Consider the following 57,671-nt stretch of genomic DNA (forward strand, 5'->3'; position numbering starts at 1 on the left):
CATACTTTAAATCCATGCCGAACTGGTCGTTCAGGTCGGTACTGGTCAGGGGGTCGTTGGTCAGGCTTCCATTATTGATATTGGTAAGCCAACCTCTGGCATTGTATCTATAGTTTACGTTTTGCAAAAAGCTGGTGCCGTTAATCGAGTGTAGTCCTTTTTGCTTCAGCTGCCCTATTTCATTATAAACGCTCTGCGAAACCACTACCTGCTGCTGGGCTGTGTTTGTGCCATCAGTCAGCTGATTCGAGCTTTTTAACCGTCGGCCCATATGGTCATAGGTGTAACTGTCGGCCGTGGTCGGGATAGGTCGTGGGTGTTCAGCACGGGGCTTGGCTTTTGACTTAATATCATGGCGTACGCCCCGATAAAATCGGGGCGCCAGGCTATCCACTCATACTACAAGAGGCATTAGCCACAGGCCGGTATCCGTTTCTATCCTTTACGCGAGCTGCGGGTATACAAAAACACCCGGATGAAATTAAAACATCCGGGTGTTGCACATGCATTACTTTGCATGGCGTTTACCTATCAGCGGGCCACAAGGCTGGACGTTGCGGCAGCAACAACGCTTGCGGTAGCTGGAGGCCAGCTTGCGATTTGAAGTTGGCTTTGCATAGCGTATACCTATCAGCGAGGGAGCTTCACGTACGGTTCTGCGAGAGGCTTGGGCTGAAACGCCCTTGCCTACTTGACCGCGAGCTGCGACTATACAAAAAAAGACCGGAAAGCTTACGCCCATTAAATAACAAAGCCCGGCATCTCCGCCAGGCTCTGTTTATTTTACAACAGCACATTATCCAACAAGCACCCTCCTTGCATGTGTACCACAGGCCGGGAGGCCTGCGGTAGCGTTCAAAAAGCCCTCGCGGTAGCGAGGGGCAGCAAGGACTTTTAATGTAAAAATATATATATTTGGTTAAATGATAATGATGACCCGATATACTGTCTTATTTTTTATAATAGTTGTTGCCCAATGTTCATGCAACTCGTTTAACAATGAAGTCAAAGGGGTTGACGAAGTAATCTCTTATTACGGTGGAAATTGCAAATATTCAATTGGTATCGCCAAATCAATCAATGGTGATAAAGACCAATACTTGGAAATTGAGCTAAGCAATAGCGAAACAGTAGAGCCATTTATTGACATTCCTGACTTCCCTGCTTCCAATATTGCATATCTATGTTTTAATCAGCTAGGAACGAGCAAAGAAAGGTACGATCACATAAAGAGTGTGCTCATTTTTAAAAACGGTATAAAAAGCACTTTTACATACTCAACAGCGCAGCTAAAAATAGTTGCGGAGAAAATGATTTTGGTTGAGAAAGTGGTGGATTTAATTAAGTCTGGCAACTTTCAAGACCTCAAACCAATGCTAAATGACGGCGCTATAATTAAGTATAATAAAAATATACTTGTATCAAGTATAAGAAAGGCAGAGTCTCGTCTAGGAAATATTAAAGGGTTTAGGTCAATCGGCTTTCAATTTAGTACAATTGGAGGAACTGAAATACTACATATATCCGGCATCATAAGTAGAACAAAAACAAATCACCAATTTAGCATTGACGTATATCCTTATCTTAACGACGATCAAGTCCTTAATATTCAATATAAATTATAGCCTGGATAAACATACAATGTCTTATCCAGGCTAATTGCAATCATTCTTTATTTAAATTCGCCTTGAGCGTGTTTGTTATATCTACGGGGCTTTCGACAAGTGATTTAAAATCTCCAGCATAATAAAACTTACCAGTTGTAAAACGTATAACAAATACATTAAAAAATATCCTGTCTACTTTTACAAAGCTGCTAGATGCTATTTCACTCTTCCTTAAAAATTTTTCTATCACAAAAAATTCACTATTCCATTTTATATCACTGAATAAATACCAAATCAGATTAATTATCAATAACATTCCTATCAAAAAAGTCCAAAAGAACAACGAAGAACCCAGCATGAAATTAATAGCTATGATTAATAACGAGCAGATAAATGCCAACGCTTGATTGTATTTAAAGATTCCTATACCAAGTGAATTATATTTAGTCGTCATCATTTTTACGAGATATTTTAATCCCCACATTAATTGAACCATTAACGTTTACTATGAAACTTAATGTTGGTGAAAAGCCAAGCGACATTGATGCCCCAGGTGTTACCCCTCCCTTTGATCGACTAATTTGTCCTTTTGTTTGCCCCCCGTTGACGCAAGCCTCCTGGCTTGTGCGCCCGCATGCTAAGTATACACCATGCCTTTAGGACAATCAACAATGTCTGTTGTTACCCTTAATGCTATTGTATTGCTCTTTACTCCGTTTAAAAATACAAAACCCCGGGTGAAACGTGCACCCGGGATTTTGTATTTTTATTACTTAGCATAGCATTTACCTATCAGCGGGCCACAAGGCTGGACCTTGCGGCAGCGAAAAACGCTGGCGGTAGCTGGGGGCTGGAGAAAGCGCTTGCGGTAGCCGGAGAATATCCCTTTCTCGGCTGGACAGTACTAATGTACCGAAAAATAACATCTCTTTTGTAGATAGAATGTTTCTGTTATAGAAATTTTCTTATTCGGCAAAATAATTAAAATAGAAATAATTAGACTCTTGGATTTTATATTTTTCTTTGATTTGAAGTCAAATGTATAGTCAACGATTTCATTGTTAACCACTGTAAATCGATATTTATCAGGTAAATCTTCAAAACGATCTTTTTTAAACTCCTCCCTAAAACGAGCATCGTTACCTTGGCTCAAGGGTAACATCCTTACATAATCAAGTTTAATATCCGCGGAATCTGATGATATTATCTTTATAGTCATATCGTTGATCTTTTCGCTGTGGTTGTCTTTGTCAAACCATACATTAATCGTGAGATCTTTGTCATTATCTAAGTTTAAATAACAGCTCATATTTAAGCTGTCTTTTCTAAAAAGAGGTTTATTGCTTTTTATTTCAGCTTCAGTATTATAAGATTTTTCGCAAACCCAACAGCCTTGTAGAAAAAGACTCAAAATTAAAACAATACGACTACTTTTCATCATTCTTCAGTTTTAAAATACTTCAAAGCAGCTGCTTTGGCATCATCTTTGGCCTTAGTCTTATCGCCAAATAAATCATTCATGCTACTGTGCGTTTGTTTACCAGGTTCTTTTGTCCAGGTCGCACCATTATGCGCGTCAGCATCTTCTATACCATGAAATGCTAATCCAACGGCCTTCTTATCAGCAACTGACAAAGTACTTAAATCCTGGCCCGCAAATTTTTCAAAAATTGCCGTTGCCGATTTAACTGTTCTTTCTACAGCTTGTGCAGCTGTTACATTTGATTCTTCACCCAGCGTCCCCCTTGTAGCGTGAATTGTTTGATTCTCTTTTTCATAATTTTGACTATTTTTATTATCTGAATAATCCACACCTTTTTTATAGCTCAGCTCCTTAGGATTTGTCCCACCAAATACCCCCATAATCTGATTCGCCAATAAAATAAGCTTTGTAGGATGATCGGCAGCGGTGGATGCGTAATGCGCGATTTCCTTAGCCGTTTTTCTATCGACACCTGCCGCAATTAGTGCTCTCTTTGTCATCCGGTAATGTGAAACAATAGACCACATCCCGTCAGGATCAATAAAGAGCGTCGGTTCATCAAACCCATATATATAAGGTGACCACCTTCTTCCTTTCTCAGCCAATGGATCAACTACTCCCCACCTCCCAATCACCGGATCATAGAACCTTGCGCCGTAATCGTAAAGCCCTGTCTCCTCCTGTAATTCCTTATGATTATAAAGGTACTGATTTTTCGGACTTGGCGTAGTGCCTTGTAAACTTTGTATAGCATACCCAAATGCATAATAATCGCTCCGTTGCGAATTCAGCGGTGTCATCTGTGTTGCATCCGACGCGTTCCATGTTGTTGTGATCCTTGTATTGCCCAAATGATCCTTTAAATCATACTCGTACTTGTACACAGAGCCGCTTTTGCGTGCCCGGCCTTCCTCTGTCGATATAAAGTCAAGCACCGGGGTTGCGGTAGAATATTGATACTGGATGCCAGCGATGTATTCTGTAACAGTGGTTATGCCGCTATTCGTTGATAGTTTCCTGAGTTTCCGGCCTGTGGCATCATAAATATACGCTATCGAAATGCCAGACTTTGTCACCGTTTGCGGCAGGTTAAGCATATTATAAGCCTGCGTAAGCCCACGGTTCAGGTCGGTAAGCTGGCTGCCGTTACCGTCATAAGTGTACTCGCCCGCCTGGCTTACCGCATTGTTAAACCCTGCTGCGGTACCGGCGTCATCAATCCGGTCAATCTTGTTGCCAGTTACGTAAATATAATTCAGGTTGTCTATCAATTGCGCTGCTGCTCCGTTCTTGTCATACCGTTTCAGCGTCTGGATATTGCCCATAGGATCGTAAGTCAGGTTTTCACTGTAAAAACCGTCGTTGGCTGCCGATGTGGTAGATATCGCATCTGTTAGCCTGTTCAGCTTATCGTAAGTATAGTTATAGGTGAGCGCAGGTAGGGTGGCCCCCGATAATGCCCCGGTCAGGGTCTTCACACTGCCGATGTTGCCATTATACTGAGGCGCTGCCGCATCGTCATACTTTAAATCCATGCCGAACTGGTCGTTCAGGTCGGTACTGGTCAGGGGGTCGTTGGTCAGGCTTCCATTATTGATATTGGTAAGCCAACCTCTGGCATTGTATCTATAGTTTACGTTTTGCAAAAAGCTGGTGCCGTTAATCGAGTGTAGTCCTTTTTGCTTCAGCTGCCCTATTTCATTATAAACGCTCTGCGAAACCACTACCTGCTGTTGGGCTGTGTTTGTGCCATCAGTCAGCTGATTCGAGCTTTTTAACCGTCGGCCCATATGGTCATAGGTGTAACTGTCGGCCGAGGTCAGCATCAGTACCGCGGCAGTGCCGCCGCTATTTTTATTATAGTGAAGGCGGGTAACTGTTAAAGGTTGTTTTACAAAATTGTAAACCGTTTGTACATCGTCATAATTATACGGGCTTAACCAGGTGCTGCCACCCAGGTAATGCTCACTGAACGTACGGATTGGCTTGCCCTCTTTATCGTAATAAGGCACACTCCACAGGTAGTCGGCCGTGGTGTTCAGCACTAGTGTCTTGCTTGCCGTGGCAAGCCCTGTGGTTTGTGGGCTGTACAGCACATTGGCTTGCTGGTTATAAAGGCTGGGTAGCCCGGGGATATTGTTATAAATGTCATAATAGCTTACACTCAGCGTAGTTGTCCATGCAGTGGGCCAGGCTGCGGCAGTATAGCCCGTGCCGGTGCTTACGGGGGTTTCCCATAGCGTAGTTACCGCATCGGCCGCAGTTTGTACGGCAACATGGTTATCGGCACCTGCCGTGGTACCGTACTGGTAAACACCGGTAATCACCGCCCTCCCCAAAGGGTCGTATTTGGTTACAGTCCACTCCTGGATAGCCTTCATCCGCTGTACCGAATCCTGGGTGGCTACGGGCTGGTCTAAACCGTTATAGATCACAAACTCCCAGCCTTTGCCCGGTATCTTTTTTTGATAAAGCCTTCCGGGGGCGTCATAACGGTATTGATAACATTTGGTATCTATCGTGGTTTGGCTTATGGCTGCTGTGGCATCGGGGTTTGCCCCCGGCGGCAGTACAAAAGCCAGGTTACCCATATCATCATACACATAATAGGTGCTTAGCATTTCGGCCGTGGGTGTGGTTCCCGCCTTAATGTTGTAGGTGCGCTTTAGCAGCACATGGCCTTCTTTATCCTTATACTCTTCGGTAGTACCAAAACAGCCATCGGTATTTTTCCAGTTCTCGTTACGGCTGATAACAACTAACAGTTGCCCGTTATCGTAGGTTGCTGTATTGCCGGTACGCGTAAGCGAGCGGCTGCCATTGGCATTAATGGGTGCCTGGTACAAGGCAACCATATGGCTGCCTATATTGCCCGTTGTTGCTGTGCTGAAACTGGTTTGATCGTTAAGGGTTTGTACTGAGCGTGCCGTGTGGTTATTACTGGCGGCATCCGGCGCGCCCGGAATTTGCCAGGCGGCGCCAGGCGCTCCCTGTTCTACAACAGTATTTAGTGGCGAGTTCTCGAAACCTACGGGTGTATAAGGGTATTGCGTCAGTACTATACCGTTGGCCTGCTTGCCTTCTGCCGTTCCGTTTGCCGGGTTATAAAAAGCTTTTACACCCGTAGTGGCGCCAAACGCATCGGTGCGGTAACTGCCATAATTGGTAGATGTGCTTACATAAGGCAAATATTTTTGCGCCTCGCGGCTGTAGGCATCATAGGTAAAGGGCTGGATAATATCATTACCCAATGGCGATCCCTGCCTTTGTACTGTTTGCAGCGGGCGGCCAAGGCCGTCAATATAGTCCATGGTCGTCATCACCTGTGTCTTGTCTGTAGTGGCGGCGTCCAGCTGGGCTACAGTTGTAATCGGCGTACGGGGTACCCGCGTACGGATGTAGTTTGGGCTGGCTGTCTGGGCCTGCCCGGCTTGTATAATGCAAAGCAAACCTGCCATCAGCAGGCTGCTTTTATATATCTTTTGTATTAATTCCATTTGCTCGGTTTGGTAAGGTTAAATAGGTATTTCTGTTACAGTTATACAAACATCAAATATCCGGTACCCATGGTGTATAACCCGTGCCCGGCAATACCGTTATCACCGTATTGGGCGTATAACAAATTTGCTTGGTGCCAATACCAAAACAACCCGAAATAATAATGGAGCCGCTGGTTGCCTGGTTGGTGCCTGCTGCAATGGTGATGGTTGTATTGGTGGTTGTGGCTACCGGGTTGGGTGTTCGCCCGTCGGCGTAGCTTGCCGTTGTCACATACTTGTAATTAACAGTGAGCGCTACCGGCGCGTTTATTAAATTAGTGCAGTTGACATCGCTATAGGTATTAAACTTCAGGGTATTGTAGGTAAGCCCGTTGCTTACACTGGTGCTGCCTACCGTTTGTTTTACATACACAGCCGCCGGTAAAGGGCAGGCCGTAGTGTTGGTGCCGTTGCTCACCCATCGCGACTGGTTATATGTGGTACTCAAAGGGTTGGTGTCGGTTTCCTGCCTTAACTGCTCGCCGGTGTTGCCTCCGTTAGCTCCCAGTACACACATCCTGTTTGTATTATCTGTCCAGGTGGGGGCAAAGGATACATAGCTATAAGTATAGTTTTTAAGGATATTACCGTCCTGGTCGCGGATGTTTAACAAACGCGGCAGTCCGTCATATTCGTAATAAGTAGTGTTGTTTTTGGCATCGGTGCTGCTGGTAAGGCCCACCAACGGCTCATACGTGTAGGTAGTCATCTGCGCATTTACCGGGTAAAGCCGCAGTTCATCGATATTACCTGTGCCCGATATGGTAACCGTGGTAAGCCCGGTAACGCGGTGCTCATGGTAAGTCCACCCCTGTGCGGTAGTGCCATTTACCGGGTAACCGCTAATGGTGCCGGTTATGGTAAGCGGGGTGGTGCTTTTGCTCCAATAGGATACCACGTAACTGCTGGCCGCGGTAAGGCCGCTTTTGGTGATGTTGCCGTTGGCCAGGTTATAGGATGCCTTCCCTGTTTTGGCTGCTGTTGTAATATCCCGTGCGGTTGAAGCGATAGTCCAATTACCAGTTCCGTCATATTCAAAGCTGGTATAGGCTATATTGGCCGGTGTGGCGTTTATGGCCTCGGCTATAGGCATGGTTGATTTATAATCCCATATATAGGAGCTGCTAACACCGTTTAATTTATGCTGCTGCAGTAAATTGCCATAACTGTCATAAGCGTCAAAAATTACATATTGTTTATAACGGGAATCGATAGTAGACGAAGATGCCGTAATAGTTGCCGGAACAAAATTGGCCATTGGCGATATGCTGTTGGTAGCCTGCAGTACATCAGGTAATGGCTGCGTGGCTTTGTAGGAGGTAAACACGCCGTTGGTTATCCTGGTATTGGTACCATCGGCATTTATTTTTTTAACGTATTTTTCAATTACCGGCTTAACCAGGTTTTTGGTTACCAGGTTTTGCACGCCCAAAGCTTTAGCATCGGTAGCCGTACCGGTAATGGTATAATCAAGCGGGTATTTGTTATAGGTGGTAACGGTTTCGCCCTTACTGTTGCTGGTTACTATACTGGTGGGCTGCAAATGTGCTACGTTGTCATAGTTGTAAACCGTATTGGATTCATAGTACTTTGTATTGGTGTTATCCAGCGGATCGTAAACCCGTTCATTGGTTTGCCCCTGGTAAATAAATTTCGACCGCATATTAAAATAAGTAACAATATTACGCATGGCCGGGTCGGTAGGGAGCGAATTTGACAGGGTTTCGTCTTCAAAATGGTAACACGCGGGCACCCTGTTTTCCAGGCCGAAAACATCGTTTTGTATGGCCGGAATTTCATAATAGGTATTGGTTACCTGTTTAACTTTTATAAACTGGCCTGATACGTTTTTGTAAGTGGTTTCCGTGAGTAAATTGCCATTGTTAATTTCCGGAACGTTAGAGGCGAAGGGCGCCTGGATGGGCAGCCCGTACATGCTGTAGTCAGAGACATTGTCGGGCTGGTTAACATAAGTATAAATCGTTTTCCCGTTCTCCCCGTTTTCACCATCCAGCACTTCCACCTGGTCATAACCCACAACCGCGCCGCCGGCAGAGCCATCAAGCGGTATATTACTATCAGCAGATCGCATCATGTGGGTGCCTATAACCGGATATACCTCAGTATACCCTCCGTAATGCCTCACGTGAACATCATTTGAAAATGAAAAATTGGTATAAACCGGGTGCGACATACGCCTGCCATAACTATACTCCTGCGTACCGGTATTATTCTTATTGGCAAAATAATGATAGTTGAACTTTTTTACGTTGATGTTTGCCGGGTTGGCCGCATCATGATCAATGATCCTTTTGATGCGCTGCCCCCCGCCGGTAGAGTAGTTGGCGTTTCCGGCAACGGCGTTGAGGTTTTGAGACCCTGTTTGGGTATAATACGTAAACGTAAAATGAATATCCTGGATAGACGCAGAGTAAGAAGGATCGACATGCACCTTGAGCATGTATTTAGCTGGTGGCAGGGTAAGGTTAGTCATGGTATAGGTAAACACAGGTCCGCTGCAACTCATACAGTTTTCGGTATTTCCTCCCGTGCAGGTAGGGAAATATGATGCATCCTTATGAAATATAAGATTAGTACCTGTAACATCATAAAAATCAAAGGTTACCTTATCGGTAGTAGGGAAAGGATACGGCAAATTTGTACAGGCGTTAAAATCAGAAAAGCGGATGTCAAATCTTACTTTAACCGTACTGTTGGCGCTTGGCTGGAATTGATTGGGCACATACATATATTCGTCGGATATATCCAGGATATTCGACGGGTATATCTGTTGTCCAACCTGGTTGTCATAGTTTAGTACGACAGATTTTGACTGAACGGTAAAGGTTTTATTAAAGTAGCTGAAATCGTTTACCCGCGATTGCTGTTCGTCAAAATCATTCGCCTCGTATTGAAATTCCGTCAGCCCGCCCGTAGGATATTGTATCGCGGTGAGGGAATAAGTGCCTACCAGGTTAGCGTTGGGTTCTCTTTCGGGCCCCGGCACACCCATATAAGCTGTGATAGGGTCAGGTGAGCTTAATTCTATTACAGATGGTACCAGGGAAGAAGTAATGGTTATACCGTTGTAGTATCCCCAGTGGTCCCTGGCGAAGGAGCCTTTGGCCGGCATAAAATTAGTTTCGTTATATTTGAAAACATAAGGATTCTCAGAAACGGTGTTTCCTCCATAATATCCGGTTTGCTGTACCTGCAGCAGTTTCAGCCTTTTGGAGTTATTGGCGGTGCCGGTGCCGGCATCATCATCTGTTAAACCATGGTCAAAATACCCATAAGTAAGTGAAACTGTTTTAAATGGTGTTGTGCTCACTACCCCATTTACGTCCTTGGTAAAAATGCTGATGCCATCTAATTTCTTATCATCAACAACGTCATCGCGGTCCGAGTAGTTAAATTTAACCACCCCGGTGTTAAAATCAATATTATCCAACACTACCAGCGCGTATTCTTTGCCGGGTACTGTACCCACCTGGTGCCCGGTATTGTGAGTCATAAACATAGGTTGTTCTATACCAGAATATACCGGCGGATCGTAATAATCCCAGCTTTCTGACCAACTTCCGATAGTTTTCACCGTGCGGTTAACAGATGTGTAATTAAGTGTAATAAAATTACCGGTTGGTGAAGTTATTTTGGTTAAATACCAGGCCGATTTATGGTCGCCCGTTTCATCATGGTATGTTTCATAAGCAGTAAAATCATATATAAAGCCATCATCACCCACTATTTTCCAACTTGTTGCATCTGTGGTGCAGCTAATTTTAAGTTTTTCCTGTTTTTGGATAATAGCCTGGTAATCGCGGTTTAACACAAACTTGCCCGAGTGGCCGTTGAAATTATAATTATATTGATCCTGCTGGAAATCATAGGGTGGGATGGACGTAAATTCCGGGGTCATATCCCTGGTAAACATGGTTGGCGATTGGTTTTTATTAAACAGGTTCATTATAACGCCATAACTCATCAAATCGCGGGGGCCCTGACCGCCCGAGAAATCGGGTACACTGTTAAAAGCACTGTGGAAATATCCAGAGCCGTAAAAGTCATCGTCGCCTATGACGTTACGCGAAATAGATCCCGTTGCATTTAAAACCCAACCAAGACCAACCTGGCTGGCCTCCTCCGATACCTTAATGCCGCCGGCATGATAGCTTAATGACAAAGGATAGCTGATATCCCTGAATTTGATATTGTATAACGGTATGCTGATGTTGGGCAACCCAGTATAATTACTTATCGGAATGTTACCATATTTTTGAAACGCCTGCATGTTAGGCGATGGTGGTACCACTTTTGCCAAAGTTGGCGCCTGTGCAAGCATGGTTTTGCATGCTGTTATCAGCAAAACAAAAAGCAATAATCGTTTAAGGTTAAAGGTCATTTTTAAAATGTATATAATCTATTAAATAAAGAAGCAACAGCCTGATTCCGGGCTACAAAAGGGGATTCGATAAAATCTTTAAATACTGTCGCGACGAAGCGTACAATGAACAACAGAGCCATTCAGGCTGATATTCATCCCGATAGAATCGGCGTACACCGTTCCGTTGTGGTACAAATCAAGCCCGTTTACGGTAACTTTAAAGTGCAGCCCGGCGGTATCCAGTTTGCCCTGGTCAATCGGAAACTCGCCCAGCGGGCTTTTGGCAGTACCGGCAACAGAATCGCCGATAAGCGTAAAATTATAGGTTAAAGGGTAGGCGGTGCTGTCCGTTTGGCGAAGACTGCCCGTCCACTTACCCTGAAGGTTGAACGGTGCGGCGGCAAGACAGAGAGCGGCTGATGCCGATAGCACGGCCGCGACGAATGGTCTTATTTTCATTGTGATAAGGTTATTTAGTAGGTTGGTAACAATAGTAGTTAGGTAACAAAGATATTACTTACGGGCAAACCTGCAAGTTTTTTTAATTTTTTTTTAAACTTAAAGGAGCGGGAAATGCCCCGGCTTTTTAGACGATGGATTTTGAAATGAAGGAGCAAAGATAAATGAATTTTAAGCAACGCATTCGGTTCAAACATACTCCAAACTTACGGCAACTGTTAAAAATTACTGGTGACACTACCTTGTCAGTAGCTTTTTTAGTAGCAAGTAGTTAGTATCAGGTAGCAAGAAGAAAAGGTGAGGAGTGAATGGTTTAGTAAATAAAAAATCCTGAGAATCTGTTAATCTGATAAATCCCGGTTCAGATAAGCGCGTTAAGGACTGCAATGGATACCGGCCCGTGGCTAAGGCCTTGTGTAGTATGAATGGAAGGCCTGGCCCCGTTTCTACCAACGGGGAAACGCCCTTGTTTTAAGTCAAAAGTAAAAATTTAAAAGTCAAAAGTCTGCTTGGCGGGTGAGTGGTTGACTAAGAGAGTAGTTGATTAAGTGAGCGGTTAATTAGATTATAATATTGTGTGTGGCGAGTGTTTTACGAGGACTGCCAAACAACCACTCACTTAATCAACCATTCACCAAATCCAACCAATCAACCACACCCCAAAAACGTCGTTTAAATAATTAACAATAAGCTATTGCCAGAAATTTTGAAAACCGTAACTTTGCAAACTTAATTTTGTTATAACAATGTCAAAAACCCAGGCGAATACCAAAGTTGCTGCACCGGATACTACTTTCGGCCAGAGTGGCAACTTCGTACGCGAGAATCAAAAAAGCTTACTTTTTATAGGTGGTGCTGTAGTGGCCCTTATTGTAATTTACTTTTTATACCTTAAAGTGTACTTAGGTCCGCTGGAAACCAAGGCGGCCAACCAAATGTATGTTGCGCAGGATTTTTGGGCTAAAAAAGACTGGGACAAAGCCATTAACGGCGATGCCAGCTACCCGGGTTTTAAAAAGATAATAAGCGATTACAGCAATACCAAAGCTGCAAACCTGGCTTATTTTTACCTGGGCACTGCTTACCTGAACAAAGGCGAATACCATAAAGCGATAGAAAACCTGACCAATTACCGTGGCGACGACAGCATGGTTGCTGCCGAGGCTTACGGAAGCGCAGGTGATGCTTATGTTGAACTGAAGGATTACAGCAATGCCGTAACTTATTTTAACAAAGCTGTTGATAAGGCAAAAAACAAATTCCTGTCGCCGCTTTACCTTAAAAAATTAGGTTTGGTTTACGAAGAAACTAAAGACAATAAATCGGCCAGCGAGGCGTACAACAGGATTAAAACAGAATATCCTGAAAGCGCCGAAGCACAAAATATTGACGAGTATATTGCTCGTGTAGACGCGAAACTTTAATTTCGGATTTCGGAATTGCGATTTCGGATTTACAGAATGTTCGATTTTGGATTTGCAGATAGGTAATATTACCTTTGCGCGAATCGGGAATCGAACATTTTTTTTATAAAGAACCGTCATTGCGAGTATCTATCAGGTAAAACCTGAAAAAAAATGTTATGACGCGCGACGGATATAGTTAAACGAATGCACTAAACTACCGTCATTGCGAGGTACGAAGCAATCCCGAACTATGTGGGGACTTAGCACGTAGGGGATTGCTTCGTACCTCGCAATGACGGAATGATCATAATTATTTAAACAACAATGGCATCGCAATTAAAAAACCTTTCAGATTTTTCGCATACCACCATCCCGTCTGCCGCGCCGTACCGGTTTGGCATTGTGGTGGCCGAGTGGAACGCCGAAATTACCAATGCGCTATACCAGGGCGCTTACAACAGCTTGGTTGCTAACGGGGCATTGGAGGCTAATATCATGAGCTACACGGTGCCTGGCAGCTTCGAGCTTACATCGGGCGCCGACCTATTGCTAAAAACCGGCAGGCTTGATGCCGTAATTTGTTTAGGCTGCGTAATACAGGGCGAAACCCGCCATTTTGATTTTATTTGTAATGCGGTTGCAAATGGTGTAAGTAATGTTGCCATAAAATATGCAAAACCTGTTATATTTGGGGTGTTAACTACTGATAATCAGCAACAGGCCATTGACCGCGCAGGCGGCAAACATGGCAATAAAGGTGACGAGGCCGCAATTACCGCTATAAAAATGGCAGCGCTGGCCGAAACATTGAAGGGCTGATTTACGTTATACTGTTAAGCATAAAATACAATGAAAAAACTTATTTACATAGCTATTATAGCTCTTGCGGTTGGCAGCATATCATCATGCTCCAATAAATTGTGCCCTGCTTACGGTTCATATCCTAAGAGCGGCCGCTAACAGGCAAATGTCATTTTTGTAATCTGCCGGTCGCTATCGGCAGATTTTGTGTTATAATTACGTTTGTGAAGAAGATTTAAGAATCAAGACAAAAAAGCAACCGTGTAATGATGGTGTTGCCTCAAACTTAAAGGAGTTATTTTGTCTTGTTAATTGACCGCTTTATGCAGTTCTCTTGATTCTTGACTCTTAATTCTTGACTCTAATATAAAAATATGAACTGGATATTGCTTACGTCGGCCGATCAGTTGCACGAGATAAAGAACCGTGAGGGTTACAGCCTGATTTTTAAACATAGCACCCGTTGCTCTATCAGCATGATGGCCAAGCGCCGTTTTGAGCTGGATTGGGAAGACCTTCCCGAAGATATGCCCCTTTACTTTTTAGACCTGATTAGCTATCGCGAGTTATCGGCCCAGGTGGCCCAGCTTTTCCAGGTTCACCACGAATCGCCGCAATTGCTGCTGATAAAAGACGGCGAGTGTGTGCTCGATCAATCGCACGGAGCCATCTCGGTAGAAGAAGCACTGAGCGTTTTAAGCTAATGCAATGTCATCGATAAATTGACGGGTTGTTTTTAGCCTAAAGTCTTAAGCTCTAAGTCAAAAAAAGGGGAAAATTTAACTTTAAACTTACCGCCAATTGCCCGGCTGATAGTTGGTAACAGCTAAGCAAGGTATCATGTGGGGTAAAAGTGAAGACCCTGTCATCAAAAACCTGCATGTCTGCTCATTTGAAATTTGCACATCTGCATATTTGCGCATCAGTATTCTGTAATAATTCTTACAACCTGCGTGTAACCTTATAATTGGTTATACGGTTTTTAACTACATTTGTACCATGATTGAATTGCCGGTAGTTCCTGCTGCGAGCCAGATCCAACGTAAGCCCGATTGGCTTAGGGTGAAGCTCCCCATCGGAAAAGAATACGCTCATGTGCGCGGCCTGGTTGACGAGCACAAACTACACACCATTTGCGAAAGTGGTAACTGCCCTAACATGGGCGAGTGCTGGGGTGCCGGCACGGCCACCTTTATGATATTGGGTAATATTTGCACCCGCTCATGCTCGTTTTGCGCTGTAGCAACCGGCAGGCCGCTGGCTGTTGATGTTGATGAGCCCAACCGCGTAGCTACTTCGGTTAAATTAATGCAGGTAAAGCATTGTGTGATAACCTCTGTAGATAGGGACGACCTTAAAGATGGCGGTTCCATCATCTGGGCCGAAACCATCAATGCCATCCGTCGCGAAAGCCCCGAAACGACTTTAGAAACCTTGTTGCCCGATTTTCGTGGTAACTGGGATAACCTTGCCCGCGTTTTGGAAACCCGCCCCGAGGTGGTATCGCACAACCTGGAAACCGTAAGGCGCCTTACCAAGGAAGTACGCATTCAGGCTAAATATGACCGTAGTTTAGAGGCATTAAAACATGTATCGGCTGCTGGTTTGCGTACCAAATCGGGCATTATGCTTGGCCTGGGCGAAACTGAAGATGATCTGCTGGAAGCTATGGACGATTTATTGGCAGCTGGTGTGCATATATTAACCCTGGGCCAGTACCTGCAGCCAACCCGTAACCATCACCCTGTTTTGGATTGGATTCATCCGGATCAGTTTGCGCGGTTAAAACAAATTGGCCTGGATAAGGGTTTTAAATATGTAGAAAGCGGTCCGCTTGTAAGGTCATCATATCATGCTGAAAAACACTTATTTGAATTATAACATTTCCTTTATATATTCACCCCGTTGAGTAAGAAACACAAAATATCGCTTTCGGAAGATGAGTTGGTGCTTGCATTAAGGAACCATGAAAAAATTGCCGTCGAGGCACTTTATGACATGTATTCGGCATCATTATATGGTGTAATATCCCGCATTGTTATTGATACCGCCGTAGCAGAAGATATTTTGCAGGAAACTTTCGTAAAAATCTGGCATTCCTTTTCGAGTTACAGTGCCGAGAAAGGCCGTTTATTTACCTGGATGGTTAACATTGCCCGCAACCTGGCAATTGACAAAATCAGATCAAAAGATTTTAAAAACCAAAACAAAAACCAGGAGATTGAAAATAACGTAACTTTTATTGACGAACAAAGGAGCACAGTTTACAAGCCTGAGTTAATGGGTGTTAAAGATTTAGTTCAGACGTTGAAGCCTGATCAGAAATCAATTATCGACCTGGTTTATTTTAAAGGGTATACACACGTGGAAGCAGCGGAAGAGCTGGGCATCCCGCTGGGTACTATTAAAACAAGGTTGAGAATGGGCATACAGGAACTCAGAAAACATTTTAATTGAAAGTGGAAGATTTAAAAGCATATATAGAGACAGGGATACTGGAACTTTACGTTTTGGGGGATGTAACCCCCGACGAAAAGCGCCAGGTGGAAGAGATGGCTTCAAAATATCCGGAGATAAAAGCCGAACTGGATGAAATTGAACGCTCGATGGAATTATATGCACAGGAAAACGCGATTGAACCATCAGAAAATTTACGCGACCGCGTATTGGGCAGCCTGCTTATCAACCTGGGCGATGACAGGAATTTTAGTAAAGCGCATCCCCAAAAGGATAATGAGACGGACGAGGAGGATGACGATAATATTGTAACCCTGCCTGTTCAAAAAAAGGAAAGTGGTTTTTATAAATATGCTTTTGCGGCCAGCCTTGCACTTTTGGTAGCAAGCACCATCGCTTTGGTGAATGTTTACAGTAAGCTGCAGGCCTCAAACGAGCAATTGGTTGCCCTGCAATCAGATAAGCAGCATTTTGCCAACCAGGTGAAGCTGATGGACGGCGAGTTGACGGTTTACCGCGATACTACCTTCAAGCTGCTAAGATTAAAAGGCACCGCGAAAACGCCTGGGTCTGCATTAACTGTGGCATTTAGCCCGGTACATAAAAAAGTGGTTATTGACATGGCCAACATGAAAATGCCGGTAAATGATAAAGCGCATCAATACCAGCTTTGGGCCTTGGTAGGCGGCAAGCCTGTTGATCTGGGTGTATTTGATTCGTCGGCTGATACGCTTACGAATATCAAAGAGATGAAATCGCTCGCTTCGGCAGATGCATTTGCGGTAACACTTGAGCCGCGTGGCGGCAGTGTTAATCCAACTATGGACCAAATGATGGTTATTGGTAAGTTTTAATCCCCAAACTTTCTTGATTATTATAGTTTAAGCATATAATATGCTGTATTATGAGCTTTTTAATATTCGCTGATTGTCATTTTGAGGTAATTTGGAGTCTGTTTGTTAAGTAGTTACCTAATTTGTGAATTATTTAATGGTTATTTAACAATAAGCCAAACCATTTATTCGTTTTTTTGTAACTATTAGGATGTCACCGACGTCTTATAACCAGTTAGATTAAACAGAGCCTGTGAAGTAACGAAAATGAAAGTGATAGATCTAACTCATAAACATGAGTATTTAGTTCTTTATAAGATCAGTTAATAGTTAATAAAAAAGGATGTATGATACTTGCATCCTTTTTTTATGCCATCAACTTTGCCATGGTAACGGGCAATTGAGTTGTGAGTTTGCCCGGCAACACTACATTAAGGCGGCTTGGCAAGGCAAGTTCATCCCCGGCTTTTCCGTGTATATAAACTCCTGCCAAACAAGCTTCTAAAGGAGTATATTTTTGGGCCAGCAAAGCAGTAATTATGCCGGTAAGCACATCGCCCATTCCTCCTGTAGCCATTGCTGCATTCCCTGTGGGGTTAAAATAACATTTGCCCTCGGGTGTTATAGTTATGGTATAGTCGTTCTTCAATACAATATAAATATCCAGTTTTTTGGCTTGTTCCAGGCCGGTTTCCAGTCGTTTCCACCAACTGGTGTGTTCGCCAAACAGGCGGTCAAACTCTTTCATGTGGGGCGTTAAAATGCTTCCTGCGGGCAGTTTTCTTAACAAGTCTTTATCTCCCGCCAATAAATTAAGAGCATCAGCATCAATAACCAATGGTTTTTTATAATTTTTGATGAGGACTGTTAACAGTTTTGCTGCATCATCGCCCTGGCCCAAACCGGGCCCAATGGCTACGACATTAAATTTCTCCCATTCAACTTCCGGCCATTCACGCTCATTACGTACAATTACCATAATTTCGGGCAGGTAGCTATTTAAAGCGGTTAGCCCGCTCGCGGGTACGCAGGCCGTTGTTAAACCAGCCCCGGCATGTGCCGCGGCCGATGCGCTAAGTAAGGCTGCCCCCATGGTTTTCTCCTGCCCGGCTATGATAAGCGCGTGGCCATAAGTGCCTTTATTGCTAAAAGGGCGGCGGGGTTTCAGTATTTTACGAATGTCTTTCTCTTCAATAAAATGGTATTCGGCGTTTAACGATTGTACAAAACTTTCATTAATGCCAATATTTACCGCTTCCCAACAATTAATATAGGGTGCCGATTCGGGCAGCAGGAAATTGATTTTAGGCTGTTGAAAGGTGATTACAAGGTCGGCCGTTATTGCCGCGGCATTAGGTAATATCTCGCGTTCCGAGAAAAACCCGGTTGGCACGTCTACGGCGACTATCGTTCTGTCAAGGTTGTTGATGCAGCTCACCAGGCGCTCATAGTCGCCGCTTAGCGGCTTATTTAAGCCGGTGCCAAGTAGCGCGTCAATTAAAATAGCGCCTTCGTCTGGTGGCAGCGCAGCGCCTTTGTTTATTTCAATAATATCAATGCCTGTTTGTTTTAGCCTTTGCAGGTTGATCTTAAATTCGTCGGTCTGCCGTTCGCTGAAGTAAGCTATTTTAACGCTTAGTTTTTTATATTGATGATCGTTTAGCAGCCGGGCGATGGCCAATCCGTCGCCGCCGTTATTACCGGTGCCGCAATAAAAGGAGATGCTTGTGTTTTTATCCGGAAAATGATTGATAAACCAGCCTACAAATGCTTTCGAAGCGCGTTCCATCAAATCGATAGAAGCTATAGGCTCGTTGGCGATGGTAAAGGCATCAGCCTGGCGTATTTGTTCGGAGAGGAGTAAAGGCAGCATATAACTTTAAAGTTAAGAATTATATGTTTTGTTTGGGCTGAAATGATATTGAAAACTAATTACACATAGTCCGCGTGTAAATGGTGTAATAACCAGAAAGCGCGAGCCAGGTTATTGGACGGACTAAAAAATAACAGATGGCGCTAAATGAAATCAAATAGTACTCCTTGCTTCAAAAACCTTATAAATCCGGATATATTTTTGGTTACCTTTACGCTTAGTCTTCCTCCCCTGCTTAAGGTACTATTACATTTTAACACATTGTATAGCTATGAAAATCAAAAAAAAGCTCTTACTGGGATTTGGCCTCTTGTTTATTGTGGTGGTTATTTTTGGCATTGTTTCCATCTATTACATTAAAGTAATATCCGAAACCGCCAGCATCACCTTAAAAAACAACTATGCAACATTAACTTATACCCGCCAGATGCGTGCTGTTCTGGATGAAAACGACCTGCCGCTAAAGCCTGCAGTAGCCGACATATTTGACAAGTCGTTAAAAAAGCAAGAGAACAACATTACCGAATCCGGCGAAAGCGCAGCGACAGCCCAACTGCGCAAAGCCTTTGTTTTGTTAAGTACGCCCTCCCTGCCTTTAAATCAGCAGCAAACTTCCGAGCGGGATGCGAGGCTACAGTTGAAAGATATCGAAGGCCTGAACATGCATGCTATCGAGCTTAAAAATAATTACACTCACTCCACCGTCAATAAATCTACCCTGTACCTCGGGGGGATGGTATTTATCACCTTTTTGATCCTTTTTATATTAATTGTCAATTTTCCGGGATTTATCCTTAACCCTTTAGAGGAGCTGGCGGATGGGCTGGAGCAAATCAGCATAAAAAACTACGATACCCGGCTGCATTTTAAAACAAGCGATGAGTTTGCACACCTGGCCGAGGCATTTAATACCATGGCAACCAAACTTGGCGAACAGGAAAATGCCAGCCTTACCAAACTCATAGCAGCCGAACTGCGGATAAAAACACTGGCAGAAGAAATGCCCGATGCCGTAATTGGCATCAACGAAAACCAGGAAATTCTGTTTGTAAACCAGGAGGCGAAAAAAATGTTAAACCTGGGCGATAAGCACATTATCGGCCAGTCTATTATAGTATTATCCGAAACTAATAAACTGCTGAAAATATTGGCAGACGATAACGAAAATCCTTTAAAAGGCGCTCATTTTAAACAAAAAACGCTTAAAGTTATGGTGCCCAATTTAAAGCCCGATCTTGATGCGCTTACCGTTGCAAGCTATCCGGCAGGGGTAATCCATATTTTTAAGGCGGTGGGGGTTTAGATTGCAAAAGGTTGGGTATAATTCTCAGGGTACTTATATATCGCCAAAACATAGCAACTTACGTTTTAAGGCTTTCTTCCTAATTTTCTGCGCGGAGATTTTCGGGCCGGGGTAATTTCAGATTGAAAATACCGGTTGATTTTATTTGCAATAGCAGGTAACCCGGTTTTAATCCAGGTCTTTTTTATTGCGTGAGATTGAACTGTGGCGATTACGTTGTCCTCTATCCTAACTAATAAGGTTGGCACTCTCATACCGTCATACAACTCTATAACCTTAAATGTACCTATAAATTCGTTAATGTGTTCCAGATTTTTTTGATAAACACCTTTTATAGTTGCAGGTTCAACATAATGTCCGCCCTCCAATACTCTTTGCCCAACCCTTGCAATACAATCATTTACCTTATCGAGACAAAGGTAGTTCAGCTGAATTTGGTATACATTATTTTCAAACAAATCGATATAGCGCCAGTAATCTGGATGAGATAAAGGTGTTTCTAATACGAAATGTTTTCTTTCCTTTATCGCGGCTTTCATTTCCTCCACAAGCCGTTCTTCCATCATTCGGGTTGCTTTTGCGGTGATCATGGTTGCCGGTGTACCTGTATCAATCAATTGCTTCTCAAACATTGTTCGGGCTTTGTCCCGGTCAAATGATAATATCCCCTCGAACTCAACAGGAAGCATGGTTTGAATGTGCGTAGACTTGCCTGCACCATTTGGGCCGGAGATAACCAGTAAGGTTGGTTTAGAATAATCCATTTTCCTCACGTACCTTATTGGCGTCAGACGCCGATAGCACCCGGATCAAATTATAAGTGTAATTAGAACCAGCAAAAAAAACCTGCTGCAGCTCTATATGTCCATCGGGAAACTCCCGGTAAACCTGCCCATCGGGCAATTTGTCCGAGAGAATCAGGAAAGGCAGGTTATTGCTAAAATTCTTTGAACGCAATTCTCTAATTGTAAGCAGGTATTTTTCGTTTTTTGTAGTAACTTCTAAATCAACAATTCCCATAGCCATACTTTCGATCTTACGTAAAAATACAAAAATATGGTTATAAATACAATTTGTAAGGTTATATGCTTTACCAACATTATGTTAATTAAACATTGTTTCTTATAAGTTTTCCAATTAGAATCACAAATGATACGGAAGAATCTTCACCCTTGTCATGCCGTCCTTTAGCTTTCGATTTATCAAAAGGATGTTTTTCAAAATTGGGGTGCTGCGCACAACATCGCCTTATAACATGGTAAGGCGGGTTGAGGAATGGGTTGCGCCAAAGGATGTTGATTTGTTTAACGGCACCGTGGTATCTTATAAAGGGAAGCGCTGGAATAAAGAGGAAATTTAGGATCGATAAGTAATCAAAATTCCAACCTCCGGCCTTTTCGTTGTTTTTGGCGGGGTGAATATCTATTTGGTAGTTATCGTACCCATTTTGGCATATTCTACATCATTGGGTTCCCAAAGTTCAATCTTATTGCCTTCCGGGTCCACCAGGTGGGCAAAACTGCCATAACTGACTCTTTCTACCGAATCTGTGGGCAAGATGCCGGAGGCTTTCAGTTTGATAAGCAGCGCATCCAGCTGTTCTACCCGGTAATTGATCATGAATTGTTTTTCTGAGGGCTGAAAATATTTGGTTGTCTCTTTAAATGGTGCCCATAACGTAAAGCCTTTTTTGGTACTGTCCACACCCTGGTGCCATTCAAAGTTGGTGCCACTGCCCACCATGCGCATACCCAGGTTTTTTTCGTACCAGGCCTTTAGCACCGCCGGGTTTTTGGCTTTAAAAAAGATGCCACCAAGCCCTGTTATCCTTGGGGCGCCGACAGGTGGGCGGGTTAATTGATTGAAGCCATAGCCCAACAAAAACGCAAGTGACAATAAGGCGGCGAGTGTGATTTTTTTCATCAGCAATAATTTTATATTAAAGGTAGCTAAATTGAGCGCCGAAATTGGTAGATGAAAAAATGAAAAACATTCGCAACAGTTTTGGTGCTTACTCGGCTTTGTGAATTATTACCACATAAAAACATGAAGGGGTTACTGTAGCTGCAAAATAACGGGCCTAATAGGATACTTCAAACAGCCGGAAGTTTCTATTTGGTTTTGTTGTTTTTTATTGTAGATTTATATAGTAAACCTATCTTGAATTATTATGCCTAAATTAAATCTGGCAGTAATTGCAATTTCGCTGCTTTTTGTCATCACCTCATGTAGGAAACTTCATGTCGAATCGGGTGCGGGTAATAATACCGATACAACGGAAACAGAGCCGAAGGGATGGGTTCAGTTGCAAAATTATCCGGGTACCGCACTTCGCTGGACGTTTGGATTTTCCGCGGGTAATAAAGGATATGTTATTGGCGGGCAATATGAAGAGGCTGCTGGCAATAATACCGCCGATGTATTTCAATACGATCCTTTGATTGATAAATGGCATAAGCTAAATGACTATCCCGGTAAAGGGATGGGTCTGATGGCAGGATTCTCAATAAACAACAAAACGTACCTGGGTACCGGGTTTAACTACAGCACCAATCTTTTATACAGCGATTTTTGGGAATACGATCCTTCCAACGATACATGGATACAAAAAGGAGATTTTCCCGGTGGTAAAAGACAAGGCTCAATATCTTTTTCGATAGGTGGTTATGGCTACTTAGTTGGCGGCCTTTTGCGAACAAAACAGGATGTTTGGAAATATACGCCCGCTACTGATCAATGGACCCAAATGGCAGATTACCCAGGAACAGGCATTGCCGAAATGGTAAGTGCTTCTGTTAATGGCAAAGTTTATATCGGGGCGGGTACCAGTATGGATAACGTTGTAAGTGATTTTTGGGAATACGAGCCGGCTTTAGATAAATGGACAAAGAAGGCTGATATTATTGAGCCGCTTTATAACCCGGTTGTTTTTACCAAAGGCACCAAGATTTTTGTTATTGGCGGAGTTGGCCAGGATCTGAAGTTTCGGAAAGCTGTATTGATATACGATACGGCGACAGACCAGTGGACTAAAGCCGAAGATTTTAAAGGGCAGGAAAGATCAGCCGCTGTTGGATTTGTGATTGGCGACACCGCCTATTTTGGCCTTGGAGCAGGTAGTAAAATGGCGGGCGGGGCCAAGTATCCGGTTTACTTCAACGATTTCTGGAAATTTAACCCATAGGTTTCAATCAAAACAAATACCAATCATGCCAATAGCCGGCTGTATAAGGTTGCTGGCCGGGAGGTAATCCCGCAACAAATCAAAATGCACAGGTGTTTTTAAGATGTTAGATGCATTTTGGTAATTTAGCCCAAAAATGAGTAATGAGCTGGACCTGCCCGAAATGTGAACGCGAGCTGCCGAAGCCCGAACAGCGGCATTACTGTGCGCAGGTTAGCCTTGACAGTTTGCTTGGCGGCCGCCCGCCCGAACTTGTGCTGGCGTTTGATAGGATACTTGCCGAGGTGGCCGGCTGGGACGATGTGCTGGTTGGCACTACCCCGAATTGTATTGTTTTCACGAGGCGGCTCACCTTCATGGTAATCCGGCCGATGAAAAAGGAGTTGGATATTAAGTTTTATTCCAAAGTGGCCCATACCGAAAAACCAATTCTTAAAAGTGTGGCTTCGGGGAATAAGTTTGAGAATCATATCCGTATTGCGGTGTTGGATGATTTGCGCCCCAAATTGTTTACTTATCTGCGGGAATCATACCACCTTTTATAGTATTGTTAGATAAGCGGCCGTAAACAAAAGTCCGACTTTTCTGACTTCCCGACTTCCGGACTTTCCGACTCAGCACCGCAAACAATTTACCCCTGTCACATATTACTAACATATGATTACAGTAGTAGGTATTTTTGAAGATGTTAACCTTGCCGACGATGTGTGCGAGTACCTGTTGGGCAACGAATTTGACGCCGATAGTTTAGACCAGCACACCCACAAATCCCTGGTGGGTCACGATGTGCACGAGCCGGGCACCATTGACCGTATTGCCGCGTTTTTTAACCACTTGTTTGATAACGAACATGAGGCCGAAGCCCATGCCACTGCCGGCCGTAATGGCACCATTGTAACTGTACATGCGCCGTCGGCCAGGCTGGCCCAGGAGGCTGTTGATGCACTTAATAATTACGGCGCTATAGATGTAAATGCTGTTGATGAAAATAACGCCGGTACACGCAGTATTATGGTTGAGCGGATTGTGGCTGATGATGTAAGGTTGAGGGGATAGGGTTGAGTAGTGAGCAGTTTGGTGAAAACTCATGTGGCGAGGCTGCACCCGGTTGCCCTCTCTCCCCCGTGTTCTACCTTAATTACGGTGTTGAATTTGCCAGGCTATCCAATTTTGGCGATCCATATCCTTTTATCAGCATGGTATAATGCATACCTGGCTCATCAGTTTTTACTATAGGCATCCTGTCGGTACTTGATACCTTAGCAACCGGCATTAAATAGCGCATAGGTTGGGCATCAGGCATCTGCTGCACGCTGCCCGATAAAAAATCTTTTAACTGTGGTGTTACCGGTTTGGTAGCGAAAAAAGTAGTTGCTGTTTTGGGTTTTAAAGTAGGGCTCCAGGTAATTTTATTGCTAAAAAACGGATTAAGTGATATTTGCGCTTTTACCTGGCTTACACATGTTGCCAAAATAATAATTAACAATGTTTTTTTCATAACTGTAATAGGTTTACACTAAGATAAATACAAATAAGCATTATAAATGTTAAAAAAAGTTATTTAACATTTGTAGTAAAAAACATAGTTGCAAAAATTACGTTAGTTGGCAAACTGTGGCGGCCATCAAATGATAAAACAGATGGCCTGCTGTTAAATGGTAGATTTTATTATTTTTGTGAAAAATTTAAACCGATGAGCGAACTCATTAAAAAACAAGTTACTGATGCAAAGGCATCCATGGATAGGGCCATTGAGCATGCCGATAACGAATTAAATAAAATACGTGCCGGTAAAGCAAGCCCATCAATGCTGGATGACGTTACGGTTGATTATTACGGTACAGCAACCCCTTTAAGCCAGGTTGGTAGCGTAAACACCCCCGATGCCCGCACAATTATTATACAACCCTGGGAGAAATCATTGCTTGCCCCTATAGAAAAAGCAATTATAGCGGCTAACCTTGGTGTTAACCCGCAAAACGATGGCATCATCATCCGTATAAACGTACCGCCGTTAACCGAAGAGCGCCGCCGCGATTTAGTTAAAAAAGCAAAAGGCGAAGCCGAAACCGGTAAAATAGCTATCCGCAACATTCGTAAAGATGCCAACGAGAAGATTAAAAAATTAAAATCGGAAGGCGTATCTGAAGATGAAATAAAAGTAGGCGAGGCAGAAGTTCAAAAACTTACCGATGCTTATATCATCAAAGTTGATCAGCTTTCTGAAGCCAAAGAAAAAGATATCATGACGGTTTAATATTAACCTTATGTCAAATTAAAAGGGAATGAGCTACTTAGCCATTCCCTTTTTTTATTTTTACTGCCGAAACATGAATATATTACTTTCTTACTTGAAAAAACACCGCTGGATAGTGGTAATGGCGCTGTTTCTGGCTGCCATGAATATTGGTTTTTCATTGCTTGATCCGTGGATAACCGGCCGCATTGTTGACCGCGTTATTGAAAAACGGGGGACGCTGCATTACGAAGAGTACCTGCGGCAGGTGTTAATGCTGGTTGGTGCAGCTATCGGCGTAGCCATGGTATCGCGTATTGCAAAAAATTTTCAGGATTACTTTACCAATATTATAACCCAAAAGGTTGGTGCAGCAATGTATGCTGATGGCCTGAAACACTCGTTAGAGCTTCCTTACCAGGTTTTTGAAGATCAGCGCAGCGGCGAAACGCTGGGCATTTTACAAAAGGTACGGTTAGATTGCGAAAAGTTTATCACCTCATTTATCAGCATATTATTTGTATCCCTTATCGGGATGGTATTTGTAATTGTATACTCGGTAAGTGTAAATTACCAGGTAACATTAGTTTATTTTGCTGCTATACCCATTATTACTTTTGTGAGCATGGCCATGAGCCGCAAAATCAAGACCATTCAAAAGAAAATAGTGTCTGAAACCACCGCATTGGCCGGTTCCACTACCGAATCATTAAGAAATATTGAATTGGTAAAAAGCCTTGGCTTGGCTAAGCAGGAAATAGAAAGGCTGAATAACACCACCTACAAAATACTCGACCTGGAATTAAAGAAAGTAAAATATGTACGCAGCATGAGCTTTGTACAGGGCACTACTGTAAATTTTGTGCGGAGTGTAATGGTGGTTGTGCTATTGATGCTGATATTTAAAGGATCGTTATCACCGGGACAGTATTTTAGCTTCTTGTTTTACTCGTTCTTTTTGTTTAACCCGCTGCAGGAGCTTGGCAACGTAATATTGTCATGGCGCGAGGCCGAGGTTTCATTAGGGAATTTCAAAGGCATTTTGAGCACCCCTATTGATAAAAAACCCGAAAAACCCGTAATGGTTGATAAAGTAAATACGCTAACCTTTAGCAACGTTACTTTTAAGCATTTAACCGCCAACCGCAACGCGCTTAACCATATTAGTTTTGAAACTAATACCGGCGAAACCATCGCCTTTGTTGGTCCGTCGGGCTCGGGTAAAACCACGCTGGTAAAACTGTTGGTTGGTTTGTACCAGCCTTTGGAAGGCGATGTTTTATACAACAATATTTTAAGCAAGGAGATTGACCTTGATCAGCTGCGCGAAAAAATTGGCTTTGTAACGCAGGATACCCAGTTGTTTTCGGGTACAATCCGCGAAAACTTATTGTTCGTTCGTCCTGATGCGACCGATGAAGAGTGTATGAACGTATTGCAGCGTGCCGCCTGCCAAACCTTGCTGGCAAGGGCCGATAAAGGCCTGAGCACAGTTATTGGCGAGGGTGGCGTAAAAGTATCCGGCGGCGAGAAACAACGTCTCTCGATAGCCCGTGCACTGTTACGCAAACCCGATATCCTGGTATTTGATGAAGCTACTTCATCTTTGGATTCTATCACCGAAGAGGAGATCACCGAAACCATACGTAACGTATCTGAAAACGAAAATCATATCACCATATTGATTGCCCACCGTTTATCTACAATTATGCATGCCGATTGCATTTATGTGCTTGAAAAAGGCCGTATCATCGAATCTGGCCGCCACCTTGATCTGCTCAATCAAAAGGGCTTATATTATGCCATGTGGAGGCAGCAAATAGGCGAAAAGATTACCGTGGAAGTGGAGTAGGGGTGCGGATGTGCAGATTTTAGATTTTAGATGTGCAGATGTTTTGAATTGGGACGTTAGAGATAAATTTATGTATTTGCGAGGCACGAAGCAATCGCGAACAATGGAAAGCCGCCGCGCGTGCGACGAGATTGTCACGTTGTAGCTCGCACTGACATATCCAATTTTCCTGTCATCCTAAGGTACGAAGGATCTATCAGCTGTGCATGACCGATAGAAAAGTTCGCCAATAGATCCTTCGTACCTCAGGATGACAGTCTTTTATTTTTGAATGTAATTTTCCTTCAGAATTTCGCGGGGTTTTACGACTGAGTATAACGATCTTGATATTTTGGACATCATCCCCAGGCAGACACAGCCATCCCAACCATAGTTCCCCCTTCAGGGGGTTAGGGGGCTAAACGTTTTTATCATCAATGATCTTAAAAAACTCATCGCGGTAAGTATCTCCTACAGGGATAATTTTGTCGCCTATCTGGATGCGGCTGCGCTCAATGCTGTCAATTTTGTTAAGTGCTACTATGTATGATTTATGTACCCTTACAAAATGTCTTTCGGGCAGGGCATCTTCCATTTTTTTCATGCCTTGCAGGGTAATAATGCGCTCGGCAGGGGTGAAGATGGAGATATAATCTTTCAGCCCCTCGATAAACAAAATATCGTGCAGGTAAACCTTTTGAATTTTGTGCTCCGTTTTTACAAAGATAAAATCCGTCGAAAAATCATCCTGCTGCGCAGGCTCGGCCTGGATAACCGGTTTGGTAACGGGCTGTATGATGCTTTGCGCTTTTTGTACCGATTTAAAAAATCTGTCAAAAGCTATTGGTTTAAGCAGGTAATCAACCACATCCAGCTCATAACCTTCCAGCGCGTACTGGGGGTAAGCTGTGGTAAGTATTACTTTGGCTTTGCCATTGGCTATTTTTAAAAACTGGATGCCGGTAAGCTCCGGCATCTGTACATCTAAAAATACCAGGTCCACATTGCCGGCCTGTACCAGGGTAAGGGCTTCAATGGGGTTGGTTGTGGCTTTCACCAATTGCAAAAAAGGCATTTTGGATATATAATCTTCCAAAATATGCAGCGCTAAAGGCTCATCATCAACTACCAGGCATCTGATCATGCTGTAAAAATAAACACTAATTGCACGAATTGAAACGAATTACACGAATTTTTAAATAAACACTAATGGCACTAATTTAAATAAACACGAATGCTACTAATTTTTCGAATTACACGAATTGGAAGAAATTACCATTTAGCTACCTTATAATTCATAAGCGCCCTGATTTGTGAAATTCGCCTAATACGTGAAATTCGTGTCTATAATGGTGTTAACTCTACCGACTTGTAAAATAACTCGGCGCCCTCCGATTGTAATAGTATCCTGCCTTCGGTTACCGAACCTGTACCCCAGTTTACCAGGTGTCCGTTTACATAATGTTCAATTTGGTTGCCGTTGCAAATAATCTCCAGGGTATTCCATTCGCCGCGGGGTTTTTCAAAATTTGCCGTGCGAAAAATGTGCTTTTGATCCCAGGCAAACTCCCATTTATTGGGCGAATCTACATTGGTATGTTTTACGCACCAAAAATCGCCGCAATCCTGCTCCTGTATCTGGAATTCTATTGATTTTGGCCAGACGGTGTCTTTTTCCATCAATCCAAAATGATAAAGAATTCCGGCATCCCGCTTACCGGTTTGGCGGGGAAAGTATTGTTTGGAGCCCCATTTGAATACTACTTTAAGGTAATAATTGGAGTAGGATTTTAGGGTACTCATATAGCCAAAATATTTACCCATTACGTGCACCGCACCATTTTCTACGGTGAAATTATTATGGATATCGTTGTTTTTGCCCAGTGTATCTAAAAACGAATACCAACCTGTTTTATCCCGGCCGTTGAAAAGCTTTTGCACATTGATTTCCCTTATCCAGATATTACGGAACGAAACGGGGAACTCATGCTCCTGCAGCAATAAGGGCTGGGCAAAATTGTGCTTGGTGTATTTAGGCTGGCCAACATGGGCCACCGTGCCTTTTATGGCAACATGGTTTTGCACCAGTACGCCGTTGTGTAAAACCGTAATGTACGCCGGTGTTTTAAGCGAGCTATCTAAATTAAAACGCGGGGCTGTGTATATGATATCATACTTTTGCCACTCGCCGGGTTTAAGGGAAGCGTTTACCAAAGGCACATGCTGTTTGTAAACAGAGCCTGCCTGCCCGTTGGAGTAGGTTCGGTTTTTATAACTATCCAGTATCTGAAGCTCGTAACGGCTTTGCATGATTACGCCGCTGTTGCCGCGCTCCTGGCCTTCGCCTTTTACAATGGCCGGTGTGCGCCATTCAATGTGCAGCTGGCAATCGGCAAAGTTTCTTTTGCTGATGATGGAGCCGCTACCTGGTTTCACGGTAAGGATACCGTTTTTAATTGTCCAGCCCGGGGGCATCCCTTTTTGATCTGTCCATTCGTTCAGGTTTTTTCCATCAAACAAAATAATGGCGTCTGATGGGGCTTTGTTGCCAACACCCGGTTGCACTACGGCTGGTTCCGGATCCCAAACTTCGGTAAGTTTTGGATCATTTTGTGCCGACGCGCTGTACCCGGATAGGGCTAACATCAGCATTAATAAGGTGGTTTTTAACTGGTTCATAGTAGATATTTATTGCACACTAATTATCACGAATTAAATCTAATTACACGAGTTTTTGAAAAAACACCAATTCACACGGCCTTTCGGAATGTTTTTTTTAATTTCTCTCCGCCCGATTTGTGAAATTCGAATACATTCGTGATAATTCGTGCGTCATAAAATTATCGATAATTCACAAGTATAGGTATCTTCTGTATCCCTGATATTTAAAGTATACTTACCGGGGTATAAAAGATTAAGACGCCGTTGCACATTGGTTAGCCCTATGCCGCCAATGGCATCGCGGTTATGGGTGTGTTTTTTATTTTGAATGTAAAAGTGCAGTTTGCATTCGTCAACGTTGATGAGCAGTTTAATGGGTGTCATCACATCATTGGCCACGCCGTGTTTAAAAGCGTTTTCGATAAAGGCTATTAACAATAAGGGCACAATTTGCTGGTTGGTTACGTCGCCCATTACCTTAAAATCAATAAAAGCCTTATTGCCGAAACGGATTTTTTGCAAATCGATGTAGTTATGCAGGTATTGAAGTTCTTTGCTTAAATCAACCCGGTTATCGTTGCACTCATAAAGCATGTAGCGCATAATTTCGGATAGCTTGAGGATAGCCTCGGGCGTGGTTTCGGATTTTTGATAGGCCAGTGAGTAAATACTGTTAAGCGAGTTGAATAAAAAATGCGGGTTTATCTGCGATTTTAAGAAAGCCAGTTCGGCAGTCAGCCGCTGGTTCTCTAAATCACGCTGAACGCGTTCGTTAAGGAACCAGTCTGTAGTAAACTTGAGCACGGTGCTTAAAAAGAAGAAAATAAGACTTGTAAAAACTGTGCTAAAAAAATAGTGTGGGAAGCTTACCTCGTGCCCTTTGTTACGCATCAGTATTACATCTTTAAATACCAGTCCCACCCCATACTTGATAACGCCAAAAATTACAATGGTTACCAAAACTATACACGCGTAAGCCCAATAACGTTTTTTATCTAAAAAACGCGGGATATAAACAAGAAAATTAATGTAAAACAGGCCTATATTGATTGCCGGGAATATCAGAAATATTACAATTAAATCTCTGAATGAGATATGATCATTCATCCGGGCCAGGAAAATGAACAGCGAGATCATCCCCAGCCAAAAAAGTAAATGCCAGAAAATATGCCAGGCTGTTTTTAAAACGCGTGTTTGGTTATCCGGTGAAATTGTATGCTGCATGTGCTTTTTTATTTCCCTAAATAAAAAGGTTTAATCTGATGTAATTTAGTATTTTGATTGTTATACGGGTGTTTATTTATATATAGTAATTCAATTTGTCGATGAACTGGCTTTTATAATCGATGAACTGGTTAAAATGTTTAAAAAGGCGTTCATCTATAAACTCCGTGTGTTGGTCTAATACTTTTTAGCGGGTGGTAAAATAAGTATTTCTTTGTTCTATCAAATCACTCGCAATGAAAACGCTTATCAAAAATTCTAATCCTTTTATCATGTTGTTGATACCAGTAATGTTTGCCCTAATTTTAGGTGTAAGCTACCAGTTTGAACAAAAAAAGGAATCAGCAGTAATGGGTACATCATCTGTACACGCTACTTCGTTGTTTTACAAAGGTATTACCCTTGTTAAAACTGTTTGCTCAGTTGCCAAAAGCAACAATGTATGGTAATCAGTACCGAAGGGTTATCCTTCAACTTCGGTAACCAGCAAGTGGTTAAATCACTTGCGCTACAGGTACCCGAAGGAAGCATATATGGTTTTCTTGGCCCAAATGGTGCCGGGAAAACCACTACTATCAAACTCCTGTTAAACCTGCTCAAAATTCAAAGCGGCAGCATCCAGATATTTGAACAGGACATTCAACATCACCGCACCCAAATATTATCGCAAATAGGTTCGCTTATTGAGCAGCCTGCCATATACCAGCACCTGACCGGGAAAGAGAATTTATTAAACAGGGCCTTGTTATTACAGGTGCCCGTTAAACGCGTTGACGAAATGCTGGCGCTTGTACAGCTTACCAATGCAGCCCATAAAAAAGCCGGGCAATACTCGTTGGGTATGAAACAGCGCCTGGGCATTGCGCTTGCCTTGCTTGCCGACCCCAAACTTTTAATTTTGGACGAACCTACCAATGGCCTTGATCCTAACGGCATCATCGAAGTACGTGAATTGCTGATTAAGCTTGTTAGCCAGTATAAAAAAACAGTATTTATATCCAGCCATTTACTTGCCGAGGTTGAACGTATGGCCACCCACGTGGGTATCATCAACCATGGCGAGCTGCTGTTTCAGGGCAGCATCGGCGAGTTACAGGCCCTGAGCCAGCCCCTGGTATGCATCGAGACAGATAACACGGTTGATGCAGCAAACCTGCTTACCCGTAACGGCTATACCGTTAGCGATGTTACCGATAGTTACCTGTATGTGCCCTACATCAGCAAACAAAAAACTGCTGATATTAACGCACTATTGCATGGTAACGGCCATGCCATATTCAGCATAGGCAAACAGCAAAAAGATTTGGAACGCCTGTTTTTAGATATTACCCAAAAAGCCTGAGCCCCATGAAAGGATTTATACTATCGTTCCGGTCGGAATTTTACAAAAGCCGTAAAACGTTGGGTTTTTGGGCGGCCATCATACTACCACTATTTATTTGCACTTTACTTTTTGTGGGCTTTTACCTTAAGGCCGAAAAGCTTACGGGTACACCACCCATGATGCTGTGGTTGCAATTTGCCGGTGCCATATTAGGCGTAATGGGGTCATTATTGCTGCCCATGTTTATTATTTTTATAGCCTACTCGGTAAATAGTATTGAGCACAAGGCCGATACCTGGAAAAGCTTGTTTAGCCTGCCAATTTCGCGCTGGGCCGTATATGGCGCTAAATATACATATGCTATATTTTTGGTGTTTTTAACGCTTGCGCTTTTTGTGCTGTTTACCATAGGGTTTGGCAATTTACTAAGCATTGTAAAGCCCGAACTAAGGTTTGATAATTACCATATGGAAAAGGAGCTGGCGCAGATATATTTTAAATTGTTTTTGTCATCGCTGGGCATCTTATCCATCCAGTTCCTGCTCAGTTTACTTTGGGCCGATTTTTTAAAGCCAATGGGCATCGGCTTTGTATGTACTATAACGGGTGTTATACTGGCCTCAAAAAACTGGGAGTATTGTTATCTTTTCCCTTATTCGCACCCCATGGAAGCTATAACGACTATGATGCACCGCGGGGAAGGTGCGCCAAAAGGCATTCAAATAGATGTGTTTACCAAAGATGTTTTTGTAAGTATGGCAGTAGCAGCTGTTGTATTTATTGCGGGATACTTTATTGTGCAGAAGAAGAGTGTTAAGTGATGGATGTGCAGGTGTGCAGATTTCAGATTACCTGCAGAATAGAAATTGGATAGACGTGTAGCGCACGTCTTTTTTGTTTACAGGAATTTTTTCAATGAATCCTGGTAATCGGTATTATCATTTATGCCGTTATGATGCTGCCCTTTCAGAATAATTAGCCTATCGCCGGGCTTAAAGTATTTTTGGAGGCGCAAGGACGAAGAGTGGTTTATCAACTCATCTGCATCACCGTGAAAAATGATAATAGAAGCAGATGTATGTTGGATGTACTTATGAGTTTGGAGCGGGTATTTTAAAATAAAAGAAGGCAAAAATGGATACAGAGTTTTCGCCTCATCAGCCAGGCTATAATAAGGGGCAAGCAAAATGAGCTTTTGCGGATAATTTTGTGATGCCAGCCAGGCTGCCGGGCCCGTGCCGACAGAATAGCCTAATATGACAATTCGGTTTTCGGAGTATAATGTTTTGACATGTTGGTATGCCATTTTTACAGCGTCAAGAAGTTGTTGCTGCGATTTGATATGACCGGTACTTATCGAAAGATGTCGCTACCCGGAGCACATGCCATGCGTTTCTAAAATCATGTCAATCCTGCAAAATCCCTAAATCGTGTCAGAAATCGTGTAAAACGAAGAAAGCCCCGGGTTATCCGGGGCTTTCGCAAATAATGTTTCTGTTAACGATTATTTTTGTTTGAACTGAACACGACGGTTTAATACACGACCATCTTCTGTTGAGTTATCAGCAATTGGCATAGTTTCGCCGTAGCCTTTGATTTTTACTTTTTTAGCATCAACACCTGAGTTAACTAAGTAAGTTTTTACAGAGTTAGCACGGTCTTTTGATAAAGAAAGGTTGTGAGCAGCAGTACCTTCAGATGAAGCAAAGCCATCAACCTCAACACCTTTACCAGAAGCACGCAAATCAGCAGATGTAGCATCTAACACTGGGTAAGATGAAGTACGTAATACTGAGCTATCAAATTCAAACTGGATGTTTGAGTAAGCAGTACCAACTTTAGAGCCCATGCCATCCATTTTGGTAGTGTCTTTAGGGAACACGATAACGCAACCAGAACCATCAACTACGCTGCCTGCAGCAGTACCAGGGCATTTGTCAAATTGATCAGCAACACCGTCACCGTCTGAATCTTTTTTCAGGTCGTTAACAGCAGTTTCTACGTTTGTTACACGGCCTTTTAAAGCTTCAACTTCCTGGCGTAAAGCTGCATCGTACAATTCATCATACATTACAGCAACTGGGTTTACCCACTCCAGGTTCTTTTTTGAACTTGGGCCAAAAGTATATTCCAAACCACCATAGGTATAAGAGTAGTGGCTAAAGTTAGGATAGGTATGGATACCACCAAAATTGTAACCTTGTACAAAGCTAACTGTGTAGCCTAAGTTCAGGGCTAACGCGTCAGATAGTTTGAATTTTACACCAACACCAACCGGAGCAAATAATTCTTTAACTGTTTTATCGCCGAAAGGTAGCGTGGTAACAACACCTGCTGCAGTTGTGTTTTCTTTAATCTTATACATGTCTAAACCTAAACCTGCAGAAGTGTAAAAGTTAACACTGTTTGCGCGATGCAAAAAGCTAACACTAGCAATGTTAAATACGGCACTAAGAGCACCTGAATTGAACGAGGTTTTGTAATCAGTGTAACCAAATTTCGGTTTGCCGTCCTCATCTTTACCGTGTACTTTACCACCCAAATAGTCTAATTGTAAGCTAAAGGTGTGCGATAATTGCTGCCTTAACGAAACACCGTAACCCAGATCAACTGCAAATTTGTTGGTGGTGTTAATTGTAAATGGCACTAATCCATCAGTTATACCAACGTTTACGCCGATACTTAATGTGTTGTACTGTCCGATCCCGCCAAACAATTTGGCAGATCCAGTTTTTGTGGAGTCGGTTTGGGCGCTAGCCATACCCGCAACCATCAAAGAAGCAATTGACAGTGCTGCTGTTTTCTTTAATGTAGAATAATTCATAGTTTTTAAGATTAAACGATTTTAATTGTGATTTTTTTCAAATTTAGTAATTATGTTTGAAACGATGACCAAACATTGTTCCAAAAATTGTAATAGTTACACAAATAAGGAAAAAAAAATGATTTATTAAAATAATCGGCACTTAAATATGAAATATTTGGAACTTTTAAATTCCTTGTTTACAAATAATAGAAAAAATTTCGTTTCGAGAACAAAATCGGGCTCGTTGGCGATTTTTCACGCCAATGATGAGTTTCCGGTGAGTGGCGACCAGGTTTTTGCTTTTAAACAGAATCCCGATTTTTTTTACCTTACCGGTATCGATCAGGAACAAAGTATATTGCTGTTGTACCCCGATTGTCCTAATAAAGCATACAGAGAAGTACTTTTTTTAAGACAAACCAACGAACACATAGCCATTTGGGAAGGGCACAAGTATACAAAAGAGGAGGCAAGACAAGTTTCTGGTATCGAGAGTGTTTACTGGCTGCATGAATATGACGCTATTTTACATAGCATTATTAATTATGCCGAAAATATCTACATCAACACTAACGAAAACGACAGGTATGCACATACCGTACCATACCGGGATATGCGGATGTATGAAGCTTTACGCCAAAAATACCCGCTGCATAAATATGAGCGCTCGGCATTGATATTACGGGATTTGAGGGTTGTAAAATCGGAACCGGAAATTGAGCTGATCCAAAAAGCCTGCAACATCACCAACGATGCTTTTGTACGCGTACTTAAATTTTTAAAACCCGGTGTTGCCGAATATGAAATTGAGGCCGAAATTATACATGAGTTTTTACGGCAACGTGCTACCGGCCACGCTTATAGCCCCATAATTGCTTCCGGTAAAAATGCCAACGTGCTGCATTATATTGATAACAACCAGGTTTGCAGTGATGGCGATGTTATCCTGTTTGATTTTGGTGCCCAGTATGCCAATTACAATGCCGATATGAGCCGGTCGGTGCCGGTTAACGGCAGGTTTACCCCACGCCAGCGTGCCGTTTATGATGCTGTACTACGAGTAATGCGCGAGGCAACCAGTATGATTGTGGCTGGTACCGTTTTAAGCGAATACCAGGATGAAGTTGGCAAGATAATGACCAGCGAACTGATAGGCCTTGGCCTGCTTGATAAACATGATGTTGAAAAGCAGTATGCCAATGCCCCGTTATATAAAAAATACTTTATGCACGGCACATCGCACCATCTTGGTTTGGATGTGCATGATTTTGCAAGCCGATATAAAAAATTTGAGGTTGGCAATATACTAACCTGCGAACCTGGTATTTATATCCAGGCTGAAGGCCTCGGGATAAGAATTGAGAATAATATTTTAATTACTGCAAACGGTAACCGCGACCTGATGGCCGATATCCCTGTAGAGGCGGAGCATATTGAAGAGATCATGAATGGTTTTTAGACGGAAGCCCTAAATTCTAAGACGAAAACGATAATCCAGACTTAGAACTCAAGGCTTTCGACTTAAAACTGGTCGAGTCACTATAAATACGAATCGACAAAACTGTAAAGGTTAAAATCTTGATGCTTCAAAGCTTCGGCAACATCTTGCTGAAGCTTTTTTTTATCTATATGCTGCGTTAATTTATAGGCTAACAGCTTGTAAGCCTTCTCGGTAAGTAGTAGCTTTCTGCGTGGGTTTTTTATTTGTGCAGGTGTTTTTATAAACTCAGCAACTTCGGCAATCCCCGCTCCCAGCGATGCTGTTGTTTTGAATACCGGTGGCTGTCCATCTTTTTTTTGCCCTATTATTTTCTTCAGGTTATTGGCAAATACATCGGCATCGGCCCGGTCGGCTTTGTTAACAATGAAGGCGTCGGCAATTTCCATCAGGCCCGATTTAATGTGCTGCACTTCGTCGCCCCCTTCCGGCACCAATACCACAAGGGTAACGTCGGCCAGGCCGCTTATTTCAATTTCCGACTGGCCAACGCCAACGGTTTCTATCAGTACATAATCAAATCCGGCGGCACGTAATACATCGCTCATTTCGATGGTTTTGGCCGATAAACCGCCCAACGAACCGCGCGTAGCCAGCGAGCGGATAAAAACATCAGGATGGTTAAAGTGCGAAGACATCCGGATCCTATCGCCCAGCAACGAGCCAAAGTTAAATGGTGATGTGGGATCAATGGCCAAAACGGCTATTTTGTTGCCGTCCTTTAAAAGTAAATCTATTAAAGCATTCACCAACGTGCTTTTGCCGGCACCCGGGGGGCCGGTTATGCCAATTACCGGCGCAGGTTTATTAAATGTAAGGCCCTTTAATAGTTCCTGGCTTCCGGGCAGGTAGTTTTCAACAATGGTTAGTACACGGGCAACCTGTTTAAAGTTAATGCTATTCGTCATTCCGGTTTTGTTAAAAACAGCTGCCACATTCATATTTGTAAATGCAAATGACGAAAATTATCATAATAAAAGGCAATTTAATCTTTATTATTGCACTTGTACGGCCTGTGTTGAGTTTTAAGTTCTGAGTAAAAGAAAAGAATGAATACGGCGTTCGGCCCCAACAGCATATTCAACGTTTGCAACAATGCCCCAGCCCCCTAAGTCAAAAATACAGCACATATTGATAAGCCGTACAGATGCTATTGGCGATGTGGTGCTTACCTTGCCCATGGCTGCTTATATTAAAGAGCTGTTACCAGGGGCTGTGGTTTCGTTTTTAGGGCGCACTTATACCCAACCCATTATAAATACCTGTGCAGCGGTTGATATTTTTATTAACTACGACGAAATAAAAAAGCTATCCCAGGCGGAGCAGGTTAGCTATTTGAAAGATAAAAAAATAGATGCCATTATCCACGTGTTCCCCAATAAGCACGTAGCTCAAATAGCCGGGGCAGCCGGCATTAAACTGCGTATTGGTACTACCAATCGTGTTTTTCATTGGTTTACCTGTACCAAGCTTGTAAAACTAAGCCGTAAAAAATCCGATCTGCACGAAGCGCAACTCAATCTTATTTTATTAAAGCCGTTGGGTTTGAAGGCTGTACCATCGTTGCAGGATATCATTGAGCACATCAGTTTTGAAAGCAGGGCGTTGCTTCCTCCAGCGTTAGCCGGTAAATTATCAGCCGATAAATTTAACCTCATCATCCACCCAAAATCGCACGGCAGCGGGATGGAATGGGGACTTGATAATTATGCGGGGCTTATTGATGCCCTGCCTTCAGATATATTTAATATTATTATAACCGGGTCTGATAAAGAAAAAATATTGCTGGCCGATTGGATTGTAACCCTACCCGCCACAGTAGTTGATATGACTGGTAAAATGAGTTTGCCACAACTTATTAGTTTAATCAGCCAGGCAGACGGGCTGATAGCCTCGGGCACCGGACCCCTGCATATAGCGGCTATGGCGGGGATAAACACCCTTGGTTTATTCCCATCGGTAAAGCCTATTCATCCGGGGCGTTGGGCGCCATTGGGTAAAAAGGCCGGTTTTATAGAAAGCGGGACAGATAATCTGCTGCCATTGTCGGTAAACCTGGTAACAGAAAAAATAACCAGCTGGCTGCAATAACGATTAACGACGACCTTTAAAGCCAATTATTGTACTTTTGCCCAATTCATAACGCATAAAAATAAAAGTTAATGGCCCTGATAGATAACAAACAGATAAAGCATATTTTAATAAACAGGATTGATGCCATGGGCGATGTGGTATTGCAACTGCCCACCTGTATTTATTTAAAACAGTTGTATCCGGATGTTACCATTAGCATGTTGGGCCGTAGCTACACTAAGCCCGTGGTTGATGCCTGCAAGGCAATTGACCATTTTATTAATTATGATGAGATTGGCGCCTTATCAACAAATGAGATAGCCGCCATTTTTAAGGAGAAAGGCATCGACGCCATAGTACATGAGTTTCCGAAAAGGCATATTGCCGAAGCCGCCAAAAAAGCAGGCGTAAAACTAAGGATAGGTACCACAAGCCGTAATTATCATTTTTTTACCTGTAACCGGTTAATCAGGTTAAGCAGGGGCAAATCAGACCTGCACGAAGCACAGCAAAATATTTATTTGTGCAAACCGCTTGGCGTTACCCATATCCCAACGCTTGGCACTATTGCATACTATTATAAAGATAATTTTAAACCATCTATTGAATTACCCGCCCGGTTTAAAGATCAGCTGACTAACGATAAGTTTAATTTAATTATCCACTCCAAATCAAACGGGAATGGCAGGGAGTGGGATATGGATAGGTTTACCGCCCTTATTAAGCTTTTACCGGCAGATAAATTCCGCATTTTTATCACAGGATCTGAAAAAGAACATGAATTGTTTAAAAGCTGGATTCCGAAACTACCGGCACATGTGATTGATTTAAGTGGTAAAATGTCGCTTAACGAATTGATTGCCTTTATATATAACGCCGATGGTTTGCTTGCATCCGGCACAGGGCCACTGCATGTTGCGGCCGCTTCGGGCATTCACACGCTTGGTTTGTTCCCAATTTCCAGGTCAATAAACGCCACCCGCTGGGCTCCCCTGGGCATCAAAGCCGAGCATATTGAAAGCGACTCGGATACCCTGGACAGTATTTCTGTCGAGATGGTTTTTGACAGGATAAGCAACTGGGTAAAGTAGGCAGCAATAATTAAAGCGTTATTATCGTTTAAAATACGCCCCAAAAACTAAGTATTTATAATAGCCGCTATTTAGTTAATTTTGCGGTTCAACTTTTTGAATGAAAACTTATTTCAGATTACTATCGTTTGCAAAACCTATCGAAAAGTTTGCAATTCCCTATATTATCTTCACGTTACTTTATGTCGTATTCAGCACGTCTGTATTAGGTTTATTGGGGCCTTTGCTTAATACCCTGTTCCATGTTGGTGCCAGCAAATGCGACCCAAAAACGGTTGCTGTTGCCGCAAAAGATATTTCGACGTTTGATATATCGGGCTGGTTTAAATATTACACCAATCATTTTATAGCCCTTTATGGCGAGTGGGGAGCGCTTAAATTTGTATGTGGCGTAATTGTAATTGCTGTTTTTTTAGGTAATATATTCAGGTACCTATCGCAGCGTATAATGGAAAGCTTGCGTATCCACACCTTGCTAAGGATCCGTAAAGCGGTGTTTGATAACGTAATGCGCCTGCACATGGGCTTTTTTAGCAATGAGCGTAAGGGCGACATCATGTCTAAAATAGCATCGGAGGTTCAAACGGTGCAGTTTTCTGTAACGGGTACTTTGCAGGTTGTTTTTAAAGAGCCTTTGTTGCTGGTAGGTTACCTGGTGTGGCTGTTCATGATATCGGCCAGGCTTACACTTATTTCGTTGCTTATTATACCTATTGCAGGTTTTTTAATTTCACGTATCGTAAAAAAATTACGTTCGCAGGCTATCGCGGCGCAAAACTCCTACGCCAACATGATCAGTTACCTTGATGAAGCGCTATCGGGTATCAAAATCATCAAGGCATTTAATGCTACCGATTTTATCATTAAACGGTTTGATGATGAGAATACACACTATTCGAAGATCACCAGATCGATGTCGAAGCGGCAACAGTTGGCTTCGCCCGTATCTGAAACACTTTCGGTAACCATGATCTCGTTTGTAGTGCTTTACGGCGGATACCTGATTTTTAATAAAAGGTCAGATCTTAGTCCAGGTGATTTCATTGCTTATATTGCACTGTTTTCGCAGCTGATGCGTCCGGCCAAGGCTATTGGCGATGCGTTTAGTAATATCCACTCGGGTTTGGTGGCCGGCGAAAGGATTTTGGCCCTCATTGATGAAAAGCCGCTGATCCAGGATGCGCCGGATGCCATTGTCATAGATGAATTTAAAGAAAGCATCCGCCTGGAGAATGTATCTTTTGCTTACAAGGAGAAAGAGGTTTTGAAAAACATTACCTTAACCCTGCCTAAGGGCAAAACAATAGCTTTGGTTGGCCCATCGGGTGGTGGTAAATCAACACTAATGGATATGCTGCCAAGGTTCATTGAGCCCATAAGCGGACATATCATGATAGATGACCACAACATTCAGGCTATTACAACTACCTCGCTGCGTAGTTTAATGGGTTTTGTTAACCAGGAATCGATATTGTTTAATGATACTATTTTTAACAATATTGCCTTTGGTAAACCCAATGTAACCCAGGAGCAGGTAGAAGCCGCCGCGCGTATTGCTAATGCCCATAATTTTATTTTAGAGACGGATAACGGGTATGAAACTAACACTGGCGATCGCGGCTCAAAACTATCCGGTGGGCAAAGGCAACGTATTTGTATAGCCCGCGCTGTATTAAGTAACCCACCTATTATGCTGCTCGACGAGGCTACCTCGGCCTTAGATACCGAATCGGAAAAACTTGTGCAGGAGGCTTTAAATAACCTGATGCAAAACCGCACCTCGCTGATTATTGCCCACCGCCTGAGTACTATTCAAAATGCCGATTTAATTATTGTACTGGATAACGGCCGGGTTGCCGAGCAGGGCACCCACCTGGAGCTGATGAACCATAACGGTGTTTACCGCAGGCTGATTGATATGCAAACATTTACGGCGGATTAATAAAATAGCATTGTCGACAAATTTTTGATTAAGCAAAATGATACAAAAAAAGGGTTTTATAGGTACTTACTGGCTTAAATACACCAATAGGGAAGGCTATAAAACTTACAAGTGGGAGTTAAGCAATTATAAGAAAGTGGAATTTATACAGTTTTTAACCGGTAATGAACGCTTAACCACGCCGGCTAAAATTCAGGTTGCTGCCAAAACCAATCATCAGCTCAATTTAAATCACAGTGGCAATGCAGGCGATATCATATACGCTATGGCCACTATAAAAAAGCTGGCCGAAACTGTTAAGGTGCCCATCAACTTATATTTAAGGGCCGGTCAGCCTTTAATGATAGCCAACCCTGCAAAGCACCCCTTAGGTGGTGTAATGCTCAATGCCAAAATGATAGATATGCTGGCGCCTTTAATTAGTTCGCAACCGTACATCAATACCTTGAGTGAATTAAAGGACGAAGTTATTGACGTCGATCTTGATTTTTTCAGGGCCGGGCATATCCCTATGGATAGGTGCAATATTGCCCACTGGTGCGCCTACGTTACCGGCGTAACACCCGATCTTTGGAAAAGCTGGCTTGATGTTGAGCCGGATATGGCCTTTGCCGGTTACATAGTTATTGCCCGCAGCGAAAGGTACCGGAACATAACTACCGATTATTCATTTTTGAGTAAGTACGATAAATTGAAATTTATAGGAGTTGAATCGGAGTACGAGGATATCAAAAAGGAAATCCCCAATATTGAATGGCTGCAGGTAAGCGATTTTTTACAAATGGCGCGGGTAATAGCCGGTTGTAAATTTTTTATCGGCAACCAATCGTTCCCGTTCTCAATTGCCGAAGCTCTTAAAGTGCCCCGGGTACTGGAGGTTTGTTATGATGTGATTAATGTGGTACCAGAAGGGCCGGGTGGGCACGATTTTCTTTTCCAGGATCATTTTGAATCTTTAGTTGCAGAGCTTTACACCAAAACAACACAGGTATGATTACGCCCCAAAAAGTTGTTGTAATAGTTCCCATCTATAAAAATGAACTTTCGGCTTTAGAAAAAGTGGCGCTTACGCAAATGCAGCTTGTGTTAGCCGCTTATTCGCGTATTGTTGTTAAGCCGGAATCGCTTATTTTATCAGATGAAATTACCGCTTTTAATTTTACAGCCGCAGAAAGTTTTGACGACCATTTTTTTAAAGGCATTGAAGGCTATAATGCGCTGATGCTGTCAGATATCTTTTACAAGCGTTTTTTTGGGTACGAATTTATGCTTATCCATCAACTGGATGCTTTTGTATTTAGCGATGAGCTTGCTTTTTGGTGCAACCAGCCATATGACTACATTGGAGCGCCATGGATACCGCCGGGTAAGTACCCCGATATGGTTAAAGCCATTAAATCAAAAATTCAATTTTATTACCACGCCCGTTATAATGTGCAAAAAAATGGGGTGCCATCGCCAATGCAGTACGAGTACAAGGTTGGTAACGGCGGCTTATCGCTGCGCCGGGTTAAAAAATTTCATGAGTTGAGCATTAGCATGCGCCATAAAATGGATGTTTATTTAACCCGTCATGAGCACGAGTTTAATGAGGATATTTTCTGGAGCATCGAGGTAAACCGCAAGCGGAAACTATTAAAAATTCCACCCTACAAAACCGCGTTAAAATTTTCTGTTGAGCAGCCCCCCGCAAGGTGCATCGAGTTAAATAACAACCAATTGCCTTTTGGCTGCCATGCATGGGATTTGTACCTTGACTTTTGGCGACCTATTTTTAAAACCAGCGGCTACCAGATATAACTTGCCAACGAAGGTTTCGATTTAATGTATTTTTTAAAAATATGGAACTTCAGTTTAAAAAACAGCTTTGAGTTGAGTTGAAAAAAACGCCTGTTTTTCCAAAGCATTTTAATGGCGGTAGATATAGGGTAGTTGAACTTGATCAACTCATCAATAAAATTTTTAAAGGTATTTTTTTCGATAAAAAAGATCTGTTCGGCCGTAAGCTTGCAGGCTTTTATAGGCAGAAATTTGTTCCACTTATTGTGTAATTTCAGGTTTTCTTCCATCCATACATCGTTAAACAATCCTTCAGAAAAGTGGTTGAGCAATATATCGAATGTAACAGCCACCTTATATTTTTGACTTACCGATAAGGAGAAATCAATATCGTACCCATGAAAGCCTTTAAGGGTAATTTCATCAAACATAAATTCCTCGGCTATATCCCTGGTAGTAGCCATAAATACACCGTCGATACATACTACTTCGGCAAGGCGTTGCTTACCGGGGTTATGGTAGGCATGCCGCGCTTTCTCTTTTTTGTATTTGAATGATTGTATAAGGTTATGATAGTGCGTATAAGCGCCCACGCCGCCTACGCCCGAGGGAGCCAGCGGTTTATAGCTGCTGCCTGCTATGCCTATTAAACCTAACTTGGTGTCTTGCTCAAATAAAGCTAATAGTTTTTGGCCCCAGTTATTGGTTTTTATCAACACATCTTCATGCACAAAACATAAAAAATCATATTGAGCGCGCAGCATTGCTTTATTGTATACCTCGCAGATGCCCATTTGCCCCTTGCTGTTATCGGTAGCAATAATTTCAAACGGAACGCCGATTGTGGCATTGATATTTTCACTTACCTGTTGCAGATTAGCTTTATTAACGGATGAAATAATAATTGATATCATTCAGTAATATGTTTTTCCGGTAAAAAAGTAGATGTTAATAATCTAACGGATAAAAAACGCATTTAATGCAATTTTTATCGTGTATAAATCAATTACGTGCGTTTTTGTTAATGTGATACAGTTTTTGCCGAAAAAAGTTTTTTATTTTATTGGTAGCTTACAGGAAAATACAGCATAGTATTTGTGCATTTGTAGCAGATATATAAATTATCTCATATTGCAATAAATTGAAAATGACAATAATGATTACGCCGGATTTTAAATTGCTAAAAACAACAAGCCAGTTTTGACAAAGAATTTGACTGAAATAAAGTGCCTGCCCGCAACCAAAATTTATATTTTTTGCCCGGCAGGATACGCCACCGGCGGCCCCGAGGCTTTACACCAGTTAGGCGCCAAACTAATGCACATGGATTTTAACGTATTTATGTATTACTACGCTACCCCCGATAGCGTGGATATAGTGCATAAAAACTATGAAAAATACACCGTGCCTGTTGCCGGAAGCATCGAAAACAGCGCCCCAAATATTATCATATTGCCCGAAACGCACCTGCTGCCCATTTTTGATAATGGGTATAAAAAGGTGCGCAAAGTTATCTGGTGGCTTAGCGTGGTTAATTATTACATTACCCAAAATAATCTTACCCAAAGTTTACAGTACAAAAAATATTTTAAACTGAAAAATTACCTGGGCAAATATCCTACAGCATCATTCGGCAGGCTTAAACGCCGCATGGATGTGCAGCACATCAGCCATTCCTACTACTCGCATGTGCATCTGCTCGAAAACGGCATAAAGCCAGTTGGCCGGATCTCGGACTATATGAGCAGCGCCTTCTTTGAGAGGGTAGATGAAGCTACGCCTAAAGAAAACCTGGTAATATACAACCCCATTAAAAACGACGATTTTTTAGATAAGATCATTACCCTTACACCCACTATTAAATGGGTGCCCATTAAGAACATGACGCCTGCTGAAGTAGCAGCCTTGATGAACAGGGCCAAACTATATGTAGATTTTGGTTTCCACCCCGGCAAAGAACGTATGCCGCGCGAGGCCTGTATTATGCGTTGCTGTATGATTATCGGCAAAACCGGCTCGGCGGCGTATCAACAGGATATGCCTATTCCAGAACAATATAGATTTGATAAAGAGGATGCCCAAATTCTGGAAATTATCAGCAGGATAAATGAATGTTTAAATAACTACAATGAGTTGATAAAGGATTTTGCACCCTATAGCCAAGTACTTTACAAAGAAGAAGAGCAGTTTGAACAGGATATCCAAAAGGTATTTGTAAAGGGATAAATAACAAGAGCCATCCGGCAATCCCGGAATGGCTCTTGTTCAATAGCTTTCAGCTTTAGGCCTTCGGCTTTCAGCTTAAAAAGCTTTTACTGAAATTTAAACCCTAAACCAATTTGCCAAACCTGGTTGCGGTAGTTAGGCAGGTAGGAATTATCATCCGGGCGGCTGGTAGTAAGGTCGATGTTATAGCGCCCTCTAAGCTCAATGTTTCGGCTCAAATCAACACTAAGGCCAATAACGCCGCTAACGTCGGTATGGTCGCCGCGGTTGTTATAGTATTGCTCCTGCTCGGTAATAAAACCGGTTTCATAAGTGTTTTTGGTTGATGCCAAAAAGTTGATGGATGGGCCTACCAAAAAGTTGAATTGCGGTGCCAGCTTAACCTTTAACAGCAAGGGTACATCAATATAATTGGTGCGTTGCGTAAACTTGCCGTAATCGGTATTGGCTGTATAACCCTTGCCCGAATACAAAACTTCGGGGGCAAATGATATTGGATAAGCAATAGGGATATCCAATGTTAAACCACCGTTAAAACCAGCGATAGAATTGGTGCTGAAGTTGGAGTTATCGGCATCAATAGTGTTTGAAATATTTAAGCCGCCGGTTAGGCCAACTTTTATACGGTAAAAATCGTCCTGGCTCTGGCGTGGACGTTCGCGGCGTTCTTCACGGTAACGGGGCCTGCGGCGTGGCGGGCCGTAATATCCTTGTGCGCTGGCGTCATATACTGCAAAAAGGCAGATAGCAAAAAAAATAATCTTCTTCATGTTAGTGTGTTTTTATTTATCCATAGAATAAAAAATATCGCAAAGGTTTAATTGGACACTAATTGCACGAATTTTTCTAATTACACTAATCTGCGCGCAGGTTTTGTCTGTATCACTATCAATTCGTGAAATTCGATTTAATTAGCTCTTAATTCGTGTTTCGTGTTTACATTTGAACATGCCAAAATTGAAAACTTACTACTGTTTAATATTAGCTATCTCCCTTAATTTTATCGTTATAAAGGCTTTCGCACAAAAAGAAAGCTATATCCAAAGCCTCAATACGCAAAACCATTGGGTGGATTCTGTTTATCATAAACTGAGCCGTAAGCACCGCATTGCACAATTATTATTTGTGCGGGCACACACCAATAAGGGGCAGGCCTATGCCGATTCGGTAGGTAAGGTGATCAAGGATCAGCAAATTGGCGGCCTGGTGTTTTTCCAGGGCGGCCCTGGCCGGCAGCTAAACCTGGTTAACCAATATCAAAAACTGGCAAAAATTCCCTTGCTGATAGCCATGGATGGCGAGTGGGGCCTGGGCATGCGCCTGGATTCGACAGTGTCATACCCTTACCAGATGACGCTTGGGGCCATACAGGATAATACACTGATATACAAAATGGGCCGGCAGGTGGCTGCCGATTTTAAACGCATCGGCGCTCACTTTAATTTGGCGCCCGATATGGATGTCAATAACAATCCCAATAACCCGGTGATCAATTACCGCTCATTTGGCGATAATAAATATAACGTGGCCAAAAAGGGCATAGCCTATTTTACAGGCATGCAGGATGCTGGTTTGCTTACTGCCGCCAAACATTTCCCCGGCCATGGCGATACCAATGTAGATTCGCATTTTGATTTGCCCTTGTTGCCTTATAGCCGTGCCCGGCTGGATTCGTTGGAAGAATACCCTTTTCGCGAGGCTATTGCGGCTGGCATCAGTGGTGTGATGATAGCGCACATGAGCATCCCTGCATTGGATACCACCACCCATTTGCCGTCAACGTTATCGCGCCCCATCATTACCGGTATTTTAAAAGATTCGCTGAAGTTTAAAGGCCTGGTGGTATCAGACGCCATGGAGATGAAAGGCGTTGTAAAATATTTCCCCAATGGCGACGCTGATGTAAAAGCTTTTGTTGCCGGTATGGACGTTATCGAGCTGTCTGAAAATTCAGATCGCGCCATTAAACTCATTCGGAAAGCCTTACGCCATGGCGCTATTAGTAAAGCCGAGTTTGAAATCAAAGTTAAAAAAGTACTTGCTGCCAAATACTGGGCCGGGCTAAATCAATACCAGGCAGCGGCTCCGGCCAATTTCAGTGCCGATATTAACAGCCCTGCGCAAAAAGAATTGGTGCAGCAATTAAGCGACGCCGCCGTAACCGTATTGAAAGGCGATGCATCAACCATTAAGCTAAACCCGTTTTTAAAAACAGCCATCGTGAGTATTGGCGTATCCTCGCCAACCGTGTTTCAGCAGGAAGCCGCCAAAAGTTTCCCCAACTGTAAACTGTTTATGATTGATAAAAACACCCCGGCTATCGGCCTCAAAAATATATTGGACTTGTTAAGCCAGTACCAGCAGGTAATAGTTGGCGTACATGATACCCGCCTGCGCCCACAAAGCAAACTGGATTACAGCAGCGATGTAAAATTGATGATAGCCGACCTGGCCGGTCGGCCTAACACGGTGATCAGCGTTTTTGCCAATGCCTACACCATAGCCGGCCTGCCCGGTATCGAAAAAAGTAACGCCCTGGTGGTATGCTATCAAAACAGCCCCGAGCTACAAAAATCAGTAGTAAAAGTACTAATGGGTACTTTGAAGCCAACGGGTAAATTGCCGGTGAGCGTTAATATGTTTTTCCCTACGGGGACTGGGATAGGGTTGTAGTTGGGGGGTGAATTATTTTGCGTTAGGGATGGGCGCGGATACCGGCCCGGGCGTAATGCCTGCAGGCGTATGAGCATACAGCCCGGACCGCAGGTAACGCCCCAAAGTCTATTTTCGAAATTTTTTGCTGGGATTGCGACTGGTATGAAATATAGCCATCACGGTAATCTGTTTAAGATTTTCATCGATTACGTAAACAATCAAGAACGGAAATTTTTCAGTTAATGCCTGGTGAAATTGATTATAGTCGGCCTTGTAGTGATAAGGGTTCCTGCTAATTTGATTTAGCTTTCTGCGGATGGCGGTTTCAAACACATCGCCAAGTCCCGATTGTTGCTCTTCGTACCACAAAAATGCATTTGAGAATTCTTTGGTTGCTTCCTGCCGAATTTTTAAATCATAACTCATTGATAAATTATTTTACCAATGATTGTTTTGCGATAGTCAAGGTTTCATCCCAGGTAAATGATTGGCCTAATCCGTTTTGATGGTCACTAAATCTTTTGTCCAATTCCTCTTTTTGGGCTTTGGTAAGTTCGTAACTGTCAGAGATTTCATTTTGCAACAAGGTATAAATAGCTTTTAGTTTATCATCTTCTGCCGTTTCAATATATTCATGCAATTGTTTTCTTATTTGTGATGTACGCATATATTTTACCTTTTCACAAATTTAAAATATTTCGGTGAAGTTCTATGCTATATAGACACCAGTAAATAATTTATTTAAAACAACATTCCTACCCGCAAGTTGCCATCCCGCCCCTGCTTTCCTATCTTTACTCAACAATTATGCAATCCAACTTCAACAAATACAACGATAAATTCCAATCGGCTTTAGCCGGGCTAAACCCCGAGCAATTGGCTGCCGTAAATAAAATGGATGGCCCTGTGCTGGTAGTAGCGGGGCCGGGTACAGGTAAAACGCAGATCCTGGCGGCACGTATTGGCAAAATATTAACCGATACCGATGCCCTGCCCAGCGAGATCCTGTGCCTTACCTATACCGATGCCGGGGCCGTGGCCATGCGTAAGCGCTTGTTTGAGTTTATCGGCCCGGATGCTTACCGCATCAACATATATACTTTCCATGCCTTTTGTAACGAGATTATCCAGGAAAACCTGGAGTATTTTGGCAAGCTGAACCTGGAATCACTATCTGATCTGGAATCGGCCATGCTGTTTCGCGAATTAGTAGATGAGTTTGATAACGACCATCTGCTGAAACGTTTTACCGGCGATGTGTATTACGATACCAAGCGCCTGAAAGACCTGTTTAGCACCATGAAGCGCGAGAACTGGGATGCGACGATGATCGAGGCGGCCGTGCAGGAGTATCTGGACGATATCCCCAATCGCGAACAGTTTGTGTACAAACGCGCCAACTCCAAAACCGGCATTAAGGTAGGCGACCCCAAACAAAAGGATATTGATGCCGCGCACGAACTGATGAAAAAACTGGTTGCCGCTGTACGCGAATACCAGAACTACGATGTTAAAATGAAAGCCAAAGGTCGTTATGATTATGACGACATGATCATTTGGGTACTGCGTGCTTTCCGCGATAACGAGGAGATACTGCGCAAATACCAGGAGCGTTACCAGTATATTTTGGTAGATGAGTTCCAGGATACCAGTGGGTCGCAAAATGAGTTGCTGCGCTTTTTGCTGAACTACTGGGATGTGCCCAACGTGTTTGTGGTGGGCGATGACGACCAGTCGATATTCAAGTTCCAGGGGGCCAACATGAGCAATATCCTTGATTTTGCCAGCGATTATGTGAGCACCCTTAAAACGGTGGTGCTGAAGCACAACTACCGGTCGAACCAGCACATCCTGGATATATCTAAGGCGCTGATTGATAATAACCAGGAGCGCTTAACCAAACAGCTAAAGCTGGATAAGGATTTACAGGCTTCGCACGCGCGCTTCACGGAGATGGCCGTTGAGCCGGTGATTCGTGAGTACGAGAACCCCGACCAGGAACTGGTAGACGTATCGGCACAAATAAAACAATTGATTGATAAGAGCACCGAGCCCGGCGAGATAGCCGTTATTTACCGCAACCACAGCCAGGTGGAAGAAATGATCCAATACCTGGAGGTAAAAAAAATAGCCGTAAACACCAGGCGTAAAATAGATATACTTACTCAACCGTTTGGCGAAAAGATCATCAACATTATGCGCTACCTGATGCAGGAATTGGATTCGCCTTACAGCGGTGATGAGCTGCTGTTTGAGATACTGCATTACGATTTTTTTAACATTGCACCCATAGAAATTGCCAAGGCCAGCATAGCGGTATCGCAGGAAAACTTTGCTGCCAATAGCCGCGATAAGGTTAAAACATCCATCCGTAGGTACATCAGCGAGCTGCGGCCACCTGCCCAGCCAGATCTTTTTGCGCCGGATAAGTACATGGAGATGAAGTATCTCATGAACAATATTGATGATTTGCTAAAATCGGCCGTAAATTCAACGCTACAGGCGTTTTTCCAGGATGTGATTGCCAAAATGGGTATCCTGAAATATATTATGCAGCAGCCCGATAAAGGTGGCTATATGCAAATGCTCACCAGTTTCTTCGATTTTTTAAAGGATGAAAGCCGTAAAAATCCCGATATCAAACTATCCGACCTGATTGCCACCATCGAACTGATGAAAAAGAACGGTATCCGGCTTGATTTGAACAAAGTGATCTTCAGCGATAACGGCGTTAACTTTTTAACCGCCCACGGCTCCAAAGGGCTGGAGTTTGAGCACGTTTTTTTTATTGGCTGCGACAAACGTACCTGGGACAGCAAGGGCCGCAACAGCGGCTTTAGCTTGCCAGATACCCTTACCCGCGCCGTATCTGACGATATTGCCCAAAAAGAGGAGGCCCGCCGTTTATTTTATGTGGCGGTGACCCGTGCCAAGCAATGCCTCATGATATCATACGCGGGCAAGGATAAAAAAGGGAAAGACCAGGAAGCAAGCCAGTTTATTGGCGAAATTTTGGCCAGTACCGATACACAACTGCAATACCCCAAAGTACCGGCCGATACCATGGTCGATTTTATTGCCACCCAGTTTAGCGAGGTGGAAAAACCAAAGGTGGAGCTGCTGGATAAAAACTACATTAACCAGCTACTGCAAAGCTACACGCTATCGGTAACGCATTTAAACAACTATTTGGATTGCCCGCTGCGGTTTTATTTTCAGTGTTTGATCAGGGTGCCGTCGGGCAAAAGTCCGTCGGCTACGTTTGGGCAGGCGGTACACTGGGCGCTTAACAAAACGTATCGGCTTTTGAAGGAAAACCAGGACGAGTTCCTGTCAACAGAGCAGTTCATGAACGAATTCAAATGGTACATGGCCCGTAACCGCGATTCGTTTACCAAAGATGAATACAAGCTGCGCCTGGCCTACGGCGAGAAGATATTGCCACCATATTATGAGCAAAACGTAGGCGGCTGGAACAAAATAGCCGTAACCGAAAAATCGATCAAAAACATCGAGATAAACGGCGTACCCATTAAAGGTAACCTGGATAAAATGGAGTTCGACGGTAAAAACGTTACCGTAGTTGATTATAAAACGGGCAAGGTACGGAATGCCAAAGACAAACTGCTGCGCCCCACATTTGACACCCCCATGGGTGGCGACTACTGGCGCCAGGGCGTGTTTTACAAAATATTGGTAGATCATGACCGCACCAACGACTGGGAGGTTATTGACACCATTTTTGATTTTGTAGAACCCGTAAGCGAAGGCGAATACTACCGGGAAAAATACGTGATCAGCCCGGCAGATATTGAGCTGGTAACCGAACAGATCACCGATACCTATGCCAAAATTATGGCCCACGAATTCAGCACCGGCTGCGGCAAAAAAGAGTGCGATTGGTGCCATTTTGTAAAAACAAATTTTAAACAGGCCGAGGTGGTTTTGAACGCGGTAAGCGAGGAGGAAGAGGAATAGTGGGGGGCAAAAAGCGAGGGAATGTGCGAATCCCCTCTTGAGAGGGGCGGAGGGGTGTGTTCGTCGCGCGCATAAACACACCCCTCCCATTTCACCGCCCGGCGCGCCCCCTCTCAAAAGGGGATTTTGAAAAAAATATAAAATAAAAATCATTCACCCATGAAATACATCACCATCCTCCTCCTCTTCATCACCACCATCACCTCTGCCCAAACCATCATCAAACAGGATGTGCAGATTAAGCAAATGGTTGATGAGGTATCGTCCAAAAACATTGAAGCGACCATCCGCAAACTGGTTACCTTTAAAAGCAGGCATACTTTAAGCGACACTACAAGCAAAACCACAGGCAGCGGTGCGGCAAGAAACTGGATCAAGGGCGAAATGGAAAAATACGCCTCGGAATCGGGCGGGAGGATGACCGTTGCCTTCGATACATTCACCCAGCCAAAAGGTACACGGATTGATAAGCCGGTAAAACTGAAAAACGTGCTGGCCATACTCAAAGGCGCCGACCCGACAGATACCCGCGTTTACCTAGTATCGGGCCATTATGATTCACGCATTAATGATGTGATGGATGCCAACGGGGTAGAGCCGGGCGCCAATGATGATGCATCGGGCACGGCGCTTTCTATGGAGCTGGCAAGGGTAATGGCCAAACGTTCGTTCCCGGCAACTATAATTTTTATGACTGTAGTGGGCGAGGAGCAGGGACTTTATGGCTCGACCAATGTGGCCAAACGCGCCAAAGCCGAAAATTGGAATGTAGATGCGATGCTGAACAATGATATTGTAGGCAATACCCATGGCATGGAAACCGACCTGAAAGATAACCGCAGCGTGCGGGTTTTTAGCGATGGCATCCCCACCAATGCTACCGATAAGCAGGTGGCGGCGCTAAAATCATTAGGAGGCGAAAACGACAGCCCATCGCGCGAGCTGGCACGCTATGCCAAGGAAACCGGCGAACGTTATGTTGACCAACTGGATGTAAAACTCATTTACCGCCGCGACCGCTACCTGCGCGGCGGCGATCACCTCCCGTTTTTAGAGCAGGGTTTTACCGCCGTACGCTTCACCGAAATGAACGAAGATTTTAACCGCCAGCACCAGAACATCCGCACGGAAAACGGCGTTGATTACGGCGACCTGCCAGACTTTGTAGATTTTAACTATGTACAAAAAGTAGCCCGTATGAACCTCTCGGTATTAGCCAACTTGGCATTCGCCCCGGCCCGGCCACAAAACGTAGGCATTGTAACCAGCGACCTCACCAACAAAACCAAGCTTACCTGGGAAGCGCCCGCCACCGGAAAAAAACCGGCAGGCTACTACGTACTGATGCGCGAAACCACCGGCGCCTTTTGGGAACGCAAGTTTTACGTAACCGATACAACAGCTACGTTAGCCTACTCAAAGGATAATTACTTTTTTGCGGTGCAATCGGTAGATGCGGATGGGCATGAGAGTTTGCCGGTGTTTCCGAAGCCGATACGATAAATACCAAGGAGTATGGAAATACACTATATCATAAATTCAATTATAGCGGTAATTTTCGATGGAACCTCGCTTATGGCTCCGTTGGTTATTACCATTTACCTTTTTAAATTACCCGTAGGGCAAATTGACAAACAAATTTTGGTACGGTCGATAAATATATGTCTGCTTTTAGGATCTACATTGTTTTTTACTAAGTTTTTTTGGTCGATTGGGATTTTTGTGGTGGTAGATATAATTTGCAAAATGTTGTTACCTCAATTGCTTTGGTTCAAAAAGCTTCGAAAATCAATAGGTGCTTTAATTGTTATATATGGTTCATGGGTAATTTCATATTTTATAGATATTTCGGCGATGATATTCAAACCGATTTCAATACCCTCTTCTCAAAGCGGAAGCACATGGGGCAATTACAGCTTAAGCTACTCATGGCAGGGTCTCTTAATATATATTGTGATTTTAATAGCCGTCTATTTTATTTTGAAAAGAAAATTAAGGGTTAATGCATTATCCGCGCAAGTAAAAGCTTAACTCAACCATTTTCAGGGGTAAAAAAGCAAGTGTCAATTGCACATGATTGTTTGAGTAGCTTCATTTTTTTAAAAGGGATCAATCTGTATTTTTATTAAATTAGACTTCATCTGTAACCTTTCGGGAATTATTAAAAAAACATGGAGATCCGAAATATCATAAGTTTAATTACAGGAGCTATCTTCGAAGGCACCCTCGTTATGACGCCCTTGCTTATTGTTGCTTATCTTTTTAAAATCCGGCTATTTAATATTGATAAACAAGTGTTGATACAGTCTGTCAACACCTGTTTACTTTTTGGATCGGTAATATTTTTGATATCGTTATTTGTCGAATTTTTTATGGCCTATTATTCGCAGACAGAATACGAGCAGTATGTTTTTGTTAATCGTTACACCGGCCCGTATTGGTACTTAGGATTTATAGAAATAGTCTGTAAATTATTATTGCCTCAAATGCTATGGTCTAATAACCTCCGGGGATCTATAGGCGCTTTAATTGTAATCTTCGTCTTATGGATTACTTTTAATGTGATCAGTTTTGCATTAATGTTATTTACATCACCTTCACTAATACCATCGTCGCAAAATGCGGGTACCTGGGTCAATTACCGGCTAAGCTATTCCTGGCATGATCTCTTAATTTATATCGTAATTTTAACAGTATTCTATTTTATTTTGAAACGAAAAGCGTTGAGTCAGCCTGTATCTGTCTGAGCATGATTACTGTTGTTTCACACTAACGATTTACCTTTTTACAGCGTAGCCTTCACCAATGCAAAAAAACAAAATACCCATACGCCCATTATTAGCGGTTTTAGGTTCGATACTAAGCGTTCAGGTAGGGGCAGCTATAGCTAAGGGATTGTTTCCGGCTCTCGGCGCTTCGGTAACCGCCACCTTGCGGATAGGCTTATCGGCCCTGATGTTGCTTGCCGTGAACAGGCCGGGGTTGAAAAACCTGACAAAAGTACAATGGCAAACGGTTATCCCATACGGATTATGCCTTGGGGCCATGAATTTAATTTATTACCTGGCATTATCACGCATCCCGCTGGGGATAGCGGTTACGCTTGAGTTTATGGGGCCGCTGCTGCTGGTAGTATTCAGCTCAAAACGGCTCATCGAATTTTTATGGGTATTGCTGGCAGCTGCCGGAATAGCATTGATGACCCCCTGGAACAATACCAACATTGATTTATTTGGCGCGGGTATGGCCCTGCTGGCCGGTGCCTTTTGGGCCGGGTATATTGTTTTGGGCCGCAGGGTATCGGCGGTGTTAAACGGTGGGCAGGCTGTTACCATAGGTATGTTGTTTGCATTAATTGTTACATTGCCATTTGCCTTCGCAAGTGGCGGCATGCTGAACTTTACAAGCAGCATGATTATCCCAGCCGTAGGATTGGCGTTATTTTGCAGCGCTGTTCCGTTTTCGTTAGAGATGTATGGCCTCAAATACATTCCCACCAAAACCTTCAGCATCCTCATGAGCATGGAGCCCGCTGTGGGTGCTATTTGCGGGTTAATATTTCTGAAAGAATATCTCTCGGTACAGGAATATGCCGCAGTTGTGCTGGTGGTAATCGCGAGTGTGGGAGCAACAATTGGTAACCGCGAAAATATAGGTAAAATAGCGCCCGACGTTTAACCGCCGGTACCCAAATGGCTGTAATCTGGATATTAAGAAACAGCGAAAGATTAGGCACACGTCAGGATAAATGGGCCGTTCCTGCGGAACTTTGAATAGCCGTGGCTGTCTTGTCCACGGGTTAAAACCCGTAGCTAATAGATGATCCGTCCGCTATGCCGACTCTGATACGGGATCAAAACATTTTATGATGAAATAAAAGATCTACTTTGTTTTTTGTCTTAATCCCCTACTTCGCACCCGCCGGATGTTTTAAGCTTACATTCCTCCAGGGGCGTAGCCCCGCAACATATTGTAGCCACGGGTTTCAACCCGTGGAACCCCCGCAATGAAAAGCAGAGAACCGTAGGTTCGGCACATATAAAAAACAAAAAAGGCCGTCCCTTTCGAGACAGCCTTTCTTCACAGCCAAACCGGATTACCAACCCGGATTTTGGGTTAGTTGGGGGTTTAACGTGATTTGTTGGGATGGAAGGGGGTATAAATAATTTTTTTCGCCAAATAATCGGGCGGTTTGATCCAGGATCAGGTTGCCATTGGCGTCTTTCGCGTTTGTAGGTACAGGTTTTACAGGGTCTGGGCCTAATTCTGCCTGGGTGCCAGTGTATTTATACAAAACCGGCCATGGGCTTACAAAAGCGGCAGCATTACCGTAAGCGGTGCCGCCTACGTTAGTTACCAGGTCTGTTGTGCCGCTGTGCCAGCGTTTAATATCGTCAAACCTGAAATCTTCGTCGTAAAGCTCTATCGTACGCTCTCTTCTTATTTCGGTACGCATATTCATGTTATTGGTATTCACTAACGCGTTGGTAAGCCCTGGCATGCCATTGGTAGCGTTGCAGCGCAGGCGAACAGGGTTTACAGATTTGTTAAGGTCAGCATCCGAAATTATTCCGTTTCGCTCATATACCGCTTCGGCATAGTTAAGCAATACTTCCGCGTAGCGGATTACCGGGTAATCTTCCGACTCCTTACCATCAACCAATTGCCTTTCCGATATCCATTTTTGGTTGCCGTAACCGTAAGGTTTCGCCGGCCCCAGCGAGTTAGACCTGTCGGCCGCATCGCCGGTCCAGTTAACACGACCGTTTATGCTGTACCAGTAATACTGGTAAGTAATTTTAATGGTGTATTTTAAACGGTTATCGCGGTTCTGGAATTCTGATAAATAGGTTTGGAAACCGCCAAATTGTGGCGATTTTTCAACCGGTAGCCCATCGTTACATAAAAACATATTTACAAATTTTTGCGCTACACCGGTTGCCATGGTGCTGCGGCTCACAAATACGTTAGCCGGCTTCAGCACATCATCGTACCGGGTAGAAAGGATGTATTCATGG

Annotated in this window: 50 protein-coding genes and 1 pseudogene (1 of these 51 running past the window's edge); 29 read left to right on the forward strand and 22 right to left on the reverse strand. The window is 43.2% G+C overall.

The window, feature by feature from the left end; translation table 11 throughout:
* Positions 1-271, reverse strand: a pseudogene (locus AC1DV1_RS00005) (hypothetical protein); the annotation flags it as partial.
* 658 nt (positions 272-929) lie between these two features.
* Here AC1DV1_RS00005 and AC1DV1_RS00010 point away from each other — a divergent pair.
* The gene (locus AC1DV1_RS00010) at positions 930-1,625 is read left to right on the forward strand and encodes a hypothetical protein (protein WP_477353556.1); all 696 of its coding nucleotides are present in this window, start codon (positions 930-932) and stop codon (positions 1,623-1,625) included.
* Between the two features lie 40 nt (positions 1,626-1,665).
* Here AC1DV1_RS00010 and AC1DV1_RS00015 read toward each other — a convergent pair whose 3' ends face one another.
* The 5 genes from AC1DV1_RS00015 to AC1DV1_RS00035 all read right to left on the reverse strand — a co-directional run bounded on the left by AC1DV1_RS00015 (position 1,666) and on the right by AC1DV1_RS00035 (position 11,472).
* Positions 1,666-2,064: a hypothetical protein gene (locus AC1DV1_RS00015; protein ID WP_477353558.1), complete on the reverse strand. Its 399-nt coding sequence runs from the start codon at positions 2,062-2,064 to the stop codon at positions 1,666-1,668.
* Positions 2,065-2,511: 447 nt separating this feature from the next.
* Positions 2,512-3,048, reverse strand: a complete 537-nt coding sequence (locus AC1DV1_RS00020) for a hypothetical protein (RefSeq protein WP_477353560.1) — start codon at positions 3,046-3,048, stop codon at positions 2,512-2,514.
* Positions 3,045-6,587, reverse strand: coding sequence for a DUF6443 domain-containing protein (locus AC1DV1_RS00025; protein WP_477353563.1), 3,543 nt, complete (start codon positions 6,585-6,587; stop codon positions 3,045-3,047). Before AC1DV1_RS00025 ends, AC1DV1_RS00020 begins: the two co-directional genes overlap by 4 nt.
* A 52-nt stretch (positions 6,588-6,639) precedes the next feature.
* Positions 6,640-11,031, reverse strand: coding sequence for an RHS repeat domain-containing protein (locus AC1DV1_RS00030; protein WP_477353565.1), 4,392 nt, complete (start codon positions 11,029-11,031; stop codon positions 6,640-6,642).
* Between the two features lie 78 nt (positions 11,032-11,109).
* Positions 11,110-11,472 (reverse strand): hypothetical protein, encoded by a 363-nt coding sequence (locus AC1DV1_RS00035; RefSeq protein ID WP_477353567.1) that lies wholly within the window; start codon positions 11,470-11,472, stop codon positions 11,110-11,112.
* Positions 11,473-12,218: 746 nt separating this feature from the next.
* On the opposite strand from AC1DV1_RS00035, the gene AC1DV1_RS00040 reads away from it, so the two are divergent.
* The 6 genes from AC1DV1_RS00040 to AC1DV1_RS00065 all read left to right on the forward strand — a co-directional run bounded on the left by AC1DV1_RS00040 (position 12,219) and on the right by AC1DV1_RS00065 (position 16,990).
* Positions 12,219-12,896 carry a tetratricopeptide repeat protein gene (locus AC1DV1_RS00040; RefSeq protein WP_477353569.1) on the forward strand — a complete coding sequence of 226 codons (678 nt, stop codon included), beginning with the start codon at positions 12,219-12,221 and terminating at the stop codon, positions 12,894-12,896.
* A gap of 306 nt (positions 12,897-13,202) precedes the next feature.
* Positions 13,203-13,697 (forward strand): 6,7-dimethyl-8-ribityllumazine synthase, encoded by a 495-nt coding sequence (gene ribH / locus AC1DV1_RS00045; RefSeq protein ID WP_477353571.1) that lies wholly within the window; start codon positions 13,203-13,205, stop codon positions 13,695-13,697.
* 356 nt (positions 13,698-14,053) lie between these two features.
* Positions 14,054-14,383 carry a bacillithiol system redox-active protein YtxJ gene (gene ytxJ / locus AC1DV1_RS00050; protein ID WP_147055835.1) on the forward strand — a complete coding sequence of 110 codons (330 nt, stop codon included), beginning with the start codon at positions 14,054-14,056 and terminating at the stop codon, positions 14,381-14,383.
* Positions 14,384-14,678: 295 nt separating this feature from the next.
* Positions 14,679-15,560 carry a lipoyl synthase gene (gene lipA / locus AC1DV1_RS00055; RefSeq protein WP_477353573.1) on the forward strand — a complete coding sequence of 294 codons (882 nt, stop codon included), beginning with the start codon at positions 14,679-14,681 and terminating at the stop codon, positions 15,558-15,560.
* Between the two features lie 24 nt (positions 15,561-15,584).
* On the forward strand, positions 15,585-16,136 hold the full coding sequence (locus tag AC1DV1_RS00060; protein ID WP_477353575.1) for an RNA polymerase sigma factor: 552 nt from the start codon (positions 15,585-15,587) through the stop codon (positions 16,134-16,136).
* 2 nt (positions 16,137-16,138) lie between these two features.
* A complete protein-coding gene (locus AC1DV1_RS00065; RefSeq protein ID WP_477353577.1) occupies positions 16,139-16,990 on the forward strand; it encodes an anti-sigma factor in 852 nt (283 codons plus the stop codon).
* A 346-nt stretch (positions 16,991-17,336) separates the two neighbouring features.
* Here the strand turns inward: AC1DV1_RS00065 and AC1DV1_RS00070 are convergent, their stop codons facing one another.
* A complete protein-coding gene (locus AC1DV1_RS00070; RefSeq protein ID WP_477353579.1) occupies positions 17,337-18,842 on the reverse strand; it encodes an NAD(P)H-hydrate dehydratase in 1,506 nt (501 codons plus the stop codon).
* A 271-nt stretch (positions 18,843-19,113) separates the two neighbouring features.
* Between AC1DV1_RS00070 and AC1DV1_RS00075 the strand changes: the two genes are divergently transcribed.
* The gene (locus AC1DV1_RS00075; protein WP_477353580.1) at positions 19,114-20,145 is read left to right on the forward strand and encodes a HAMP domain-containing protein; all 1,032 of its coding nucleotides are present in this window, start codon (positions 19,114-19,116) and stop codon (positions 20,143-20,145) included.
* Between the two features lie 65 nt (positions 20,146-20,210).
* Here the strand turns inward: AC1DV1_RS00075 and AC1DV1_RS00080 are convergent, their stop codons facing one another.
* Positions 20,211-20,909, reverse strand: coding sequence for an ATPase (locus AC1DV1_RS00080; protein ID WP_477353582.1), 699 nt, complete (start codon positions 20,907-20,909; stop codon positions 20,211-20,213).
* Complete coding sequence (locus AC1DV1_RS00085) at positions 20,896-21,171, reverse strand: hypothetical protein (RefSeq protein WP_477353584.1); 276 nt, start codon at positions 21,169-21,171, stop codon at positions 20,896-20,898. The genes AC1DV1_RS00080 and AC1DV1_RS00085 overlap by 14 nt, the downstream gene beginning before the upstream one ends.
* Positions 21,172-21,355: 184 nt before the next feature.
* Between AC1DV1_RS00085 and AC1DV1_RS00090 the strand changes: the two genes are divergently transcribed.
* Positions 21,356-21,505 (forward strand): hypothetical protein, encoded by a 150-nt coding sequence (locus AC1DV1_RS00090; protein WP_477353585.1) that lies wholly within the window; start codon positions 21,356-21,358, stop codon positions 21,503-21,505.
* A gap of 62 nt (positions 21,506-21,567) precedes the next feature.
* Here AC1DV1_RS00090 and AC1DV1_RS00095 read toward each other — a convergent pair whose 3' ends face one another.
* The gene (locus AC1DV1_RS00095; protein ID WP_477353587.1) at positions 21,568-22,068 is read right to left on the reverse strand and encodes a VOC family protein; all 501 of its coding nucleotides are present in this window, start codon (positions 22,066-22,068) and stop codon (positions 21,568-21,570) included.
* Between the two features lie 247 nt (positions 22,069-22,315).
* On the opposite strand from AC1DV1_RS00095, the gene AC1DV1_RS00100 reads away from it, so the two are divergent.
* The 3 genes from AC1DV1_RS00100 to AC1DV1_RS00110 all read left to right on the forward strand — a co-directional run bounded on the left by AC1DV1_RS00100 (position 22,316) and on the right by AC1DV1_RS00110 (position 24,385).
* Complete coding sequence (locus AC1DV1_RS00100) at positions 22,316-23,329, forward strand: Kelch repeat-containing protein (protein WP_477353589.1); 1,014 nt, start codon at positions 22,316-22,318, stop codon at positions 23,327-23,329.
* A 143-nt stretch (positions 23,330-23,472) separates the two neighbouring features.
* Positions 23,473-23,874: a DUF5655 domain-containing protein gene (locus tag AC1DV1_RS00105; RefSeq protein WP_477353591.1), complete on the forward strand. Its 402-nt coding sequence runs from the start codon at positions 23,473-23,475 to the stop codon at positions 23,872-23,874.
* 112 nt (positions 23,875-23,986) lie between these two features.
* A complete protein-coding gene (locus AC1DV1_RS00110; RefSeq protein ID WP_477353593.1) occupies positions 23,987-24,385 on the forward strand; it encodes a hypothetical protein in 399 nt (132 codons plus the stop codon).
* Positions 24,386-24,467: 82 nt separating this feature from the next.
* Here the strand turns inward: AC1DV1_RS00110 and AC1DV1_RS00115 are convergent, their stop codons facing one another.
* Positions 24,468-24,827, reverse strand: a complete 360-nt coding sequence (locus AC1DV1_RS00115) for a hypothetical protein (protein ID WP_477353595.1) — start codon at positions 24,825-24,827, stop codon at positions 24,468-24,470.
* A 195-nt stretch (positions 24,828-25,022) separates the two neighbouring features.
* Between AC1DV1_RS00115 and frr the strand changes: the two genes are divergently transcribed.
* Complete coding sequence (gene frr / locus AC1DV1_RS00120) at positions 25,023-25,586, forward strand: ribosome recycling factor (protein ID WP_477353597.1); 564 nt, start codon at positions 25,023-25,025, stop codon at positions 25,584-25,586.
* A gap of 73 nt (positions 25,587-25,659) precedes the next feature.
* Positions 25,660-27,417 (forward strand): ABC transporter ATP-binding protein, encoded by a 1,758-nt coding sequence (locus AC1DV1_RS00125; RefSeq protein ID WP_477353599.1) that lies wholly within the window; start codon positions 25,660-25,662, stop codon positions 27,415-27,417.
* A gap of 397 nt (positions 27,418-27,814) precedes the next feature.
* Here AC1DV1_RS00125 and AC1DV1_RS00130 read toward each other — a convergent pair whose 3' ends face one another.
* From AC1DV1_RS00130 to AC1DV1_RS00140, 3 genes are all read right to left on the reverse strand, one after another.
* A complete protein-coding gene (locus tag AC1DV1_RS00130; protein WP_477353601.1) occupies positions 27,815-28,540 on the reverse strand; it encodes a LytR/AlgR family response regulator transcription factor in 726 nt (241 codons plus the stop codon).
* A gap of 200 nt (positions 28,541-28,740) precedes the next feature.
* Positions 28,741-30,075 carry a 3-keto-disaccharide hydrolase gene (locus tag AC1DV1_RS00135; protein WP_477353603.1) on the reverse strand — a complete coding sequence of 445 codons (1,335 nt, stop codon included), beginning with the start codon at positions 30,073-30,075 and terminating at the stop codon, positions 28,741-28,743.
* 153 nt (positions 30,076-30,228) lie between these two features.
* Positions 30,229-31,281 carry a sensor histidine kinase gene (locus tag AC1DV1_RS00140; RefSeq protein ID WP_477353605.1) on the reverse strand — a complete coding sequence of 351 codons (1,053 nt, stop codon included), beginning with the start codon at positions 31,279-31,281 and terminating at the stop codon, positions 30,229-30,231.
* A 236-nt stretch (positions 31,282-31,517) separates the two neighbouring features.
* On the opposite strand from AC1DV1_RS00140, the gene AC1DV1_RS00145 reads away from it, so the two are divergent.
* From AC1DV1_RS00145 to AC1DV1_RS00155, 3 genes are read left to right on the forward strand one after another with little or no spacing between them, the layout of a single operon-like run.
* A complete protein-coding gene (locus AC1DV1_RS00145; RefSeq protein ID WP_477353606.1) occupies positions 31,518-31,730 on the forward strand; it encodes a hypothetical protein in 213 nt (70 codons plus the stop codon).
* Complete coding sequence (locus AC1DV1_RS00150; protein WP_477353607.1) at positions 31,724-32,623, forward strand: ABC transporter ATP-binding protein; 900 nt, start codon at positions 31,724-31,726, stop codon at positions 32,621-32,623. Before AC1DV1_RS00145 ends, AC1DV1_RS00150 begins: the two co-directional genes overlap by 7 nt.
* Positions 32,624-32,628: 5 nt before the next feature.
* A complete protein-coding gene (locus AC1DV1_RS00155) occupies positions 32,629-33,426 on the forward strand; it encodes an ABC transporter permease (protein WP_477353609.1) in 798 nt (265 codons plus the stop codon).
* A 77-nt stretch (positions 33,427-33,503) separates the two neighbouring features.
* Here AC1DV1_RS00155 and AC1DV1_RS00160 read toward each other — a convergent pair whose 3' ends face one another.
* Positions 33,504-33,962, reverse strand: a complete 459-nt coding sequence (locus AC1DV1_RS00160; RefSeq protein ID WP_477354369.1) for an alpha/beta hydrolase — start codon at positions 33,960-33,962, stop codon at positions 33,504-33,506.
* A gap of 147 nt (positions 33,963-34,109) precedes the next feature.
* Complete coding sequence (locus AC1DV1_RS00165; RefSeq protein WP_477353611.1) at positions 34,110-35,429, reverse strand: OmpA family protein; 1,320 nt, start codon at positions 35,427-35,429, stop codon at positions 34,110-34,112.
* A 148-nt stretch (positions 35,430-35,577) separates the two neighbouring features.
* Between AC1DV1_RS00165 and AC1DV1_RS00170 the strand changes: the two genes are divergently transcribed.
* Complete coding sequence (locus AC1DV1_RS00170) at positions 35,578-36,870, forward strand: aminopeptidase P N-terminal domain-containing protein (protein WP_477353613.1); 1,293 nt, start codon at positions 35,578-35,580, stop codon at positions 36,868-36,870.
* A gap of 80 nt (positions 36,871-36,950) precedes the next feature.
* Here the strand turns inward: AC1DV1_RS00170 and meaB are convergent, their stop codons facing one another.
* Positions 36,951-37,817, reverse strand: a complete 867-nt coding sequence (gene meaB, locus AC1DV1_RS00175; RefSeq protein WP_477353615.1) for a methylmalonyl Co-A mutase-associated GTPase MeaB — start codon at positions 37,815-37,817, stop codon at positions 36,951-36,953.
* A 187-nt stretch (positions 37,818-38,004) separates the two neighbouring features.
* On the opposite strand from meaB, the gene AC1DV1_RS00180 reads away from it, so the two are divergent.
* From AC1DV1_RS00180 to AC1DV1_RS00200, 5 genes are all read left to right on the forward strand, one after another.
* Positions 38,005-39,000, forward strand: a complete 996-nt coding sequence (locus AC1DV1_RS00180) for a glycosyltransferase family 9 protein (protein WP_477353617.1) — start codon at positions 38,005-38,007, stop codon at positions 38,998-39,000.
* 71 nt (positions 39,001-39,071) lie between these two features.
* Positions 39,072-40,073 carry a glycosyltransferase family 9 protein gene (locus AC1DV1_RS00185; RefSeq protein WP_477353619.1) on the forward strand — a complete coding sequence of 334 codons (1,002 nt, stop codon included), beginning with the start codon at positions 39,072-39,074 and terminating at the stop codon, positions 40,071-40,073.
* Positions 40,074-40,173: 100 nt separating this feature from the next.
* Entirely contained in the window at positions 40,174-42,015 is a 1,842-nt protein-coding gene (locus AC1DV1_RS00190; RefSeq protein WP_477353621.1) for an ABC transporter ATP-binding protein, read from the forward strand.
* 37 nt (positions 42,016-42,052) lie between these two features.
* Positions 42,053-43,009, forward strand: coding sequence for a hypothetical protein (locus AC1DV1_RS00195; RefSeq protein ID WP_477353623.1), 957 nt, complete (start codon positions 42,053-42,055; stop codon positions 43,007-43,009).
* Positions 43,006-43,815 (forward strand): DUF5672 family protein, encoded by an 810-nt coding sequence (locus AC1DV1_RS00200; protein ID WP_477353625.1) that lies wholly within the window; start codon positions 43,006-43,008, stop codon positions 43,813-43,815. Before AC1DV1_RS00195 ends, AC1DV1_RS00200 begins: the two co-directional genes overlap by 4 nt.
* Here the strand turns inward: AC1DV1_RS00200 and AC1DV1_RS00205 are convergent.
* The gene (locus tag AC1DV1_RS00205) at positions 43,803-44,708 is read right to left on the reverse strand and encodes a glycosyltransferase (RefSeq protein ID WP_477353627.1); all 906 of its coding nucleotides are present in this window, start codon (positions 44,706-44,708) and stop codon (positions 43,803-43,805) included. The genes AC1DV1_RS00200 and AC1DV1_RS00205 overlap by 13 nt on opposite strands.
* A gap of 298 nt (positions 44,709-45,006) precedes the next feature.
* Here AC1DV1_RS00205 and AC1DV1_RS00210 point away from each other — a divergent pair, with 298 nt between their 5' ends.
* The gene (locus AC1DV1_RS00210) at positions 45,007-46,020 is read left to right on the forward strand and encodes a hypothetical protein (RefSeq protein ID WP_477353629.1); all 1,014 of its coding nucleotides are present in this window, start codon (positions 45,007-45,009) and stop codon (positions 46,018-46,020) included.
* Positions 46,021-46,106: 86 nt separating this feature from the next.
* Here the strand turns inward: AC1DV1_RS00210 and AC1DV1_RS00215 are convergent, their stop codons facing one another.
* A complete protein-coding gene (locus AC1DV1_RS00215; RefSeq protein WP_147053557.1) occupies positions 46,107-46,790 on the reverse strand; it encodes a porin family protein in 684 nt (227 codons plus the stop codon).
* Positions 46,791-46,968: 178 nt separating this feature from the next.
* Between AC1DV1_RS00215 and AC1DV1_RS00220 the strand changes: the two genes are divergently transcribed.
* Positions 46,969-48,693, forward strand: coding sequence for a glycoside hydrolase family 3 protein (locus tag AC1DV1_RS00220; protein ID WP_477353631.1), 1,725 nt, complete (start codon positions 46,969-46,971; stop codon positions 48,691-48,693).
* 108 nt (positions 48,694-48,801) lie between these two features.
* Here AC1DV1_RS00220 and AC1DV1_RS00225 read toward each other — a convergent pair whose 3' ends face one another.
* Together AC1DV1_RS00225 and AC1DV1_RS00230 are read right to left on the reverse strand one after the other, a co-directional pair.
* Positions 48,802-49,101 carry a type II toxin-antitoxin system RelE/ParE family toxin gene (locus tag AC1DV1_RS00225; RefSeq protein WP_477353633.1) on the reverse strand — a complete coding sequence of 100 codons (300 nt, stop codon included), beginning with the start codon at positions 49,099-49,101 and terminating at the stop codon, positions 48,802-48,804.
* Between the two features lie 7 nt (positions 49,102-49,108).
* On the reverse strand, positions 49,109-49,342 hold the full coding sequence (locus AC1DV1_RS00230; RefSeq protein ID WP_477353635.1) for an addiction module protein: 234 nt from the start codon (positions 49,340-49,342) through the stop codon (positions 49,109-49,111).
* A gap of 140 nt (positions 49,343-49,482) precedes the next feature.
* On the opposite strand from AC1DV1_RS00230, the gene AC1DV1_RS00235 reads away from it, so the two are divergent.
* The 4 genes from AC1DV1_RS00235 (at position 49,483) to AC1DV1_RS00250 (ending at position 56,331) form a co-directional block, all read left to right on the forward strand.
* Positions 49,483-52,653, forward strand: a complete 3,171-nt coding sequence (locus AC1DV1_RS00235; RefSeq protein WP_477353637.1) for an ATP-dependent helicase — start codon at positions 49,483-49,485, stop codon at positions 52,651-52,653.
* A 159-nt stretch (positions 52,654-52,812) separates the two neighbouring features.
* Entirely contained in the window at positions 52,813-54,156 is a 1,344-nt protein-coding gene (locus AC1DV1_RS00240; protein WP_477353639.1) for a M28 family peptidase, read from the forward strand.
* A 12-nt stretch (positions 54,157-54,168) separates the two neighbouring features.
* Complete coding sequence (locus AC1DV1_RS00245; RefSeq protein ID WP_477353641.1) at positions 54,169-54,684, forward strand: hypothetical protein; 516 nt, start codon at positions 54,169-54,171, stop codon at positions 54,682-54,684.
* Between the two features lie 774 nt (positions 54,685-55,458).
* Positions 55,459-56,331, forward strand: a complete 873-nt coding sequence (locus AC1DV1_RS00250) for an EamA family transporter (RefSeq protein ID WP_477353643.1) — start codon at positions 55,459-55,461, stop codon at positions 56,329-56,331.
* A 418-nt stretch (positions 56,332-56,749) separates the two neighbouring features.
* Here AC1DV1_RS00250 and AC1DV1_RS00255 read toward each other — a convergent pair whose 3' ends face one another.
* Positions 56,750-57,671, reverse strand: the 3' portion of a protein-coding gene (locus AC1DV1_RS00255) for a RagB/SusD family nutrient uptake outer membrane protein (protein ID WP_477353646.1). It continues 911 nt past the right edge of the window; 922 of the gene's 1,833 nt are visible here — the last part of the coding sequence; its start codon lies off the right edge, out of view — the gene reads right to left on this strand; the stop codon is at positions 56,750-56,752.

This window comes from Mucilaginibacter sp. P4_D1 (genome assembly GCF_056401935.1).

What these genes read in the sequence shown, in the direction of transcription:
- AC1DV1_RS00010 (WP_477353556.1), top strand. Translation starts at nt 930, where the DNA reads ATGATGACCCGATATACTGTCTTATTTTTTATAATAGTTGTTGCCCAA.
- AC1DV1_RS00015 (WP_477353558.1), bottom strand. Translation starts at nt 2,064, where the DNA reads ATGATGACGACTAAATATAATTCACTTGGTATAGGAATCTTTAAATAC.
- AC1DV1_RS00020 (WP_477353560.1), bottom strand. Translation starts at nt 3,048, where the DNA reads ATGATGAAAAGTAGTCGTATTGTTTTAATTTTGAGTCTTTTTCTACAA.
- AC1DV1_RS00025 (WP_477353563.1), bottom strand. Translation starts at nt 6,587, where the DNA reads ATGGAATTAATACAAAAGATATATAAAAGCAGCCTGCTGATGGCAGGT.
- AC1DV1_RS00030 (WP_477353565.1), bottom strand. Translation starts at nt 11,031, where the DNA reads ATGACCTTTAACCTTAAACGATTATTGCTTTTTGTTTTGCTGATAACA.
- AC1DV1_RS00035 (WP_477353567.1), bottom strand. Translation starts at nt 11,472, where the DNA reads ATGAAAATAAGACCATTCGTCGCGGCCGTGCTATCGGCATCAGCCGCT.
- AC1DV1_RS00040 (WP_477353569.1), top strand. Translation starts at nt 12,219, where the DNA reads ATGTCAAAAACCCAGGCGAATACCAAAGTTGCTGCACCGGATACTACT.
- ribH (WP_477353571.1), top strand. Translation starts at nt 13,203, where the DNA reads ATGGCATCGCAATTAAAAAACCTTTCAGATTTTTCGCATACCACCATC.
- ytxJ (WP_147055835.1), top strand. Translation starts at nt 14,054, where the DNA reads ATGAACTGGATATTGCTTACGTCGGCCGATCAGTTGCACGAGATAAAG.
- lipA (WP_477353573.1), top strand. Translation starts at nt 14,679, where the DNA reads ATGATTGAATTGCCGGTAGTTCCTGCTGCGAGCCAGATCCAACGTAAG.
- AC1DV1_RS00070 (WP_477353579.1), bottom strand. Translation starts at nt 18,842, where the DNA reads ATGCTGCCTTTACTCCTCTCCGAACAAATACGCCAGGCTGATGCCTTT.
- AC1DV1_RS00075 (WP_477353580.1), top strand. Translation starts at nt 19,114, where the DNA reads ATGAAAATCAAAAAAAAGCTCTTACTGGGATTTGGCCTCTTGTTTATT.
- AC1DV1_RS00080 (WP_477353582.1), bottom strand. Translation starts at nt 20,909, where the DNA reads ATGGATTATTCTAAACCAACCTTACTGGTTATCTCCGGCCCAAATGGT.
- AC1DV1_RS00085 (WP_477353584.1), bottom strand. Translation starts at nt 21,171, where the DNA reads ATGGCTATGGGAATTGTTGATTTAGAAGTTACTACAAAAAACGAAAAA.
- AC1DV1_RS00090 (WP_477353585.1), top strand. Translation starts at nt 21,356, where the DNA reads ATGTTTTTCAAAATTGGGGTGCTGCGCACAACATCGCCTTATAACATG.
- AC1DV1_RS00095 (WP_477353587.1), bottom strand. Translation starts at nt 22,068, where the DNA reads ATGAAAAAAATCACACTCGCCGCCTTATTGTCACTTGCGTTTTTGTTG.
- AC1DV1_RS00100 (WP_477353589.1), top strand. Translation starts at nt 22,316, where the DNA reads ATGCCTAAATTAAATCTGGCAGTAATTGCAATTTCGCTGCTTTTTGTC.
- AC1DV1_RS00105 (WP_477353591.1), top strand. Translation starts at nt 23,473, where the DNA reads ATGAGCTGGACCTGCCCGAAATGTGAACGCGAGCTGCCGAAGCCCGAA.
- AC1DV1_RS00110 (WP_477353593.1), top strand. Translation starts at nt 23,987, where the DNA reads ATGATTACAGTAGTAGGTATTTTTGAAGATGTTAACCTTGCCGACGAT.
- AC1DV1_RS00115 (WP_477353595.1), bottom strand. Translation starts at nt 24,827, where the DNA reads ATGAAAAAAACATTGTTAATTATTATTTTGGCAACATGTGTAAGCCAG.
- frr (WP_477353597.1), top strand. Translation starts at nt 25,023, where the DNA reads ATGAGCGAACTCATTAAAAAACAAGTTACTGATGCAAAGGCATCCATG.
- AC1DV1_RS00125 (WP_477353599.1), top strand. Translation starts at nt 25,660, where the DNA reads ATGAATATATTACTTTCTTACTTGAAAAAACACCGCTGGATAGTGGTA.
- AC1DV1_RS00130 (WP_477353601.1), bottom strand. Translation starts at nt 28,540, where the DNA reads ATGATCAGATGCCTGGTAGTTGATGATGAGCCTTTAGCGCTGCATATT.
- AC1DV1_RS00135 (WP_477353603.1), bottom strand. Translation starts at nt 30,075, where the DNA reads ATGAACCAGTTAAAAACCACCTTATTAATGCTGATGTTAGCCCTATCC.
- AC1DV1_RS00140 (WP_477353605.1), bottom strand. Translation starts at nt 31,281, where the DNA reads ATGCAGCATACAATTTCACCGGATAACCAAACACGCGTTTTAAAAACA.
- AC1DV1_RS00145 (WP_477353606.1), top strand. Translation starts at nt 31,518, where the DNA reads ATGAAAACGCTTATCAAAAATTCTAATCCTTTTATCATGTTGTTGATA.
- AC1DV1_RS00150 (WP_477353607.1), top strand. Translation starts at nt 31,724, where the DNA reads ATGGTAATCAGTACCGAAGGGTTATCCTTCAACTTCGGTAACCAGCAA.
- AC1DV1_RS00155 (WP_477353609.1), top strand. Translation starts at nt 32,629, where the DNA reads ATGAAAGGATTTATACTATCGTTCCGGTCGGAATTTTACAAAAGCCGT.
- AC1DV1_RS00165 (WP_477353611.1), bottom strand. Translation starts at nt 35,429, where the DNA reads ATGAATTATTCTACATTAAAGAAAACAGCAGCACTGTCAATTGCTTCT.
- AC1DV1_RS00170 (WP_477353613.1), top strand. Translation starts at nt 35,578, where the DNA reads ATGAAATATTTGGAACTTTTAAATTCCTTGTTTACAAATAATAGAAAA.
- meaB (WP_477353615.1), bottom strand. Translation starts at nt 37,817, where the DNA reads ATGACGAATAGCATTAACTTTAAACAGGTTGCCCGTGTACTAACCATT.
- AC1DV1_RS00180 (WP_477353617.1), top strand. Translation starts at nt 38,005, where the DNA reads ATGCCCCAGCCCCCTAAGTCAAAAATACAGCACATATTGATAAGCCGT.
- AC1DV1_RS00185 (WP_477353619.1), top strand. Translation starts at nt 39,072, where the DNA reads ATGGCCCTGATAGATAACAAACAGATAAAGCATATTTTAATAAACAGG.
- AC1DV1_RS00190 (WP_477353621.1), top strand. Translation starts at nt 40,174, where the DNA reads ATGAAAACTTATTTCAGATTACTATCGTTTGCAAAACCTATCGAAAAG.
- AC1DV1_RS00195 (WP_477353623.1), top strand. Translation starts at nt 42,053, where the DNA reads ATGATACAAAAAAAGGGTTTTATAGGTACTTACTGGCTTAAATACACC.
- AC1DV1_RS00200 (WP_477353625.1), top strand. Translation starts at nt 43,006, where the DNA reads ATGATTACGCCCCAAAAAGTTGTTGTAATAGTTCCCATCTATAAAAAT.
- AC1DV1_RS00205 (WP_477353627.1), bottom strand. Translation starts at nt 44,708, where the DNA reads ATGATATCAATTATTATTTCATCCGTTAATAAAGCTAATCTGCAACAG.
- AC1DV1_RS00215 (WP_147053557.1), bottom strand. Translation starts at nt 46,790, where the DNA reads ATGAAGAAGATTATTTTTTTTGCTATCTGCCTTTTTGCAGTATATGAC.
- AC1DV1_RS00220 (WP_477353631.1), top strand. Translation starts at nt 46,969, where the DNA reads ATGCCAAAATTGAAAACTTACTACTGTTTAATATTAGCTATCTCCCTT.
- AC1DV1_RS00225 (WP_477353633.1), bottom strand. Translation starts at nt 49,101, where the DNA reads ATGAGTTATGATTTAAAAATTCGGCAGGAAGCAACCAAAGAATTCTCA.
- AC1DV1_RS00230 (WP_477353635.1), bottom strand. Translation starts at nt 49,342, where the DNA reads ATGCGTACATCACAAATAAGAAAACAATTGCATGAATATATTGAAACG.
- AC1DV1_RS00235 (WP_477353637.1), top strand. Translation starts at nt 49,483, where the DNA reads ATGCAATCCAACTTCAACAAATACAACGATAAATTCCAATCGGCTTTA.
- AC1DV1_RS00240 (WP_477353639.1), top strand. Translation starts at nt 52,813, where the DNA reads ATGAAATACATCACCATCCTCCTCCTCTTCATCACCACCATCACCTCT.
- AC1DV1_RS00245 (WP_477353641.1), top strand. Translation starts at nt 54,169, where the DNA reads ATGGAAATACACTATATCATAAATTCAATTATAGCGGTAATTTTCGAT.
- AC1DV1_RS00250 (WP_477353643.1), top strand. Translation starts at nt 55,459, where the DNA reads ATGCAAAAAAACAAAATACCCATACGCCCATTATTAGCGGTTTTAGGT.